Source organism: Bradyrhizobium nanningense (assembly GCF_004114535.1).
Lineage (GTDB): Bacteria > Pseudomonadota > Alphaproteobacteria > Rhizobiales > Xanthobacteraceae > Bradyrhizobium > Bradyrhizobium nanningense.
In genome coordinates, this window is the sequence record NZ_LBJC01000027.1 from 166,488 (window position 1) to 214,213 (window position 47,726).

General features: G+C 61.0%; 53 protein-coding genes (1 of these 53 only partly in view). 26 read left to right on the plus strand and 27 right to left on the minus strand.

Annotation, left to right across the window (positions count from 1 at the left end; all coding sequences use genetic code 11):
* On the minus strand, nt 1-23 hold the start of the coding sequence (locus XH84_RS22745) for a nucleoside deaminase (RefSeq protein ID WP_128919822.1). Its footprint begins 448 nt before the window's first position; 23 of the gene's 471 nt are visible here — the first part of the coding sequence; it begins with the start codon at nt 21-23; its stop codon lies off the left edge, out of view.
* Nucleotides 24-284: 261 nt separating this feature from the next.
* On the opposite strand from XH84_RS22745, the gene XH84_RS22750 reads away from it, so the two are divergent.
* The gene (locus XH84_RS22750; protein WP_128919823.1) at nt 285-1,658 is read left to right on the plus strand and encodes a hypothetical protein; all 1,374 of its coding nucleotides are present in this window, start codon (nt 285-287) and stop codon (nt 1,656-1,658) included.
* Nucleotides 1,659-1,710: 52 nt separating this feature from the next.
* Here XH84_RS22750 and XH84_RS22755 read toward each other — a convergent pair whose 3' ends face one another.
* Nucleotides 1,711-1,932, minus strand: a complete 222-nt coding sequence (locus tag XH84_RS22755; protein ID WP_128919824.1) for a hypothetical protein — start codon at nt 1,930-1,932, stop codon at nt 1,711-1,713.
* 347 nt (nt 1,933-2,279) lie between these two features.
* Here XH84_RS22755 and XH84_RS22760 point away from each other — a divergent pair, with 347 nt between their 5' ends.
* Nucleotides 2,280-2,462 carry a hypothetical protein gene (locus XH84_RS22760; protein ID WP_128919825.1) on the plus strand — a complete coding sequence of 61 codons (183 nt, stop codon included), beginning with the start codon at nt 2,280-2,282 and terminating at the stop codon, nt 2,460-2,462.
* Nucleotides 2,463-2,481: 19 nt separating this feature from the next.
* Here XH84_RS22760 and XH84_RS22765 read toward each other — a convergent pair whose 3' ends face one another.
* From XH84_RS22765 to XH84_RS22775, 3 genes are all read right to left on the minus strand, one after another.
* Nucleotides 2,482-3,858: a vWA domain-containing protein gene (locus XH84_RS22765; protein WP_128919826.1), complete on the minus strand. Its 1,377-nt coding sequence runs from the start codon at nt 3,856-3,858 to the stop codon at nt 2,482-2,484.
* A gap of 5 nt (nt 3,859-3,863) precedes the next feature.
* A complete protein-coding gene (locus XH84_RS22770) occupies nt 3,864-4,811 on the minus strand; it encodes an AAA family ATPase (RefSeq protein ID WP_164936301.1) in 948 nt (315 codons plus the stop codon).
* A 145-nt stretch (nt 4,812-4,956) separates the two neighbouring features.
* Entirely contained in the window at nt 4,957-5,157 is a 201-nt protein-coding gene (locus tag XH84_RS22775; protein ID WP_128919828.1) for a hypothetical protein, read from the minus strand.
* A 225-nt stretch (nt 5,158-5,382) separates the two neighbouring features.
* Here XH84_RS22775 and XH84_RS22780 point away from each other — a divergent pair, with 225 nt between their 5' ends.
* Nucleotides 5,383-6,357: a quinone oxidoreductase family protein gene (locus tag XH84_RS22780; RefSeq protein ID WP_128919829.1), complete on the plus strand. Its 975-nt coding sequence runs from the start codon at nt 5,383-5,385 to the stop codon at nt 6,355-6,357.
* 39 nt (nt 6,358-6,396) lie between these two features.
* Here the strand turns inward: XH84_RS22780 and XH84_RS22785 are convergent, their stop codons facing one another.
* Together XH84_RS22785 and XH84_RS22790 are read right to left on the minus strand one after the other, a co-directional pair.
* Complete coding sequence (locus XH84_RS22785) at nt 6,397-6,672, minus strand: hypothetical protein (RefSeq protein WP_128919830.1); 276 nt, start codon at nt 6,670-6,672, stop codon at nt 6,397-6,399.
* A 99-nt stretch (nt 6,673-6,771) separates the two neighbouring features.
* Nucleotides 6,772-7,380 (minus strand): S24 family peptidase, encoded by a 609-nt coding sequence (locus XH84_RS22790; RefSeq protein WP_128919831.1) that lies wholly within the window; start codon nt 7,378-7,380, stop codon nt 6,772-6,774.
* 164 nt (nt 7,381-7,544) lie between these two features.
* Between XH84_RS22790 and XH84_RS22795 the strand changes: the two genes are divergently transcribed.
* Both XH84_RS22795 and XH84_RS22800 read left to right on the plus strand, forming a co-directional pair.
* The gene (locus tag XH84_RS22795; RefSeq protein WP_128919832.1) at nt 7,545-8,075 is read left to right on the plus strand and encodes a GcrA family cell cycle regulator; all 531 of its coding nucleotides are present in this window, start codon (nt 7,545-7,547) and stop codon (nt 8,073-8,075) included.
* 40 nt (nt 8,076-8,115) lie between these two features.
* On the plus strand, nt 8,116-8,691 hold the full coding sequence (locus XH84_RS22800; protein WP_128919833.1) for a hypothetical protein: 576 nt from the start codon (nt 8,116-8,118) through the stop codon (nt 8,689-8,691).
* 47 nt (nt 8,692-8,738) lie between these two features.
* On the opposite strand, the gene XH84_RS22805 is transcribed toward XH84_RS22800, so the two are convergent.
* Entirely contained in the window at nt 8,739-9,095 is a 357-nt protein-coding gene (locus tag XH84_RS22805; protein WP_128919834.1) for a hypothetical protein, read from the minus strand.
* A gap of 642 nt (nt 9,096-9,737) precedes the next feature.
* On the opposite strand from XH84_RS22805, the gene XH84_RS22810 reads away from it, so the two are divergent.
* On the plus strand, nt 9,738-9,923 hold the full coding sequence (locus tag XH84_RS22810; RefSeq protein WP_007601490.1) for a hypothetical protein: 186 nt from the start codon (nt 9,738-9,740) through the stop codon (nt 9,921-9,923).
* Between the two features lie 143 nt (nt 9,924-10,066).
* The gene (locus XH84_RS22815; protein WP_094972645.1) at nt 10,067-10,408 is read left to right on the plus strand and encodes a phasin; all 342 of its coding nucleotides are present in this window, start codon (nt 10,067-10,069) and stop codon (nt 10,406-10,408) included.
* Between the two features lie 186 nt (nt 10,409-10,594).
* Here XH84_RS22815 and XH84_RS22820 read toward each other — a convergent pair whose 3' ends face one another.
* The 3 genes from XH84_RS22820 to XH84_RS22830 all read right to left on the minus strand — a co-directional run bounded on the left by XH84_RS22820 (nt 10,595) and on the right by XH84_RS22830 (nt 13,987).
* The gene (locus tag XH84_RS22820; RefSeq protein ID WP_128919835.1) at nt 10,595-10,912 is read right to left on the minus strand and encodes a c-type cytochrome; all 318 of its coding nucleotides are present in this window, start codon (nt 10,910-10,912) and stop codon (nt 10,595-10,597) included.
* Between the two features lie 291 nt (nt 10,913-11,203).
* Nucleotides 11,204-12,034, minus strand: coding sequence for an alpha/beta fold hydrolase (locus XH84_RS22825; RefSeq protein ID WP_128919836.1), 831 nt, complete (start codon nt 12,032-12,034; stop codon nt 11,204-11,206).
* Nucleotides 12,035-12,190: 156 nt separating this feature from the next.
* Nucleotides 12,191-13,987 carry a ShlB/FhaC/HecB family hemolysin secretion/activation protein gene (locus XH84_RS22830; protein WP_128919837.1) on the minus strand — a complete coding sequence of 599 codons (1,797 nt, stop codon included), beginning with the start codon at nt 13,985-13,987 and terminating at the stop codon, nt 12,191-12,193.
* Between the two features lie 129 nt (nt 13,988-14,116).
* Between XH84_RS22830 and XH84_RS22835 the strand changes: the two genes are divergently transcribed.
* Both XH84_RS22835 and XH84_RS22840 read left to right on the plus strand, forming a co-directional pair.
* A complete protein-coding gene (locus XH84_RS22835; RefSeq protein WP_128919838.1) occupies nt 14,117-15,316 on the plus strand; it encodes a FecR family protein in 1,200 nt (399 codons plus the stop codon).
* Nucleotides 15,317-15,373: 57 nt separating this feature from the next.
* Nucleotides 15,374-18,118: an EAL domain-containing protein gene (locus tag XH84_RS22840; protein ID WP_164936302.1), complete on the plus strand. Its 2,745-nt coding sequence runs from the start codon at nt 15,374-15,376 to the stop codon at nt 18,116-18,118.
* 17 nt (nt 18,119-18,135) lie between these two features.
* Here the strand turns inward: XH84_RS22840 and XH84_RS22845 are convergent, their stop codons facing one another.
* The gene (locus tag XH84_RS22845; RefSeq protein ID WP_128919840.1) at nt 18,136-18,396 is read right to left on the minus strand and encodes a hypothetical protein; all 261 of its coding nucleotides are present in this window, start codon (nt 18,394-18,396) and stop codon (nt 18,136-18,138) included.
* Nucleotides 18,397-18,645: 249 nt separating this feature from the next.
* Between XH84_RS22845 and rocF the strand changes: the two genes are divergently transcribed.
* Both rocF and XH84_RS22855 read left to right on the plus strand, forming a co-directional pair.
* Nucleotides 18,646-19,623, plus strand: coding sequence for an arginase (gene rocF, locus XH84_RS22850; RefSeq protein ID WP_128919841.1), 978 nt, complete (start codon nt 18,646-18,648; stop codon nt 19,621-19,623).
* Nucleotides 19,624-19,831: 208 nt separating this feature from the next.
* Nucleotides 19,832-20,266 carry a GNAT family N-acetyltransferase gene (locus tag XH84_RS22855; protein ID WP_206734133.1) on the plus strand — a complete coding sequence of 145 codons (435 nt, stop codon included), beginning with the start codon at nt 19,832-19,834 and terminating at the stop codon, nt 20,264-20,266.
* A 120-nt stretch (nt 20,267-20,386) separates the two neighbouring features.
* Here the strand turns inward: XH84_RS22855 and XH84_RS22860 are convergent, their stop codons facing one another.
* On the minus strand, nt 20,387-20,713 hold the full coding sequence (locus tag XH84_RS22860) for a hypothetical protein (RefSeq protein ID WP_128919842.1): 327 nt from the start codon (nt 20,711-20,713) through the stop codon (nt 20,387-20,389).
* 575 nt (nt 20,714-21,288) lie between these two features.
* Here XH84_RS22860 and XH84_RS22865 point away from each other — a divergent pair.
* Nucleotides 21,289-22,284: an ABC transporter substrate-binding protein gene (locus XH84_RS22865; RefSeq protein ID WP_128919843.1), complete on the plus strand. Its 996-nt coding sequence runs from the start codon at nt 21,289-21,291 to the stop codon at nt 22,282-22,284.
* Nucleotides 22,285-22,440: 156 nt separating this feature from the next.
* Here the strand turns inward: XH84_RS22865 and XH84_RS22870 are convergent, their stop codons facing one another.
* Nucleotides 22,441-22,632 carry a CsbD family protein gene (locus XH84_RS22870; protein WP_128919844.1) on the minus strand — a complete coding sequence of 64 codons (192 nt, stop codon included), beginning with the start codon at nt 22,630-22,632 and terminating at the stop codon, nt 22,441-22,443.
* Nucleotides 22,633-22,827: 195 nt separating this feature from the next.
* Here XH84_RS22870 and XH84_RS22875 point away from each other — a divergent pair, with 195 nt between their 5' ends.
* Both XH84_RS22875 and XH84_RS22880 read left to right on the plus strand, forming a co-directional pair.
* Nucleotides 22,828-23,205, plus strand: a complete 378-nt coding sequence (locus XH84_RS22875; RefSeq protein WP_128919845.1) for a hypothetical protein — start codon at nt 22,828-22,830, stop codon at nt 23,203-23,205.
* Between the two features lie 765 nt (nt 23,206-23,970).
* Entirely contained in the window at nt 23,971-25,605 is a 1,635-nt protein-coding gene (locus tag XH84_RS22880) for a hypothetical protein (protein ID WP_128919846.1), read from the plus strand.
* 309 nt (nt 25,606-25,914) lie between these two features.
* Here the strand turns inward: XH84_RS22880 and XH84_RS22885 are convergent, their stop codons facing one another.
* Complete coding sequence (locus XH84_RS22885) at nt 25,915-26,760, minus strand: hypothetical protein (protein WP_128919847.1); 846 nt, start codon at nt 26,758-26,760, stop codon at nt 25,915-25,917.
* A 521-nt stretch (nt 26,761-27,281) separates the two neighbouring features.
* On the opposite strand from XH84_RS22885, the gene XH84_RS22890 reads away from it, so the two are divergent.
* Nucleotides 27,282-27,620, plus strand: coding sequence for a hypothetical protein (locus tag XH84_RS22890; protein ID WP_128919848.1), 339 nt, complete (start codon nt 27,282-27,284; stop codon nt 27,618-27,620).
* A gap of 75 nt (nt 27,621-27,695) precedes the next feature.
* Here XH84_RS22890 and XH84_RS22895 read toward each other — a convergent pair whose 3' ends face one another.
* Nucleotides 27,696-28,109, minus strand: a complete 414-nt coding sequence (locus XH84_RS22895; protein ID WP_206734134.1) for a hypothetical protein — start codon at nt 28,107-28,109, stop codon at nt 27,696-27,698.
* 223 nt (nt 28,110-28,332) lie between these two features.
* Between XH84_RS22895 and XH84_RS22900 the strand changes: the two genes are divergently transcribed.
* Both XH84_RS22900 and XH84_RS41425 read left to right on the plus strand, forming a co-directional pair.
* Nucleotides 28,333-28,539 carry a hypothetical protein gene (locus tag XH84_RS22900; RefSeq protein ID WP_245471812.1) on the plus strand — a complete coding sequence of 69 codons (207 nt, stop codon included), beginning with the start codon at nt 28,333-28,335 and terminating at the stop codon, nt 28,537-28,539.
* A gap of 5 nt (nt 28,540-28,544) precedes the next feature.
* Nucleotides 28,545-28,667: a hypothetical protein gene (locus tag XH84_RS41425; RefSeq protein WP_283810259.1), complete on the plus strand. Its 123-nt coding sequence runs from the start codon at nt 28,545-28,547 to the stop codon at nt 28,665-28,667.
* Between the two features lie 45 nt (nt 28,668-28,712).
* Here XH84_RS41425 and XH84_RS22905 read toward each other — a convergent pair whose 3' ends face one another.
* Nucleotides 28,713-29,048, minus strand: a complete 336-nt coding sequence (locus tag XH84_RS22905) for a nuclear transport factor 2 family protein (RefSeq protein WP_245471813.1) — start codon at nt 29,046-29,048, stop codon at nt 28,713-28,715.
* 134 nt (nt 29,049-29,182) lie between these two features.
* Here XH84_RS22905 and XH84_RS22910 point away from each other — a divergent pair, with 134 nt between their 5' ends.
* The gene (locus XH84_RS22910) at nt 29,183-32,959 is read left to right on the plus strand and encodes a response regulator transcription factor (RefSeq protein WP_128919850.1); all 3,777 of its coding nucleotides are present in this window, start codon (nt 29,183-29,185) and stop codon (nt 32,957-32,959) included.
* Between the two features lie 150 nt (nt 32,960-33,109).
* Nucleotides 33,110-33,394: a hypothetical protein gene (locus XH84_RS22915; RefSeq protein WP_128919851.1), complete on the plus strand. Its 285-nt coding sequence runs from the start codon at nt 33,110-33,112 to the stop codon at nt 33,392-33,394.
* Between the two features lie 114 nt (nt 33,395-33,508).
* Here the strand turns inward: XH84_RS22915 and XH84_RS22920 are convergent, their stop codons facing one another.
* The 4 genes from XH84_RS22920 to XH84_RS22935 form a co-directional block, all read right to left on the minus strand.
* Entirely contained in the window at nt 33,509-34,795 is a 1,287-nt protein-coding gene (locus tag XH84_RS22920) for an NRAMP family divalent metal transporter (RefSeq protein ID WP_164936303.1), read from the minus strand.
* A gap of 241 nt (nt 34,796-35,036) precedes the next feature.
* On the minus strand, nt 35,037-35,222 hold the full coding sequence (locus XH84_RS22925) for a hypothetical protein (RefSeq protein WP_128919853.1): 186 nt from the start codon (nt 35,220-35,222) through the stop codon (nt 35,037-35,039).
* Between the two features lie 211 nt (nt 35,223-35,433).
* Nucleotides 35,434-36,060 (minus strand): hypothetical protein, encoded by a 627-nt coding sequence (locus tag XH84_RS22930; RefSeq protein WP_128919854.1) that lies wholly within the window; start codon nt 36,058-36,060, stop codon nt 35,434-35,436.
* A 12-nt stretch (nt 36,061-36,072) separates the two neighbouring features.
* Entirely contained in the window at nt 36,073-36,393 is a 321-nt protein-coding gene (locus XH84_RS22935; RefSeq protein ID WP_128919855.1) for a hypothetical protein, read from the minus strand.
* Nucleotides 36,394-36,859: 466 nt separating this feature from the next.
* On the opposite strand from XH84_RS22935, the gene XH84_RS22940 reads away from it, so the two are divergent.
* Nucleotides 36,860-37,108 (plus strand): hypothetical protein, encoded by a 249-nt coding sequence (locus XH84_RS22940; RefSeq protein ID WP_128919856.1) that lies wholly within the window; start codon nt 36,860-36,862, stop codon nt 37,106-37,108.
* Between the two features lie 112 nt (nt 37,109-37,220).
* On the opposite strand, the gene XH84_RS22945 is transcribed toward XH84_RS22940, so the two are convergent.
* The 3 genes from XH84_RS22945 to XH84_RS22955 form a co-directional block, all read right to left on the minus strand.
* The gene (locus tag XH84_RS22945) at nt 37,221-37,448 is read right to left on the minus strand and encodes a hypothetical protein (RefSeq protein ID WP_128919857.1); all 228 of its coding nucleotides are present in this window, start codon (nt 37,446-37,448) and stop codon (nt 37,221-37,223) included.
* Nucleotides 37,445-37,645, minus strand: a complete 201-nt coding sequence (locus tag XH84_RS22950) for a hypothetical protein (protein ID WP_128919858.1) — start codon at nt 37,643-37,645, stop codon at nt 37,445-37,447. Before XH84_RS22950 ends, XH84_RS22945 begins: the two co-directional genes overlap by 4 nt.
* Before the next feature lie 600 nt (nt 37,646-38,245).
* Nucleotides 38,246-39,280, minus strand: coding sequence for an IS110 family RNA-guided transposase (locus XH84_RS22955; RefSeq protein ID WP_128919859.1), 1,035 nt, complete (start codon nt 39,278-39,280; stop codon nt 38,246-38,248).
* A gap of 466 nt (nt 39,281-39,746) precedes the next feature.
* Between XH84_RS22955 and XH84_RS22960 the strand changes: the two genes are divergently transcribed.
* The 3 genes from XH84_RS22960 (at nt 39,747) to XH84_RS22975 (ending at nt 42,026) form a co-directional block, all read left to right on the plus strand.
* Nucleotides 39,747-40,085 carry a hypothetical protein gene (locus XH84_RS22960; RefSeq protein WP_245471814.1) on the plus strand — a complete coding sequence of 113 codons (339 nt, stop codon included), beginning with the start codon at nt 39,747-39,749 and terminating at the stop codon, nt 40,083-40,085.
* 1,291 nt (nt 40,086-41,376) lie between these two features.
* Nucleotides 41,377-41,772 (plus strand): hypothetical protein, encoded by a 396-nt coding sequence (locus XH84_RS40920; RefSeq protein ID WP_245471815.1) that lies wholly within the window; start codon nt 41,377-41,379, stop codon nt 41,770-41,772.
* Nucleotides 41,773-41,819: 47 nt separating this feature from the next.
* On the plus strand, nt 41,820-42,026 hold the full coding sequence (locus XH84_RS22975; RefSeq protein ID WP_128919860.1) for a cold-shock protein: 207 nt from the start codon (nt 41,820-41,822) through the stop codon (nt 42,024-42,026).
* A gap of 11 nt (nt 42,027-42,037) precedes the next feature.
* On the opposite strand, the gene XH84_RS22980 is transcribed toward XH84_RS22975, so the two are convergent.
* Nucleotides 42,038-42,661 (minus strand): PAS domain-containing protein, encoded by a 624-nt coding sequence (locus XH84_RS22980; protein WP_245471816.1) that lies wholly within the window; start codon nt 42,659-42,661, stop codon nt 42,038-42,040.
* A 415-nt stretch (nt 42,662-43,076) separates the two neighbouring features.
* Here XH84_RS22980 and XH84_RS22985 point away from each other — a divergent pair, with 415 nt between their 5' ends.
* Nucleotides 43,077-44,588 carry a PAS domain-containing sensor histidine kinase gene (locus XH84_RS22985; protein ID WP_128919861.1) on the plus strand — a complete coding sequence of 504 codons (1,512 nt, stop codon included), beginning with the start codon at nt 43,077-43,079 and terminating at the stop codon, nt 44,586-44,588.
* Between the two features lie 98 nt (nt 44,589-44,686).
* Here the strand turns inward: XH84_RS22985 and XH84_RS40925 are convergent, their stop codons facing one another.
* Entirely contained in the window at nt 44,687-44,887 is a 201-nt protein-coding gene (locus XH84_RS40925; protein ID WP_128919883.1) for a hypothetical protein, read from the minus strand.
* Between the two features lie 383 nt (nt 44,888-45,270).
* On the opposite strand from XH84_RS40925, the gene XH84_RS22995 reads away from it, so the two are divergent.
* The gene (locus XH84_RS22995) at nt 45,271-45,549 is read left to right on the plus strand and encodes a hypothetical protein (protein ID WP_128919862.1); all 279 of its coding nucleotides are present in this window, start codon (nt 45,271-45,273) and stop codon (nt 45,547-45,549) included.
* 256 nt (nt 45,550-45,805) lie between these two features.
* Here XH84_RS22995 and XH84_RS23000 read toward each other — a convergent pair whose 3' ends face one another.
* Entirely contained in the window at nt 45,806-46,096 is a 291-nt protein-coding gene (locus XH84_RS23000) for a site-specific integrase (protein WP_181769628.1), read from the minus strand.
* An 863-nt stretch (nt 46,097-46,959) separates the two neighbouring features.
* Between XH84_RS23000 and XH84_RS23005 the strand changes: the two genes are divergently transcribed.
* On the plus strand, nt 46,960-47,514 hold the full coding sequence (locus XH84_RS23005) for a group I truncated hemoglobin (protein ID WP_128919863.1): 555 nt from the start codon (nt 46,960-46,962) through the stop codon (nt 47,512-47,514).
* Nucleotides 47,515-47,726: the final 212 nt, after the last annotated feature.

Below are 47,726 nucleotides of genomic sequence, written 5' to 3' on the forward strand. Positions count from 1 at the left end.
AGAAAGTGTTCGTCGCGTTCCATCGAGCCTCCTCGGTCAGTGTCGCTCCGTGCGCCGGCCCACCACGGCGAGATCGGTCTCACTAGCCCAAGCTTGATACACGAACTCACCGTGGAACAGCACCGCTAACCACGCGCTGGTTGCGGCAGGACGGCGGCTGCCGCGGGAAGGACTGCCCGGGGCAGGTTGATGCAAGCCGGAGGCCGACACGTCATCTGGAAGAAATACGAATCAGCCATGCTTTGGGAGGTGGCCGCACCATTGGGAGTGACCCTAGCCCACACATGAATAGCGATATCTCGTTGTCCTCAGATCGCGGAAATCGATTTTACCAGGGGGTGGCTGCGACCTTCTTCGCCAACGCCCTCCAGGCGGTCAATTTTCTCGGGGATCGATTCCTGAGAAGATCGCATCATTCGTTATCGACCATCGAGGACCTCTACCGGCACGCGATGGACAGCGCCTTTTCGGTGACCGAGGCCTTCCTCGTCACGGGCGCGCCGCACGCGTCCGCCTATTACCCGCGCGATTTCGCCTGGTTCTATCCTGATGTTCTCGACGGAGAAACCATCATGGATGCGCAGGACGCGGTGCGGCGGGCGCGGCTGCTCGACAAGAGCATCCGCTTGTTGCTGGAGGCGGTTCGCGCCGACGTCGTCACGACGACCATCGTCCCGGCCGGGCGCGGTCGATATCTCGGTGTGAATTATTTCTCACGTCCGTCGGATACTCTGCTCGGCATTCTGGCCGGCCTGCAGCAGATGATCTCCGCCGATCAAAAGGCGCCGTTCTATTTGGCGATGTCACAATGCGCGCATGCCGGCCGCCTGCTGCTGGCCGAATATGGCGGTGACCTGAAACGTGCGATCCTCAAGCTCGCAAGCGAGCTCGAGCCGTTCGAGCATGACGGCACCTCCTATTTGCTGTGTGACGCAAGTGGCCCTCGCTCCGCCGCTACGGATACCCGCGCCGAGCGCCGGCGCTTCGTGACCAATGCCTGCGTCCATACGACCTTCGTGTGGAGCGTGCAGCTCGGAATCGTCGACGAGAACGAGCTGAAGCGGCTGCTCGAGCGCGACCTCGTGCAGTACAAGAAAGATCTGCTCCGTCTGTTCGGCCGGAACGGATACATCAGGCATTCTCTGGACGGTCCGGAGGGCCCGCCGGCGTCCTCGGTCGCGCTGGATTTCGTCAGCATGCATTGCGGCTTCTGGAATCTGAACGATGCGAGCGAGCGGGCTCTGTTCGCGGCCACGGCGGATCTGATCATCGCGGAGCCGCGCTTTCGCATACCCAGCACGTTCCACTTCCTGGTGTCCGCGGATAATCCGCGGAACAAGATGATCCACAAGATCGCGGCTCCTGCCTACCAGGGACGTTCCTCCTGGCCGACGTTCAACGTCGAATTTGCGGATCGCATGCTGGACTATGACGAATTCTCGGGCAGCGATACTTACCGGTCCTGCGCCCAGGGAATATTGAAGGACATACGGACCGCGACCGAGCTGCACGGCGGTTATCAGGAGCTGATCTCCGAGCAGGGTCTGAAATATCGCACCTGGGCCTACAAAGGCGCGGTGGCTCACTCCTGGTTTCCGCGCTTCCTGTCGGTCTGGAGGAGGGCGTACGGATCGCCGCTCCTGCAGTGGAACGAGTGACCTGCGCGGCGACATGCCGGCAGGGAATGTCGCAAATTGATCGGCGAACCTGTCACGCCACGAGATCCAGCAAGCGGCAGGAGCCGCGCACGAGCACCTTGCGCCCGGCCGGCGTTATCGCAGGTACACCGTCGTTGATGGCAACGAGGCCAAGCTCGACGAGACCTTCGACGAGATAGGACTTCGAGAGGCGACCGTTCGACAGCGGGTTACGAAGTGTACGCAGCGCTTCCCACTGGTCCGGCGTAAGTTCGAAGTCGAAATCGTTGCTCATGTTGCCTCAAGAGATCGTGCCGCTCGCGCCTCTGTTAGCGAGGCTGCATGAAGACCATGCGACGACAATGAGTCGGGAATTCGGTGGGTTGTTTAGAACGTCTCTTCACAAATTGCCGCACTTCGTTGCGACACGCGAGATAGATCGCTTGAACGCGAAGTTCGTCCCGTGGCTCGATCACTAATTGATGATCCGCAGTGATGCTGCGCTGCGAGCTACCGCAGTGCACGGGAAGTGTCACTGTCCCATGATGCGTCGCGATATGCACAGAAATCATGAAGCGAGCAATCCGGGATTCTGTTAGGTTGATCCGCGAGGAATGACTTCACGCGACCGGAGTGGCGTGCATGAACAGGCTGGTTGAAATTCGCAGTCAGGAATCCTTGTGCCGAGAGCGTGCGGCGCGCGATTTTAATCGCCGGCTGTTCTGGCTCGCGCAGGCCGAGGAATGGGAGCGGCGCGCGCTCGACGAAATTGCCTATCACTTCCGGGAGTGTAACGTCGGCCAGGCGGAGCTTGCGCGCAACTGAGGTTGGCCGCGAGCCGGACCTACTGGTAGGTTGCCACGATATCCGACACGGCGCGCTCTAGCTGTTGCGCGGTGGCGCATTGGCGCACGACGGTGCAGAAGGTCGCGTAACGCGGCATCTCGGAATCGCCAAAGCCCCAGGCAAGCCGTCCTTCGGGATTGAGCCAGACCAGTCGCTTCGAGCGTTCGGAGATGCGGCGCAGGATGTCGGCGCGCGGGTCGAGATTGTTGCTGCGGGCATCGCCGAGCATGATCACCGTGGTCCGCGGCGTCAGCGCGCTCATAAAGTCCTTCTCGAAATCGACCAGCGAAGAGCCGTAGTCGGACGAGCCGAAGCCGACCTTGGACATGATCTCGGCCATCGCCTCTTCCGGCGATTTCGTCTCCAGGATGTCGCTGACCTCGATCAGATGCGAGGAGAAGGCGAAGGAGCGGACGTCGTCGACCACTTCATGCAAGGAGTGGATCAGGAGCAGGAAGAAATCGGAGACTTGGGCGACCGAGCCGGAGACGTCGCAGAGCGCTACGATCTTCGGCCGGTCGCGATGCTTGCGTTTCCACGCTGTGAGGAAGGGCACGCCGCCCCACGCCGCGTTGCGGCGCAGCGTGCGGCGCACGTCGAGATGGCCGCGGCGCTGGCGCTTGCGCGGCTTGGAATAGCGCTCGCGCAGGCGGCGCGCGATCTGGCGGATGAGGGCGCGCATCTCGGCGACCTGGCGCCGCTCGATGCGGGCAAGCGGCGCGTTGCGCAGAATCTCGTTGCGGAGATTTTCAGCCTCCTCGCGGGCATAGAGCGCAAGTCCCTGCGAGACCGTGTCGCGCACTGCCTCGCGCAAGGCGTCGAGCGCGGCGCGCAGGCGCTCGGCCAGCGCGGGATCGGTCGCAGTGAGCCGGTCGAGATCGTCGCGCAGCCGCTGGAGGCCTATGGCGTCGAGGATGCGGCTGGAGAAGATGCCGCGCTGGGTGGAGTAGCGGATGTCAGACAGGGAGGCCGTACCGGAGGCGCTGGCGATGGCGGCTGCGATCGCATTGCGGTCCTGTGACAGCAGCATCTGCGCAAGTGGACCCAAACCCTCAGGAGCCGGACCTTCGCCCGGCTCGCTGGCCGAGCTGGAGGAGGGCGACTGATCTGCGTCCTGCGATGCGCCGTCGTTGCTCGTCTCAGGCTGATCCTGCCGCGGCTCCGGCCGACTGAAGAAGAGATCGAAACAGTCGCCGAGCGCGAGCTTCTCGTCCTGCGACTTGGCAAGCGTCAGCAGCAGCGCGTCGCGCAGCACGGCACGGTCGGAGATGCCGACTTGCGCGACCGCGCGCATCGCATCGATGCTTTCGGCGGGCGAAACGTGAACGCCGACGCCCCGCGCCGCCCGAAAGAAACGATGGAGGTTCTCGCGCATCGGCGTCAACCGAAGACGTTGGACCGTGCCGCCTTGGCAATGAAGGTCGTCACCTGCGGCGATGCGGCCTCGATGTCGGCTTCGTATTTCAGGAGCACGTTCAGGGTGTCCTTGACGATATCGGTGTCGAGCTCGGAAGCCTGGAGCAGCACCAGGACGCGTGCCCAATCGATGGTCTCACTGACCGACGGCAGCTTCTTCAGATCCAGCGAGCGGATCTCGTGGATGAAGCCGACCATCTGCCGGCGCAGCGCCTGCGAGATGCCGGGTACACGGCTTTCGACGATGCGCTCCTCGAGCCGCTGCTCGGGGAAGCCGATATGCAGATGCAGGCAGCGCCGCTTCAAGGCATCACCGAGGTCGCGCTCGCTGTTGGAGGTGAGGATCACGGTCGGCGGGGTGATGGCCGAGACGGTGCCGAGCTCGGGGATCGTGACCTGGAAGTCGGACAGGATCTCCAGCAGCAGCGATTCAAATTCCGCGTCCGATTTGTCGATCTCGTCGATCAGGAGCACGCAGCCGCCCGGCTGCTCCAGCGCTTGGAGAAGAGGACGCGGCTCGACGAATTCCTTGGAGAAAAACACGTCGCCAAAATCGTGGAGCTGGTCGAGCGCGGCATGCAGCGTCTGCGCCCCGCCCAGGACCTCGCCGAGCTTGTCCTTGAGGATCTGCGTGTAGAGAAGCTGCTTGGCGTATTTCCACTCGTAGAGCGCCTTGGCTTCGTCGAGGCCTTCGTAGCATTGCAGGCGGATCATCTTCATGCCGCGCCAGGCTGCGATCGCCTTGGCAAGCTCGGTCTTGCCGACGCCCGCGGGGCCCTCGACCAGGATCGGCTTCTCGATCTGCTGCGACAAATAGACGGCGGTCGCGATCTGCCGGCTCGCGATATAGCCCTGCGCGGCGAGGCCGCTCTCCACTGCCTCGATCGAGGTCGAGGCCTTCTGATCAGCCACGAAAGGGCGCTCCCAAAGGTCTTGCTTGAGGCTTGTTCTGCCTGCGTTCCCGGCAAAGAACAAGCCTCGTTTGGGAGACATCAGACCCGCACGAGCGGCGGTTTTTCCGCTGAACGCAAATAGTTGAGCGGTTCACCGTTCGCGATCAGTGCCGCAACACTTCCGGCTTGCGGATGGTCTGCCTGACCTCGGCGCCGCAATCGGCGCATTCATAAACAAAGTCGATCTTGGCAAGGCTCCAATGCGGCTCGACCTCGCGCACATACATCGGCAGGAACCCCATGCAGGTGGGACAATTCACGGGCGCTATTTCGCCGTCCTGATGATGCTGTACATAAGCTGGCATCTCGGCTCTCCTTCGCAGGCGACCACCAAACCCCGCGCAGAAGCTACTGCCGGTCGCTTCAGGCGCGTCATCAACTCTTTCGAACGGAGATGGAACGGCGGAGGTTTGTCGCTCGCTGTGACATTCTTGTAACGTGTCTGTACTGTAACGGGCGGACCGAATGCCTATTTCTGCGGCCAATCCGGCTTTTTCGGATCCTCACCCAACGATAAGGGAGCAACGCCCATGACGCATGCCATTCGTTTTCACAAGACCGGCGGTCCGGAAGTCCTGGTCTGGGAGGAGGTCAACGTCGGCAAGCCCGGACCGGGCGAGGCGCGCATCCGCCACACCGCGGTCGGCCTCAACTTCGTCGACATCTACAACCGTTCGGGCCTGTACCCGGCGCAACTGCCAAGCGGGCTCGGCAGCGAGGCGGCCGGAATCGTCGAGGAGGTCGGAGCCGGTGTCACCGATCTCAAGCCGGGCGATCGTGTCGCCTATGGCGCCTCGCCGCTCGGGGCCTATTCAGAGGGGCGGCTGATCCCTGCGGACCGTTTGCTGAAACTGCCGGACGGCGTCGACGACAAGACCGCGGCGGCGATGATGCTCAAAGGGCTCACCACACAATATCTGATCCGGCAGACCTATCGGGTGAAGGCCGGCGACACCATCCTGCTGCACGCGGCGGCCGGCGGCGTCGGCCTGATCCTGGGCCAGTGGGCCAAGCACCTCGGCGCGACCGTGATCGGTACCGTCAGCAACGACGAAAAGGCCAAGCTTGCCAAGGCGCATGGCTGCGATCACGTCATCATCTACACCCGCGAAGATTTCGTGAAGCGGGTCGACGAAATCACCGGCGGCAAGAAGGTGCCGGTGGTCTATGACTCCGTCGGCAAGGACACATTCCTGAAATCGCTGGATTGCCTCGCGCCGCTCGGCGTCGCCGCGTTGTTCGGTCAATCCTCCGGTGCAGTCGAGCCGCTCAATCTCGGCCTGTTGGCCCAGAAGGGTTCGCTCTACGTCACCCGTCCGACGCTGTTCACCTATGCCGCCAAGCGCGAGAACCTGATCACGATGGCGAACGAACTGTTCGACGTCGTCAAGTCCGGTGCGGTCAAGATCGAGGTACACCAGACCTATCCGTTGAAGGAGGCCGCCAAGGCGCATGCCGATCTCGCCGCGCGCAAGACCACGGGATCGACCGTGCTTACGGTGTAATGTCCGGCCGGATGGTGACGCAGGCGACCAGGCCTTGCGTCACGTCCGCTCGTGCTTGCGCAGGTCCCGGACGTGGTCGAGGCGCACTGCCTGGAGATCGACCTCTTCGGGCGGGATCTGGGGGAGGGTGGCCTCGCTCAGGATGGCCTCGGTGACGTCCTCGACCGAGTTCTCGGCGATCTCGTGGATGAACGAGACATTCCGGTATTCGCCCGACACGATGCGGGAGACGACCTCGCGTCTGGTGATCTCGGGATCGACGACTGCCTCGCGCCCCCGCCGTCCGTAGTCGATCATCACGACGAAATACTGCATGAAACGACCCCGCCGCGTCCCGTCACTCGGGAACGCGGCAGAGTATTTCCGAAAATCGGAATCAAGTCAAGCGCAATTTCCGAATAACGGAAACTGATGTCACTTGCCCTTCTTGCGGGGGCGTGCCGATTTCGCGCGCAGCCGCTCGAGCTGCCCTTTGGGCATCGACAGGCAGATCTCCCCGACCCAATCGAGCTTGACGCCGACGATCGGCTTGGCATTGAAGCTGGTGAGATTGACGACGGACGGAGTTTTCCCCCGCTCGATGGTCTTCAGATAGCGCTCGCCGGTCTTGAGCCGCACCACGGCCTCCTCGCCGTAGAAGCTCGACAGCGGATGACGCTGGTCCTTGTAGACCACGATCACGTCGCCGCTCTCGTATTTGGGCAGCATCGAATCGCCCACGATCTCGAATGCGACGGTTTCTTCCATGATCGGGAAGGGCAGCGCGATGTCGCCGAGCCCCTCCGGCGGAACCTGCTCGTAATCCGGCTCGATCACGGCGCCGGCGCCGACCCGGCCCATGATCGGCGCGAGATTGAGCTCAAGATATTCCATGATCGGAATGATCTCCGAAGCCTTCACCAGACGTTCGCCGCCGAGAATCTCCGAGACCGCGCCGGGCCGCACGCCCATGGCCGCCGCCAGGCCGCCCTTGCTCTTGCCGGTCTTCTCCAGACCCCGCTCGATCATTGCAACGTCCAACATGGTGATTCCCTCGATTGCACACCGTCTTGCCTCTTGTAATCCGAAATTCGGAATTGATGCAATTATGAATATCAGAATTATCGCTTGACTTGATCTTCGGAATACCGGAATGTGTGTTCGCCTCCCGTCGTTCGATGAGAGGAGGCGCATCACAGGACAACAGCATGGAACCGGGCCATTGGCCGTCGGAGCACTCCGACGCGCTTCGCGACTATTTTCGCAAAGGCATGTCTTATGCGGAGATCGGAAGACAGATTAACGCAAGGTTTGGAACGACTTACACGCGCAACGCGGTGATCGGCCGCGCCAAGCGGCTCGGGCTCGTCGTACCGGAATGGATCGCTAGCCCATCGGTCGCGCCATATTTGCCTGGTGAAGCTCCGGTTTCACCACGCCGCGCGGTGTTACCGAACCTGAACGTGCCGCCGAAGTCCGCAATGAAGCCGGCAGCGCCTGTCAAGTTACGCTGCGTCGGCGTTCAGCCGCGCCTGATCCAACTGGTCGAACTCGAGCCGGCCGACTGCCGCTATCCCTATGGCGGCGACAAGGACGGGGAGGAGATCGCCTTCTGTGGTCATCCCTGCCGGCCGGGCTCCAGCTATTGCGCGCCGCACGCGCGCCTGACGCACCGCTCCGGGGCTGCGTCCGCCCGTGTCCCCGGTCCCGTCGTGCTGAGGCTGGTCTCCGCTGCCTGAGCTTCCCCGTTCCATCGTCAGTTTCGCAAGGAGTATTAGAGTGGCTCGTGTCCGACGCAACAAGTCCTACAGATTGGCGCAGATCTACGACCGGCGGTCCCGCGAGGTGCCGTTCAATGCCGAAGTGGCGGAAGTCGAGGTCGACAATCCGCTGGCGCTCGATTCCGGTGAGAAGATCCTGGCCATCCGGTCGATCCGTGGCGATCCGCTGGGACGGCTGCACGCGCATCATCAGATCGACGAGGCGCAATACCGCGGCGGGCGTGCCTTCCAGAACGATTGGGAGAGGGCGGAGCGGGGACCTCAGGCGATGGACCCGACCCGGGAATATGTTGATGGCACGCGCACGCGCGAGCCCGTCACCGAGAGCCAGCGCCAGGCGGTGTTGCGGTTGAATCGGGTCGAGCGCGAACTTGGCACCGACGGCGCCGCGCTGGTGCACGACGTGCTGATCCTGGGCCTGACCATGGATCAGATCGGCGCGCGTCGCGCCGTCCGAACGCAGCGCTGGAACGATTATTTTGCGCGGCGTTTTCGCGAATGTCTGGACCGGCTGGCGCTGATCTACGGCTTTGCGACGGAAACGGGGACACAACGGGCAGGCCGGCGCGGTTGAAGACGGCACGCCGCCGGCCTCGGCCGCCGGCGTGCCCAGTCGGTTGTTTAGGGATGCGGTACGATCAGGTAAGGCGTCGTGTACGGCTCGACGCGGAGCGAGGCGTTGGCCAGAAGCCCGATCTTGGCGGTCGGAGCCTGCTGCAATTCGCCGTTCGGGCCACGATGCACGTTGTATTGCCAGACCGTGAGATCGCCCTTCTGCGCCAGCGCGTGCGCAACCGCGCTGGCATCGTTGCCGCCGAGCCCCTTAAGTTCCTCCGCCGATAACCCGACGACGATTTCGTCCTTGATGGTGATGATCTTGAACAGGTTCATCTTGGTCTCCTGCGCCCATGCGCCTGGTATCGAGAGGGAGAAAAGCGCGACCGCGGCGCCCTTGATGAGATCGCAGCGAGAAAGCATGCCGTCGTCCTTTGGTGCTGACGCGCGCCCGAATCGGAGAGTTTTCAGCCATGGCGCCCGTAATCTGCGTGGCCGTGTCGCAACGGCTTGGTCGCTCGCTCATGGACAATGGTTCACGGGCGGACACATATCCGGACCGACGAGGCGACAACCGCGCCGAGATCAGGACGCGGGAGATCAGCTTGCGAGATCGATCTTCATTTCGTCGCTGATACAACCGCCGGAGCCGGACTCAACAATTACGTGTATGCGCCGGAGAAGCGCTCATGCGCAGCCAATGTCCATTCATGTCGGAAACAAGCCGAAACGTTGTGCCAATTGACAGCGGTCGGGGCTGTATGCGTGATTGATGCCGCTTCTTGACGCAGGTGGGTGACGGCAGTCGATATTCCTGTTATCCGGAATTGCCGTGCTGCGATGCAGACGAAGCATCGCTGCACCCACGGTTGGACTTGCTGGACGGGTTGTTCCTTGGCATAATTGCAACCAAATGATTGAGCGCGTTGTGGGACATGTTGTCCCTCGCGCCAGCCGGTCGGGGCCACCTGGCCGAGAGTTCGTCGCTAGAGGTCCCGTTGTGGCGTCTTGTTACAGCGTTAGCTTCTCGGGTGGATCAAGGCCGACGCTTGTCATAGGTGCGAGATGAAGAACCTCAATTTCGCGGCTGAACTGCACCTCAAGCTCGGCGCGCCCGCAAGCGGCACGGTCGAAAGTCTTCGCCTGCTGCGCGCGTTCCTGAAGCTCGCGCCGCGACAGCGTTTCGAGGTTATCAAGCTGGTCGAAGACCTCGCCACCGAAGAAGCCCTTCCCGAGCACCCCTTGTCCTGAGCCCGGCCGCGCGCCGGCCTCATGCCGGCTCTTACGCTTTCCTGCCGTAGCCGGACCGCCGGCGAGGTTTCCCCCAGGCTGGCCGCTGGAAGGCGATCCGGCAAGTGTGGTATTCAATTGGGGAAAATGGGAGGACTGCGACCATGATCGAACCGAAGCTCGAAGTTCCGGCCGAACTGCGCGACCTGGCCGAGAAGACGATTGACCAGGCGGAAAAAGCATTCGGAATGTTTTTCGAAGCGGCCACTAAATCGATGTCGTCGGTTCCGGGCGCGGGGACCGAGGTGTCGAAGCAGGCGCTGGTTTTCACCGAGCAGAACATGAAGTCGGCGTTCGAGCATGCGCGCAAGCTGGTTCATGCCACCGACCTTCAGGAAGCGATGCGAATCCAGTCCGATTTCCTGCGCAGCCAGTTCACCAGTGCTGGAGATCACATGCGTCAGATGACCGGCAGTCTCATGCAACCGGGCAAGGGCAAATCCTGATCCTGGCTGTCCACAGCGTGCCCACACATTGAACTTGCGCGGTGTGGCGATCCGGATTTCGTTGCTGGCGCCGATCCATGCCGGGCCACCGAATGATCCTTCGCCGTCCGGCATCCCTTCTGCTGATCCCTGTCGGTCCTCCGGCAGGGATCTTTATGTGTGGCAGGTGCCGTGCTCGGCGCTCTCCTATCGAAGCGATGCGATGTAGGCCGCGATGTCGCCCGCTTCGGTCCGGCTCAAGGGGAAATTCGGCATCTTCGGGTGGGGATCGAGCAGGAAGAAGGCGAGCCTCTCCGGACTGAAGTTTGGCCTGTGCGCGACAGAGGCAAAGGAGGGGACGTCGGCGCTCGCCTGGGTCTGGCCGTTCGCGACGATATGGCAGCTTGCGCACCAGCGCTTGGCGAGGTCGGCACCGTGATCGGCATCAGCTGCGAGCGCAGACGACGTGCCGACGCTCGAGGTTACGGCAAGCAGCAGGCAGATTCGTCTCAAATGCTGGTGCATAGGGTAACCTTCATGCATTCGTTGGCGTCCGCCATGCCTATCCGCAGCATGATCCCGGAAATTGCGAGAGATCAATGCGGGCTATGATCGACCGCAGCAGCTTGCGAACCGAACGATAGAGATGCCGTACCACTGCCGGCATTCTTGCCGTGGGCAGGTTCAGGCTTCTTGCATCGAAACCCTTCGTATCAAGACTTCCGATAGGATGCGACACCTGTCTCTCCAAGGTCATATGGCTTTTCTATCCTGCTGCTTCGGAGCCGCCTTGATCTGCCGCAAGGCCGTTCCCGGCTAATAGTCGCCCGGGTTCATGATCATCGGGCTTTTCGTATCAGCCGGTGCGAGCGCGCTGCTGGCGCTGTCGCGCAGGAAGCGGTCGAGTGTTTCCTGGATCTTCTCCTTGACCGCGTTAGGGCCGCGATCGCTCATTTCCGTGTGCTGTGCGCCGGTGTGGACGATGTCGATGCCGCGCGCCTTGGCCTCTTCCGGCGTCGGCAGCACGCCGGGATCGGTCACGAAATGCGGGTCCTTCGACCGGAACGACAGGATCTTCAGGCCGTTACTGGCCACGAAAGGAACCCGAAGATTGTCGAGCGTGATCACCTTCGACACCAGTTCCGGGTGCTGATGGGCGACATACATGGAGACGTCGCCGCCGTTGGAATGGCCGACGAGGGTGATGTGGTCGTAATCGACGTTCTCCTGCTGCCTCTTCAGTTTGTCCAGTACGAAGAGAATGTTGGCCTCGCAGCGGATATAGACCTCACGCCGGCCGACATATTGCTGACCGACGTGGGTCATCAGCGGCGGGTCACTCGGCAGGTCCTGCTGGATGCTGGCAACCAGATAGCCGCGCGCGGCGAGCACATTGGCGAGGAAGGAATATTCGGTGGCCTTGACGGTGTTGCCGTTACTGATGATGGCGAGCGGGAGTTTCCAGAGGCCGAGATTGGCCTTGGCCTCGTAATCGCGCCGTACCGCCAGTTCGACCGAGATCGGCCGCTGCCGCGAGGTGTCGAACAGCGACAAAGTCTCATGGCGGATCGCGAACCGGCTGACGACGAGATATTCCCCGACGCCGAGGATGCAGAGAAACGTCAGGATTGCAAACACCCTCTTCATGGCTTCGTCTCAAATCACGTTCGGCTGAACATGGTCATTGGGAACTCCCGGATCGAGCGATCGTGAGTAGGTTACGGGATTAAATTTAGGCAAGTCTGTGGAGCAAGGCCGCGAAAGGGCCGCATGCCGGGGCGACTTGCGCAAACGACCGGGCGGCTAGAGACAGCCCGACCTGCCGCGTTCGGGGCAGAGCCGGAATGCGCTCGACAACGTGAGCAGGAAGCGGGGGCTGCGGCGCTCGTTGTCCGGCGCCCGGAAGCTCAACGGCACCGCCACGCCGAGATCGGCCTGGAGATCGTTTGGCAGGAAGAAGCGGACGCCGGCTCCGGCCGATGTCAGCGACAGGCCTTCACTCAAACGGTAGCCGTCGTTCCAGACGGCGCCGGCGTCGCCAAAGGCATAGAGCTGATAGCCGGTCCAGTAGTGGAAATTGAGCTTCTGGTCGAAGCGCAGTTCGAGCGAGCCGGCAAGGCCGTTGTCGCCGCTGATCTCGGCTGCGCCATAACCCCGGCCGAAGGCCGCGCCGCCGAGATAAAACTGCTGCGAGGTGAACAGCGGCCGCGACGCTGTCTGGCTCGCTGCGGAGAGCTTGAGCGACCAGGCATCGTTGAGTGTCTGGTAGCGTGTGAACCAGAGGTTCAGCACCGAGAAGTTCGACGAGGCGCCGTCGCGCGACAACAGATCGTCGCCGAAATGCGAGGCACCGAAGACATCGAGACCCTGGCGGTAGGTCAGCGTCGCGAAATTGGTGCCGCCGAAGTGATCCTGCAGCCTGTAGTCGGCGGTCAGGCTCGCGGTCCTGATGTGGTCGTTGTACCAGGGGCCGTAGAGGTCGTGCTCGGACACATTGCTGAAGCTCGTCGCCGCAGTCAGCGTGAGCGTGGAGGATTGCGACTGCAGCGGAACGACGCCGGCGCGAAGCTCGAAGGCCTCGGTCGTCGTGATGTCGCTGTCGAGGCGGCGGGCATCGCCCGGTCGGACCGCGCTGTACAGGACGGAAGCACCGAGACGTACGCCGTCGACGCCGACGGGCGCGTCATAGGACATCCGTGCAAAGCCGAGCTCGCGAGGATCGTTGGCAATCGTCGACAGGTTGACGGCCAGCGTGTCTCCAGGCGTGAGGTAGGAGTTGAACGCGCCGGTGGCGTAGGTCTGCCACGGGCCGACCGAGGATGATCCGAGATTGTCCAGGCCGAACGAGGAGAAGACGTGCCAGGTCTTCAAATAGACGGTGAGACGGAAGCGGCCGGACCCGCTGCCGATTTCCTCCAGCGCGCTATCGGTGATCCGAACGTCCGGCCTGGCGTTGATGAGGAAGAGCTGGCGTTCGAGTGTCGGGAGGCGCGACGGCTGCTCGGCGAGAACCGGCCCGAGTATCGGCCTTACGCCGAACTGCTCGGCGCCCTCGCCTTTCAGCTCGACCTGCACGATGGCGCCTTCGATCACCTGGATCCGGACCCGGCCGTCGGCAATGTCCTGCGGCGGCACGATCGCCCGGCTCAGATGAAAGCCGTCTGCGCGGTAGAGATCGCTGATCGCGCCGGCGATCCCGGCGAGATCCGCCTGCGAGACCTTCTTGCCGAGATAAGGCTGATAGACTGCGGCAATGCGATCGCGGGAGACGGCGTGGGCGCCGCTGACGTTAACGCCGCGCAGGACGAATTGCGGCTTGGTCTCGCCGCCGGTGTTAGGTTGGCCAACCGTCGGCAGGCTGACCGGGGGGCGGTTCAGCCTTTCCCGTTCGGTTTGGTTTTCAAAGTATTTCTCGGGCTGGCGCGGATCGAAGCCCGGCTGGTTCGCTTGTTGCGCGAACGCTTGGGGAACACCCGCAAAAATCGGGACCAACAACGCCAATGCGGTAATGAGCTGCCGCCTCCCGGCGCACGCGGCGAAACTTTCCCCGTAGTTTGACGGGGGAATTGCCACGGGACGGTAAGGGTTCGTTAGCCGCATGATTTTTCTTAGTTTTTTATGGTCAATGATTGGTTAATCTCGCCCCTCCACTGGCCGCTTCCCGCTAATCCTCTCTTGAGTGATTTCGGATACCCCTCAGATCCGGCTAACGCGGGACTGAGGATCGTCATGCTCGGCAGAATTGGAATGCGGTGCGCTGTCGTGGCGGCGCTGACCCTTGGAACGGCATCCGGTGCGTTCGCCGCGGAGGATGGCGTCTGGTCGATCAGCAAGGCCACCGGCGAGGTGTGGGTCGTAACCGACGGCGCGCAACAGGTCTCGCTGAACCAGGAAGAGACGCTCAAGCCCGGCAATACCATCCGGACCGGCCGCAATGGCCGGGTGCTGCTCGTCCGCGGCGAGGAAACGATTCTGATCTCTCCCAACTCGGTGGTCGGCTTGCCGGCCGAGAAGAAGGAGGGGCTCTCGACCACCATCATCCAGCAGGCGGGTTCGATCCTGCTCGAAGTCGAGAAGCGCAACGTCAAGCACTTCGAGGTCGAGACGCCCTATCTCGCCGCCGTGGTCAAGGGAACGCGGTTCAGCGTCACGGTGGGAGCAGGGACCACCAAGGTCGGCGTGCTCCGCGGCCAGGTCGAGGTCTCCGACTTCAAGACGGGGCAGATTGCCCAGGTCATGAAGGGACAAGCAGCAACCGTCTCCGAGCACGGCAAGCCCGGCCTCAGGCTGAGCGGTGCAGGGACGTTCAACCCGATCGAGCACGGCAAGCCGCGCGCTCCGACGATCGAGCGTGTGCCGGTGCCAAAATCAGGCCTGTCGGCGCCGCGCAATGCCGCGAGCGGCCATACGATCCACGCGCTCGGGCCAATCGACAAGGCGGCCGGCGCGCCGAAGTCATCGCATCAGGCGGCTGGGGGTCATGTCTCCAAAGCCGGCGCCGTGCGCATCTCGAACTCGCTCGGCGAGGTCAAGCTGAACTTCCACAAGGTCACGCACGGACTTGCCCACGGCGCGGTGGCTCCCGGACAGGTGCGCAACGCGAACGCCAGCCTGGGTGCCGAGACCGTCTGGAGCGATGGCAAGACCGGCACGAGCGCGTCCAACAGCGCCGTCCAGACGGCGGTGACGACCAGCGGTGCGGCAACCTCGGTCAGCAACGGTGCGTCGAACCCGGGCGCTGCAATCGCCGCAGCTGCGGCCAACAACGGAAATGCCGGCGGCAACGGCAATTCCGGCAATGGCAACAACGGCAATGCCAATGGCAGTGGCAACGGCGGCGCCACCGGCAATGGCTGGAGCAACACGGGTAGCGGCAATGCGGGCGGGGGCGATCACGGCAGCGATGGCCGTGGCCACAACAGACACTAAGGTATTTCCTGGGGGATGAGGGGCGCACCCGCGGGAGCGGGGCGGGGGAGGATCGGAGTGAAACGCTATCGGCCGCATATTCTAGTTGTGATCGCGCTTGCGATCGTGCTGTCCACGGGATGGCATGGTGCGCTTCGCAACGCGCTCACCGATCTGCGGTTCGCCTGGCAGTCGCGTGAGGCCACCGGCAAGGTCGTGGTGGTGGCCATCGACGCACCATCCATCGATCAGATCGGAGTGTGGCCCTGGCCGCGCCGGCTTCACGCAGACCTGCTGCACAGGCTTCAGGCGGCGGGCGCGGGGGACATCGCGTTCGATGTCGATTTCAGCACGCCGTCGGATCCGGCTTCCGACGATGCTTTCGTCAAGGCGCTTCGCGATGCCGGCGGCTCGACGATCCTGCCGTCCTTCAAGCAGCCGACGCCGAATGGTGGCGCTGCGCACGTCAATCGTCCCCTGAAGCCGTTCAGCAACCAGTCGTGGCCGGCGGTCGTGAACGTCGCAGTCGAATCCGACGGACTCGTTCGCCGCTATCCATTCGGCGAGAAGCTCGGCGATGCCTTGATGCCTTCGATGGCCGTCGTGCTGGCCGGGCAGGACGCCAACCGGCGGTCGCCCTTCCTGATCGATTTCGGCATTCGTGCCGCCTCCATTCCGAGCGTCTCCTATGTCGACGTGCTGCGGGGCGATGCCGCCCCGCTCGACAAGCTGAGAGACAAGAAGATCATCATCGGGGCCACCGCGCTCGAGCTCGGCGACCGTTTCAGCGTTCCCAACGGCAAGATCGTCTCGGGGCCGGTGCTCCAGGCGCTGGCCGCGGAATCGATCCTTCAGGGCCGGATGCTGCGCTGGACGTCCGATATCGGCATGATCATGGGCCTGGGCGTGATCTGCCTGCTGATGATGTATTCGTGGCGCCGCTTCGCACCAGGAATTCGCGTTGCTGTCCTCATCGCCGCCGGGGCGGCTATCGAGCTGGCTGCAGCCTTCGTGCAGGCAAGATGGTCCCTCGTGATCGACACATCGCTATTCCATATCGCGATCATCGCCTATCTGACCGCGATCGCGCTGGACGAAATCGATTTCCGTGGTCTTCTCGGACGCATCGCCGAAAGCCGCTTCCACCGTATCGCGATGTCGCTTGGCGACGGTCTCGTCTGCACCGACGAGAATCACCGGATCACGGTTTGGAATCCCGGCGCGAGCGCGATCTTCGGCTACACGCCGGCAGAAATGATCGGTCGTCCGTTCGAAACGCTGTGCGCTATGCCGGTGGCGGAAGGCGATACGAGACCGTCCATGCACGACGCCGCGCGCCAAGCGCTCCTGGTTCCAGGTGGGGCGGTCGTCGTCGAGTTCGAGGGCCGGCGCAAGAATGGTGAAACCCTCCCCGTCGAGGCAAGCTTCTCGGGTTGGCAGGGAACGGACGGCTTTCAGTACGGTGCGATTCTGCGCGATATTTCGGTCCGCAAACGTGAAGCTGAACGCGTCAAATATCTTGCCGAACATGATGCGCTGACCGGTCTTGCCAATCGCAATACGCTGCAAGCCCGACTGGTCGGCATGATTGCGGATGCGGAGCGACAGCCTCGCGAGGTCGCCTTGCTCGTGATCGGGCTCGACGGCTTCCGGCAAATCAACAACATGCTTGGGCATTCGGCCGGTGACCACGTGCTGCGGGCCGTCGCCGAGCGTCTCCGGATCGAAGTCGATGGCAAGGCAGTCGTTGCCCGGCTCGGCGGTGACGAATTCGCCATCGCGCTCGACTGTGCAGAGGCCGGCGAGCCGCTCGCGGCGTTCGCCGAGCGGATCGCGCGCGCGTTCGAAACACCGCTTGCGACGGGCACGCGGCAGCACCGCGTCAGGATCAGCATCGGAATTGCCGCCTATCCTGAAGGCGGACACAACGCCGACGATCTCCTCAGCAATGGCCATCTCGCGCTGAGCCGTGCCAAGGCGACGCGGCGCGGCGGCCATGTGCTCTTCGAGGCTGTGATCAGGCAGGAGCTGGAGAACCGGCTGACGTTGGAGAGCGAGTTGGCGCTTGCCGCGGATCGCGGTGAGTTCGAACTGTTCTACCAGCCCCAGGTTCGTCTGATCGACGGCAGCCTTGTCGGGGCCGAAGCGCTCATCCGTTGGCGGCATCCGGTGCGCGGCTACGTCTCGCCCGGAGAGTTCATGCCGGTGGTCAACTCCTCGGCCCTGTCCGAGCGGGTCGCGAATTGGGTGATGGAGACCGCGTGCCGTCAGGCGCGTGACTGGGAGCTGTCCGGCAATGGCGTGCGCGTCGCCATCAACCTCTCGCCCTCGCAGCTTCACTCCGGCGACCTCGCGAATTCGGTCGCGGCCTTGCTCGAATCGACGGGGCTGACGCCCTCGTTGCTCGAGCTCGAGGTCACCGAAGACATCCTGCTCCATGACGAAGACCGCGTCCTCGCCATGTTCAAGCGAATCCAGGAGCTCGGCGTCAGAATCCTGTTCGATGATTTCGGCACCGGTTATGCAAGCCTGAGCTATCTGAAGAAGTTTCCGCTCGACGGGCTGAAGATCGACCGGTCGTTCGTGTTCGGTCTGCTCGCCAATTCCGACGATGCCGCGATCGTCGGCTCGACCATCGGCCTCAGCAAGCAGCTCGGCCTCACGGTCGTGGCCGAAGGCATCGAGAACCGTGCAACCGCCGACTTCCTGGTCAGCATGGGATGCGAGGAAGGGCAGGGCTACTTCTTCGGGCGTCCGATGCCTGCCGAGGCATTCGACAGGCAATTTCTGGTGGCTGGGCTCGACGTGGTCACCGCGGCCTGAGCAGGGCGGCCTGGTTTCTAGCGCCGCCGCGCGACCGCCACGCCAAAGAGAAATGCGACGAACAGGCTGGCAAGCGGCGCTTCGCGCGTGATCGCCGCGACCGTCGCGAGGGTTCCGCCGGGCTTGCGCGATTCCTCGATCGTGGAGGTGAGGCGGTCGACGGCCGCATGCAGGCCTCCGGCGACTTCACCGATCGTGCGGGAGACATCCGCTGCCGTATCGATGGCACGCTCGGCCATGCCGGGTTGGGACGTGGATTGCGGTATCTCCGTGCTCAAGCGCGTGACCTCCAGGCCTGATGATGAAGACCGGCACCTTTGGCTATCCGCGCGAGCGCTCGTTTTGAACAGCGGGTCTGACGACCTTTGGCTATCCGCGACAGGCGCCGTCAATTAACGGCGGGTGCCGGCCTTGGATGGGCAATGCAGCGCGAGGGCTTTTGTTCCTCCCGAAGCGAAGCCCCCCGTGAAGCGATGGGTGCGAATCTCTGTTAGGCTGGCTCAAGCGTGTTGACTGAGGAGGCAGCCGTGACCGATCGGACCATGACGGATCGAGCCCGGCGCATCGCTTTGCTCGGCGCTCCCATCGATATGGGCGCATCGCAACGCGGCACCTTGATGGGCCCTGCGGCGCTGCGGACTGCGGGCCTTGCGACACTGCTCGAAAGCCTGGATTTCGAGGTCGTCGACTACGGCGATCTTTCCGCAAGCGAGGTCCGGGACCTCGCCGACACGCCGCCGGAACGGGCCAATCACTACCGCGAGATCCAGCGCTGGACACGCGTTCTGAGCCGCAAAGGCTACGAGATCGCGAAAACCGGTGCCCTGCCGATCTTCCTGGGCGGCGATCACACGCTGTCCATGGGGTCGGTCAATGCCATGGCGCGTCATTGGCGGGAGCGTGGACGGGAGCTGTTCGTGCTCTGGCTCGATGCCCATGCCGACTACAACACGCCGGAGACGACGATCACCGCGAACATGCACGGCATGTCGGCCGCGTTCTTGTGCGGCGAACCCGGCCTCGACGGCCTGCTCGGCGACGATCCCCGCGCGTCGATCCATCCGGACAGGCTCGACTTGTTCGGCGCGCGTTCGATCGACAAGCTGGAAAAAGAGCTGATGCGCGCGCGCCGGATCAGGGTGGTCGACATGCGTCAGATCGACGAGTTCGGCGTCGCCGTGTTGATCCGACGCGTCATCGAACGGGTCAAGGCGAGCAACGGCGTGCTGCATGTCAGCTTCGACGTCGATTTCCTCGATCCGTGCGTCGCGCCGGGCGTCGGCACCACGGTGCCAGGTGGTGCGACCTATCGCGAGGCACACCTGATCATGGAGCTGTTGCACGATTCCGGCGTGGTCGGATCGGTCGACATCGTCGAGCTCAATCCCTTCCTGGATGAACGCGGCCGGACGGCGCGCACGGCCGTCGAACTGATCGGCAGCCTGTTCGGCCAGCAGATCACCGACCGACCGACGCCGAGCAATGCGATCGCTCCGGGGGAGTGAAGCCAGGGGCCGACAGGACCACGAGCTTGCGCCTTGTTGGCCGCTTCGCGGTCCACCAGCCGGTCGACCACGCCGGAGACGTCCGATTGTGACCCCAGAGCCGAACAAGTGCCTCGCGCATCACTTGGATCGGCACTGGCCTTGGGGCACGACTTTCGTTCGCAAGTAACTGTAGGTTGCGGTTAGTAGGCGGACCAAGGAGGCGGAATTGAGTACGATAGTCGAGATTCAAGCCACAGACCCGCTTATGTCGGCAGTATATGCCTTGCGACATAATGTGTTCGTAGTCGAGCAAGGTGTCCCGGAAGAAATTGAGGTCGACGAGGACGATATGGTCGCCACTCATCTTGCCGCGGTGTCTGACGGCCACGTCATTGGCACGTTGCGCATTTTGCTCCATGGACGTACCGCGAAAATCGGCAGGATGGCTGTATCAGCGTCGTCGCGGACAGAGGGCATTGGGAGAGAGTTGATGGAGTCCGCCGCGACCACTGCCTCCAGCCGCGGTGCCGAGGAAATTATTCTCGGCGCCCAACTCACCGCATACGGATTTTACAAGCGATTAGGATACATGGAGGAAGGAGCGGTGTTCGATGATGGAGGCACACCACACGTGATGATGCGCAAGAAATTGCAGCTATGAACTTCCGATTGGCTGAAGCGACCGAAGGTCGACCATGTCTGCTTGTGGCCCAGAGCCGACCTTCAGCGCTTACTCTGACGAAGTCCGCAAGTGACGCAGAGCGGACGTGACCCACTTTATTCAAAATTCATCATTGCCCGCCCGATAGGATGGAGATTCACGCAGGGCTTTGGTTACGCCTCTCATTCGGGCATTTGAACCAACATCAAATCCGGCCACACTACATACCAAGTAGCGCTCATCATGCCTGCGCCCGGCCCTCAACCCTGCCGAATCGACGAGCAATACGGCCTGGTAATCCAATCCAGGACTTGATGAATGGATGCTCGAATGCAGTTCTTCTTTTATGAGATCGTCGCTCGCGTCGTCGCAATCTATTTGTGCGTCGATTGCGTCCGCAAAGTGCGGTCTGGACTTGTCGAGAGAAAAATCACGTCCTTCTTTCATAGTGCTGATACTCTGGACTGGTTCGTAGACGGTCTTATGGGCTGGCCGAGTCAGGTTTTTCGTAGAGACACCGCGCCGGTCCGGTACTGGATGGAAATGGGGCACCAGACAGTAGCCTTTCTTGCATGCCTCGCTGTTGCGATACTTGGGTGGTGGCAGCCAAGCGCCTGAGCATCCAGTTACGGCCCATCGCGCCGTTCCGAGCATTGATCGAAATGGCCGCAATCGAAGGGTAGTCGGACCACCCGCGAAATCGGGAAGGCAGGCGCCCATGAAGCGTAGCGCAAGATCGCAGTCCGTCGCCGGTTATCCGGTCGGATCGCCTGGGCGGCTTCCGCATCATAGCGCCACGGCGGAGCCCTTTCTCCAGCCGGGAGAGCGAGCCACCTGATAGCTAAGGACCGGGTGGTCCGGTATATTTCGATGAAGTTTGGTAGGTCCGATTGTGGGCCCGCAGCGGACCTTCACGGCAATGCCCGTTGAGGGCCGCTGTTGCCCCATCTGAGCTGGTTTCAGCCCTATCAAGGTACTCGTTTTAGCCGATAGGATGCTGTTTCTCGACCGTGAGAGAGCCTATGAAGCGGCGAAAAGCTCTTGGTGTTATAGGCGGAGCAGCAGTGTGGCCGCTCGCGGTGTTGGCGCAGCAACCCAAGCACGTTCCTCGAATTGGCTTCCTGGTGACAGGTTCGATCGAATCTCCCGAGACGCGCGCATCTCTCAAAGCTTTCGGTCAAGGTCTACGCGAATACGGCTATATTGATGGTCAAAACGTGCTCGTTGAGGTCCGAGCGGCGGACCTGAAGGTCGAGCAGTTTCCGGCTCTGGCGAGTGAACTGGTCCGTCTTAAGGTCGATCTCATCGTTGCGTCGAATTCGCTCGCCGCACGCGCCGTACAGCAAGCGACCACTACTATTCCAATCGTCGTGCCGGTTATGGGCGATCCTGTCGGAGACGGGCTCGTTGCCAGCCTCGCTCGACCGGGAGGGAACATCACAGGCTTAACTTTCCTTGGCCCGCAGCTTGTCCCCAAGCGCCTAGCCCTGCTCAAGGAAGCGCTACCCACGATTTCGCAGGTCGCCGCTCTCTGGCATCCCGGTGCCTATGGCGAGCGCACGATGAATGACATGATGAACGAAGCAGAGGCGGCGGCACTGACCCTGGGAGTTCACCTTCGACTTGTTGCCGTGCACGCTCCCGATGATCTAGATCGCGCCTTTTCCACGGTTGCCGCCGAACGGGCGGATGCCCTTCTCATCTTTCCTAGCCCGATGCTTTTCAACCAAAGAAAACGCATTGTCGATCTCGCGGCAGACAATCGGCTGCCATTAATGGCTATGGGCAAAGAGTTTGTACAACTCGGTGGGTTCATGTCCTATGGAGCGGATATTACCGACTTCAACCGGCGCTGTGTCGCCTACGTGGATAAGATACTCAAAGGCGCGAAGCCTGCTGACTTGCCCGTCGAACAACCGACCAACTTTGCACTTTTTATCAACCTCAAAACCGCAAAGACCCTTGGCGTCGAAATTCCTCCCTCGCTCCTCGCCCGCGCCGACGAGGTCATCGAATGAGAGAGATTACTTGCGAGTTTGGCCCTTCGGCGAAGTGGCGATCGCTCCGCTTCGCGCTTTCGACGAGACTACTGGCCTTTCGATAGCGAAGTGAAAGAGCCGTATCGCAAAAGCAATGGCCGCCCGGAGGCGGCCAGTTCTTGGTCTACATCTTCGCTATTTTTTTAAGGCGTCAGCAGTATCCCGCGCTGCGTCCTTCACATCTCCTGCAGCGTTATGGGCGGATCCCTTAGCCTTATCCATTTTGCCTTCTGCCTCGAGGTCCTTGTCTCCGGTAAGCTTGCCAGCCCCCTCTTTGATCGCGCCTTTTGCCTTGTCGGCGGCGCCCTTCACATGTTCACGGTCCATGATCGTTACCTCTCCTATCCGGAAGACAAGCACAACGAAATCGGTGCGCGGTCGTTCCTGCGAGACGGGCACCGCGTGTCCGTACAGTTGTAGCGGCGGATGAAGAACACGGATTGCGTTCCGTCCTGCTTTCACTGTGAAATTTGTCAACGCTGCAGTCGCAAGTTTTCATCAGTCTGGCGGAAACGTTCGGGGATGCCCACGTTGATTGAGCGGCGGGGCCTCGATGGAGAAACAGCCATGCGATACCTATCTGTGGCATTGCTTGTCGCACTTCCAGCCATATCGATGCCTGCTGCCGCCCAGCAGCAAACGGAGGCGACGTCTCAATCCGGTGTTGCTCAAAACGTGCAAACTGAAGCTGATAAGGGCATAAAGACCCGCAATTCCGGGGAGTCCGGGTATGTTGGCAACCAGGACCGGCCTGGCGCGGCTTCTCATGCACCGGGAGAGACAACCAACGCGGTCGGGACCACAACCGGTAGCAGTGCGCCCGGCAATCAATCAAACATGAATAGTTCGCAGGCCGATTACAACGCTTCCTTGAAGGATGGCTCTGCGCCAAAGAAATAACAGCTTGCGACGACCGCCTTGGAACAAGAGATCGCCCGCGATCTGCCAGCGGCACAAGGAGTGAAACCCGCGAGAAGGCCAAGCGGGTTTCTTTGTTTGTGCAGGCGTTGCCGCTTTAGGAGAACTCGGCTCTTGGTCCTAAGCGGACGCCATGCAAATGCGCCATACCGCTCCCACACGAATACGATTAGTCCGACTACATGTCCTTCAAGATTGATGGCCGCCGCCGCAACGAACTCGGCGCTAAAATCGGTGGCAAACAGGTGTTGAGGCGCTCCGAACGGGCAAAATGCCAACCCTAAAGGACAAGCTTCGATGCAAACCAGAGCACGACACACAAGCAGATGCCGATTCCCACATATGGCAACGCAACGCGCATCGGTCCCTCCTTGGCTCTGAGACGCTACGGGCCGCAGCGCGATTTGCATGTTGGCGATGCCATGACCATCCAATCGGCTCCTGCACGAACTGTGACGAGCAATCGCGGGCAATAGCGGCGGGACGGCTGCGATTCTCTGCGTTACCCACGACGCTGGGCTGAGATCGGACCGGGACGAGATTCCTCCTAAGGCCGCGGCAGAGCTGGGAAGTGCTGCGGCCGTGCAGGCTGCATCGGCAGATTAGCAGGCTCGTCGCCAAACTCCTCAGAACATCCATTTAAAATATTAAGTGCCCTTGATTTAAAATGTGATTTAAATGTAGCAACGAAACGTTGTAGATGTCCACCGTGCATCTTCACGTGAATCGGAATAAACGGAGGGGGCCATGGCGGTTTTATTCGGCGATACGACTGGATCGCTCACGGGACGCCAGCATGGCGGAAGCCAAACTCTGGTTGGTTCTGAACCGACGAACCTATTGTTCGGGGATGCGGGTTTGGACTTACTCGACCACGCAATCGGCGGTAACGACACATTGGTAACTTCCGGCGCGGGAAGTCTGTTCGGCGACGCGGGCGGTAATATTTCCGATCATGCACGGGGCGGCGATGATACGTTGTCAGCCCAGGTGCTCGCGTCTGCTATCACCATTGGCGAGACTTTCATCCTGAATATGTACGGCGATGCTGGCGGTGATATCTCGGCTTGGGCTATTGCCGGCGATGACACCCTTAATCTCGAACTGCCCCCGACCTTTACACCCGGGGTGAAAGTGAATGCCTACGGCGATGCCGGCGAAATCTTGTCCGGTCACGCCCGTGGTGGCGACGACCATTTTAGCGTTTCCGGTGGCGGGCATCAGGCGGTCACCGTGTACGGAGACGCCGGCGGCAACCTAATCAATCGCGCGGCGGGGGGCAACGACACGTTCGTTGGCCACGTCGGACCGGACAGTAATGTAGTGTTCTTTGGCGACGCGGGCGGTAGCTTGCTCGGGCATACCCGTGGCGGCGATGACAGCTTCACTGCGAGCGGATCTGAGTACAACAGCTATCTCTATGGCGATGCCGGCGGCGACATGGCTGGTCATGCGGCTGGCGGCAACGACAGTTTCGCCGTGAGCGGAACCAATCCGTTCAATTTTGTCTTTGGCGATGCCGGTGGAAACATGTCCGCCTTTGCCACCGGTGGGAATGACACCTTCAATGACTCAAGTGATGTAACCCTGACCGATCGAAATGTCTTCGCCGGCGACGCTGGCGGGAACATGTCCGGTTCCGCCCGGGGCGGGGATGACACGTTCAACAAGACCGGCTTAGGGGGAAGTACATTCTATGGCGACGCCGCAGGCGATATGTCTGATCAGGCCGAGGGCGGCGATGACACTTTCCAGGCTTCTGGCACCCAGCACCAAAATATCTTCTACGGAGACGCGGGCGGCAACATGGGTGATCGAGCCGTTGGCGGCGACGACATCTATATCGGTGGCAAGGTATTCTCTCAGCTCGCCAATCAGGCGTATGGAGATGCGTTGACCATGTCAGGCCACGCCGCAGGCGGTAACGACACGCTGGTCGGCGGCGATGATCCGAATCCGCATCCGGCAGGCAGCTACGAGACCATTCTCGTCGGCGATGCCCGATCCATGTCCGATTACGCACGCGGCGGCAGCGACAAGATTGTCAGCGGCACCGGAAATGATGACGTCTGGGGAGATGCCCAGATGATGCTCAATTTTGCGGAAGGAGGGAACGATACGTTCGTATTCAATTTCGCGAACGGCCACGACAGGATCGAGGATTTTGGACAGGGTCTCTCGAATCTGGGAATCGACCTCATCGATGTCTCTGCGCTTGGTATCCAGAGCTTCGGTGATCTCGCTATCTCGCAATTCGATCCGATGACACATGAAAGTTTGATTACCTTCAGCCCAGGTAACGATGTCACTGTTCATAGTGAGGAAGCACTCAGGCCTCAGGATTTCGTTTTCGCACCCCATCAGTACGATTTGTTGACTTGAGCCGCCCCTCGCATTGCTGCTGTAGGCCGTGAAGTGTTAGGGAAAATTAGCTCGGTGACCATGACCGGCTTAGAGTGCTGCGGGGCGTGATGCTCCAAGCCCTCGAAAGGACTTACGGGGCACCTCGCCCAAGTCAGCTATTGGCCCTTCGCTGACCTTCTCGGACGGCCTATGGATGTCAGCTTTTGACCCGATTGAGACATCGGTCGCGTTCCAGCGTACCCGATATGAAGAGCTACAACCCGCCGATTCAGGCACCGACCAAATTTGACCGGTGATCAACTTCAAGACAGCCAACCAGGGAACTGATTACGCGCCGGTTGTCACGATGCAGTTGATCACAGACGGGTAATCACTTTGCTCCTGTAAGCGAATAAATTCTTTGATTGCGCGATAACACGTCGGCATCGACGAACTTCCACCCATGCTTTGGTTCGCCCAACGATCCAACATGACATGCGTCTTGACAATTTCTGAGTTCGCCGCGCGCAGTATGCCGATGGAAGGCGAAGCCGTTTCAAATAGATACTTGTGGAAGCTGATCACGAAAGTATCGCTTCTCGGCAACCCGTTGCCATACGGAAGAGTATCCACATCCCGCACAGTCTTTATTTTGTCATAGAGCCACTGCGAATCGATCAACGCTTTCCCAATCCCTCTTCCCTCAACGCCAAGCGGAGCAATCCACTCGGGACCTGGGGCTATGGTGGACCAAAAGATCACGCGATCATCACGGCGGTTCTCCATCGCCTTGAGCATGCAGAGGAATCGTTCCTTTTGTGGATCGTTCGAATGCTCCACCTCGTACTGGAGCTTCTTGAGTTTGTCGGGCCAGGGTATGGGCGCAGGTGGGGGTGGAGGCGGCGCAGCGGGAAGATAGATTTTGCGCAGCTTCGGGTCAGCCCCGATAAATGCGTAATTGCGCCCCCCGTCAATGCTGTGGCGGCAACCCACGAGTTCTCGCAAATACCAATTCACCTCCTCGGGAACGTGCGTTTGGAAGTTGAACTCGATTAACGCCCACGCATCTATGTGCTCGCGCGCCGCAATTTTCCACCAGTCGTCTGTGTCTAAGACCGGATATTCGCGTCCGCCTTTGGGCGGCCACAAGCCGCGTTTCTGCACTGGATTAAGCGGAACTTTGATATTGACCATTCGACGCCTCCCGCACAGTCCGAACCGCAGCGCGATACGCACCGGCCACGGTAGCGAAAGAAATGAAGTTTCGCCGGAAACATCGGAATGGCAACACGTCGGCGACGCGCCGGGTATGACCTATCTCACAGTTGTTCTGGCAGCAGCCACTCGCGAACAATGCCGCTCCTTGACCCTTGGCTGGCCTTCTCGCGCAACCTATTGAGCGTCAGCTTCTGACCAAAGCGGAACGTGCATCGCTTCCGGCCCTAGCCGGGCTTTTTATTTGCTCTCTTTCTTGGCCTCGGCCTCATAGCCTTGCGCTTGTCCTTCGAGCCGCGGCCCCGGCAGGAACATTCCCGCAATTGCCAAGTTTTCCCGATGCCCTTCCCCAAGGGCGACCCCCGTATTGCCCCAGCTCGAATGCCCCCCAATATCACCCCGAGCTGGGGCTTTTTTCCCGAGACCGGGCGGCGACGCGGCCGGAACTTTGCCGACGCATCACCGTTCCCGGTGCGCAGGCGCGAACGTAGGCGGACACCATGAAATGGATGCTTGTGGTCCTCGTCGGTGGCGTCGCGCCCGTCAACACCGATCTCGTATTCGACAAGTTCAGCGACTGCCTGTCCGCCGAGGCGCAAATGCGACAGCATTACTCTGACGCGTTCGATGCCTGGGACCGTTTGGCGGCAGCAAGAATTGACCGGCGCAGCGACTATAGGAAGGCCCGCGACCTCGAGGCGAAGAGACTGCTGAGTAACGTAGGCACCTGTGTGCCCCACGGTGGGGGAGATTCCGTTGCGCCGGCGGAGCCGCCCAAGCCGCCCGCCGCATCGTCGCAGCAACCTGCTGCGCCGTCGCAGCCAGCACCGCGAACCTAGCGAAACGCCGCGCCTCATTGAAAAAGGCCGCGCTCGTTCGGAGCGCGGCCGCATTCGTGATGACGCGCGAAGCGCTCACCGGTGGTGATGATGCCAACGGTGCCGCACGACGGGATATGATCCGCGGTAATAGGCGTAGGCGGGTCGCACGACGCGGCGATAGCGATAGCCGTAGGAAACGGGCTGCGTGTAATAGGTGGTTGCGGTGTATCCGCCGCCCCATTGATACGTTGCATCGTACGCGTCGTCGTAGGCGTATGGGCCGCCATAGTAACCAGCGCCATAGCCTGGACCGTAGCCGTAATAGCCATATCCGGGCCCCCATCCATACGCCGAGGAGGCAAGCCCGCCGATCACGGCACCTGCGACAAGGCCGCCAGCGATGCCCGGTCCCCAGCCTCGCCAGTGGGCCTCAGCCGGAGACGTCGCAGCGATCGAACTCACACCAAGAGCGCCGGCCATCAGGGCCGACATTGCAATCTTCTTCATCGAGACACCTTTCACACATCGCAGTGCTTCCGCCCCTGAGACAACGGGAAAAATAAGCAATGGTTGCTCGCTGCCAGAGCGTTCGCCCAAACCATGCTCGCGGCAGCGTCGACAGCACGCGCGATGTGATCCGTTCGACTAAAGATAGCCGGGAAAAACTGGAAACATTCAGGAATGCCTTGAGTTGGCAGCGACTGGATGCCGTGTCTGGAGAGCAAGCATCGTGGACGACGCCGTCTTGAAGAACGCCACTGAAATCGCCTGGACGGTGTACCGGGCGCGGCATCCCGACGTCGACGCATTCGACAGTCGGCGATGTCTGCTGGAACGCCATCTGCACAGGAGATGGGAAGAGCGCGAGAGCGATGCCGAAGAACTCGCCAGCTTCGGGATAGCCTACCTGGACCGGCTTCCCAGCGACGAATGTTGACGAGCATGAAAACGCTCGTCGCGCGCTTAGTTCGCGGAAGCACAAGGCCGAGCTGGACGCTGCTCGCGATCTCGTTTCTCATCTCGGCGGTCATCGTGATCGCCTTGCGCATCATCTTCGGGAGTTAGTCGCGGACACGGCGCGGACTGCCGGTCCGGATCGCGCGGGAGGCCCTAGGAGGAGGGACTGCAGTCCAGCACCTTGATCCTCCCGGCGGCGTCAAACGCCAAGACGGCGCTCATGACACCCGTACTGGTGACGTAAGAGATCACGGTTCTGTCGTCCGAGGGGTTGAGATCGTCCAACATTCCGGCCGGATATTTTCGAAGGCGGTCGATCCAATAGGCACGAAGTGCCTCGCGGCCGGTGACGGTTTGGGCGCCACCGCAACCGCAGTGCACCACGGCATCATCGGCATGGAGGTCCAAGATCGCTTCGATATCGCCCGCGCGATAGGCATCAAGCCAGTCAACCGCAATGGCCATCGGGTCAAAGGAGGGACTTTTCACCTATTACCGTCCAAAAGATTTAGGCCGCGGACCCCGCTAAGCCTCTTTTTTCCATGGATTAATTGTATTTTAATGCCCCACCCGGCCGCGGCCATATGCCGAAGGACATAGAGGACCGGGCCGGGGCAAAGTCGATGTTGGACACCTCCGCCAAGCAAGGGATCTTCAAGCCGATCCGGCTTGTGCTCGTCGATCGGCAACCGATCGTCTTGCAGGGACTGAAGTCGATCCTCGGGAGCCAGCAGGACTTCGATGTGGTCGCGTCGACCAGCGACGGGACCAGCTGCCTCGAGGCCCTCAGGAATTTGTCGCCCGACGTCGTGCTCATTGCCGACAACCTGCCGGATCTGACGGCATCCGACATCCTCGTGATCGCGAAAGCCGAGCAGCTCTCCACGCGCCTGGTGTTCTTTACCGAATCCGACATCAACGAGGATCTGACCGCAGCGATTGCCGCCGGCGCCTGCAGCGCAATTTCGAAATATGCCGCTCCCGGCCCCATGCTGCGATCACTGCGGCTGATGGCGAAGAGCGGTGTGTCGCTGGAGCCGTCCGATCTCTCGCCCACCGGTAATGAGGCTGATGGCGGCGGCAAGATCGAAAAGACGCTGGAGCTATTGACGCCCCGGGAGCGTCAGATCGTTCGACTGGTCTCGGAAGGAATGTCGAACAAGGAGATCGCGCGCCAACTCGACGTTTCCCAAGGGACAGTCAAAGTCCATCTGCACAATATCTTTCAGAAGCTCGAGATCACCAACAGAACGGTGCTTGCAACCATCTCATTGTTGCAACGCACCTCTGGCTTCAGCGCGCTCGCTCTGGCCTTTCTGGCGTTCGCAATTGCCGACGAGCTCAAGGCGTCGGAGGCGAACGACAGGTTTGCGAATGATGATGGTCCAGATCAGACGGGCGAGCAGGCCGGATATGAGGTCTGGAAGAAGGCCATTCTTCAACACCGCATCGTCTCGGAATCCGGCGAGACGCTCCCGCTCACCGAGAGCGGCTTGCTTGCCAAAGCAAGCCAAGCCACGAACTCGGCTGCGGCAATGGGAGCGCTGCGCGCGGCCGAGCAATTCCTGGGCGCGAAGCCGTGGAAAGGCGGCGCTCCTGTTGGATCCGGCTCGCCAAATCTTGCTGCGCCTTTGCTGCGAGCAACCAGCGACACTCCAACCGGAGGTGGCCCTGCCGCGGAAGATCACCTTCCGCGGCTCGCTTCCAATCCGATGTCCCTTCAGGGCGGCTATGGCACCTTCGCCGCTCTCGCCGGTGCGTTGATCTACGCCCTGCACGATCCCCATCTCACCGCGCAGGCGCGTGAGTTGGATCTTAGGTCGATCGACAGCCTCCTGAGTGGCACCGGAGAAAATACGACCACAAAGCTGGCCGCGATCACGCATGTCGGCACCGATCACGCAGGCAACTCAGTCCCGGGTGTCCTCTCGCACGATCTCAGCCGGCCTTCCGGCTTTGTGACTGGAAGCGACAACGTCGCGCAACAGGGCGTTCGGGGGCATACGGGCCAGGACGCCGCGGCCGACAACGGCCAAAAACTTGATGACGTCTTGGATCGTGGTCACGCTTCCGGTCTGGGCGAATTTAGCCGCGATCAATTGATGGGCGGCAACGTCGAAAACATTGTTCATCGCGGCCCGCCCGATTCCAAGTCCGGCGCTTCCAACGCCCTCCAGGATGTCGCACCCGGGCCGAGCAGGATCAATCTTGCAGCGTTTGGGGCGCTGGCTTGGCTGCATCTGACGGCGGCAGCCAAATCGATCCCGCCACATACCCTCGCCTGGATCTACGATCCCGCCAGCAATCAAACGATCGTCTATCTGAATCCGACCGACCACGTGCTTGAGGTCGGGGATCGCGGCCTGATGGAAATCCATTTGCAGGGGATCGTTGCCATTGCCGAGACGGAGGTCGTGGCTCCGCCAGATGGCGCAGCTGTCGCGGTCACCCTGGAGCAGCTCGAACAAGCGCTGATATCGGCGATCGCAACCGATGAGATTGCTTCGAGTACGGACAGTAACCATGCGAGCGAGACTGCACTTGCGGCGGCCGGAATCTGGAGCGCTCTGGACGATGACGGCCTGAGCTTCCAATTCGCACAAGTTCGGACTGGCTTTGGAACGTCGGCAAAGTCCAGCGCCTTCACGAGCGGTTCGGGGGACAGGACGGAGGACAGTGCCGGTAGGTCCGGTATGTCAGCTTACGGATCATCAGTCGCGCCTGGTCATGGTGCGGCGCCTCCGGCAGCCGAAAATCTCACATTAAAGAGCGAGCCGGTCAATTCGAACACCAGTGTTCTGTCGACCAAGCAGACCGAGATTGTCCTATCGGGCCTCGAGACGGCCGACAGCACCGGCCACGGCAACTCTGATCACGCCTCGGAGCCGGGGTCGGCAAAGCCGGCAGCCATGGAGATGGCTGAAGCGGAGTCCAAACCCGGCAATGGTGTCGGGAATGACAATGAGCATCGTTCCCAGGATGCGGACGTTTCGCCAGCGGCAGCGAAGGCGGCGGAGCCTGGTAGCGACGAACACAGCAATTCGGGGCACTCGCCGTCCGCTAAAGAAGAGAGCGCCGCAACAACCGGCGACACGGACCACGGTAATTCGCCGCACGCTGCGGAGCCGGGGTCGGCAACGCTCGCGGCCATGGAGATGGCTGAAGCGGAGCCCAAACTCGGCAACGGCGTCGGGAATGACAATGAGCATCATTCCCAGGCTGCGGACGCTTCGCCAGCGGCAGCGAAGGCGGCGGAGCCTGGCAGCGACGACCACAGCAATTCGGGGCACTCGCCGTCCGCTAAAGAAGAGAGCGCCGCAACGACCGGCGACACGGGCCACGGTAATTCGCCGCGCGCTGCGGAGCCGGGGTCGGCAGCGCTCGCAGCCATGGAGATGGCTGAAGCGGAGTCCAAACCCGGCGATGGTGTCGGGAATGACAATGAGCATCGTTCCCAGGCTGCGGACGTTTTGCCAGCGGCAGCGAAGGCGGCGGAGCCTGGTAGCGACGAACACAGCAATTCGGGGAACTCGCCGTCCGCTAAAGAAGAGAGCGCCGCAACGACCGGCGACACGGACCACGGTAATTCGCCGCACGCTGCGGAGCCGGGGTCGGCAGCGCTCGCGGCCATGGAGATGGCTGAAGCGGAGCCCAAACTCGGCAACGGCGTCGGGAATGACAATGAGCATCGTTCCCAGGCTGCGGACGCTTCGCCAGCGGCAGCGAAGGCGGCGGAGCCTGGCAGCGACGACCACAGCAATTCGGGGCACTCGCCTTCCGCCAATGAAGCGGAAGCAGGTGAGAGCGTCGCAACGATCGGCGGCGCGGATCACGGCACCTCGCCCCACGCCGCGGAGCCGGGATCGGCCGAGCCGGCGGACGTGGAGATGGCGGAGGCGGAATCCAAATCCGGCAGCGGCGCCGGGAATGACAATGAGCATCAGTCCCAAGCTGCGGACGCTGCGTCACCGGCATGGAAGACGGCAGAGCTGGCTGTCTTGGAGCACGGCAAGTCGGGGGACGATTTGCCTTCGATCTCTCCAGACTCAGCTCCCGGGATCGTCCAACCGAGCGCCGCAGGAGACGATAACACCGCAGGCGAAGATCCGCAGCAGCCTACGCGATCTGCTGCAATCGACCCTGAAGCAAAGCCGGCCAAAACTGGATTCGAGATCAGCGGCGCAGATTACGCGTTCCGCTTCGATGACGGACCAGCTCCTGCCGCGCTCGCCGCAGCCGTCGAGCCCAAAGAACTCGGAAATCCCCACATTACGCTCGATCAGAAAGACGCCCCCCAGATGATTGCCGAAATTGTCCCCGGTGCGCTGGGTGAACAGGCGGCCGACCACGGCCTTCATGGTTCGCATCACGGACCTGCGTCACATGACTGGCTGATTTGAAGCGTTGCATCCTCGTTGACTGAACATGGACAGAGGCGCGACGGCGCGAGCCCGATGTCGAGCAATCTGTGTGGAACCCGCCTGATGGAAGCGGGAACCGGAAGGGGCGCGTCTGAATTAACCTGCGATAGGACAATAGCGGATCCTGCGATGACAAGTGGTCGTTTCGCCAATTCCATCTCCGCCGCGCTCCGCCATCCCGGCGTGATCGCGCTCATCGTGGCCGGCGTGACGATCGCAGCAATGCTGATCGTCGACCACGGCCCCTGGAATCGCGCCAAGACGCAGCCGGCCCATGTCGCGATGTATGCGACCACCGGCGAAGCGGCACGGGCCGCGGGCGCCAAGGTGCTCCCGACCACTCCGAAATCGCCGATCGAGCCGGCGCGGCCGGGGCCCAGGACGTCCCCCGTCGTCAATCCCGTGACACCGTAGTCGCGTCAGCTCTTGCGACCGTAATTCAAGAGTCCGCCGCTGGTCTTCGGCGCATGCGCGCAAGCTTCCTCTTTGCGGAAAACCGCTTCGCGCCGTTCCGGATCATGCTTTAGCTCAGCCGATCAGCGACGAGCCGAGCAAGGCGAGGACGGCCAGCGCCATCAGCGCGGTGCCGAGCCAGCCCAGCGCGATCAGCCATGACCGGGCCCTGAAGCGGCCCATGATCGTGCGGCTCGAGACGATCAGCATCATCATCGCCATGATGGGGACGGCGACGATGCCGTTGAGCACGGCGCTCCACACCAGCATGTGGATGGAGTCTATTCCCGTGAAGCCGAGGCCGAAGCCGATGATGGTTGCCGCCGCGATGATGGTGTAGAAGCCGATCGCCTCGTCGGGCTTGGCTTCCAGCGTGGCACGCCAGCCGAAGATCTCCGCGACGCCATAAGCGGCCGAGCCCGCCAGCACCGGGATTGCGAGCAGACCCGTGCCGATGATGCCGAGCGCGAACAACGCGAAGGTGAAATCCCCGGCGAGCGGCCGCAGCGCTTCGGCCGCTTGCGTCGCCGAACCGATGTTGGTGACGCCGTTGGCGTGCAGCACCGACGCGGTGGTGAGGATGATGAAGAAGGCGATGCAGTTGGACAGCAGCATGCCGGAGATGGTGTCGGCCCTGATGCGCGCAAGCTCCGGACGGCCGCCGTGCTTGAGCTCGCGCAGCGGCTTGTCGCGCTTGCCCTGGTTCATCTCCTCGATCTCCTGCGAGGCCTGCCAGAAGAACAAATATGGGCTGATCGTGGTGCCGAGCACGGCGACGACCATGAGGAAATAGTCGCCGCTGACATTGGCCTTGGGCCACACCGCGGCGAGCAGGGCCGTGCTCCAGGGGATCTTCACGGTGAAGGCGGTCGCGACATAGGCGAACAGCGCCAGCGTGAGAAATTTCAGCACCGGCGAATAGCGGCGATAGGGCAGGAAGACCTGCAGCAGGGTCGAGCCCGCCGCGAAGATCAGCGCGTGCTCGTGATTGAGCCCGCCGATGACAAGCGACAGCGCCTCGGCCATCGCGGCGATGTCGGCGGCGATGTTGAACGTGTTGGCGGCCACCAGCATAGCGACGAGGCCGAGCACCGCCCAGCGCGGCGCGACCTGCATGACGTTGGCGGCGAGCCCCTTGCCGGTGACGCGGCCGATCTGCGCGCTGACGAGCTGGATGGCGATCATGAACGGCGTGGTGAGAAACACCGTCCACAGCAGCCCGTAACCGAATTGCGCGCCGGCCTGCGAATAGGTCGCGATGCCCGACGGATCGTCGTCGGCAGCGCCGGTGATCAGGCCCGGCCCCAGTCGTTGCAGCAGCGACGGCGAGGATTTCGTCGGGGAGAGGGCGCTGTCGTTCATGGAAGGGAGGACCTTAATCGAGGGCGGTGTTCTCAATAGCAAATGCTAACGAGAGAACATAGGTTCCACGCCGCGTAGGGCAGACCCGCAATTTCTGAAAATACTAATTCAACTTGACCGCCGGGCAAAACACGTGTAGAGTCCCATCATCCCAAGAATTCTCGAGCCCCCGGACGCCTCGGCGCGCGCCTCGCGTCAGGCGCGGCCATGAATGCACGGATGAAAGGCGTGCGCCGGCTCGCTACTTGACGCTGACGAACATGCCCCAGGCGGCTGTGAGCGCTGCGCCGGAAAAGACGATCAGCGGGTTGTCGCAGAATGCACCGCCATAGGTGCATACGGTTGTGCCGAACGAGCCGATCTCGTGATGGCTCGCGGAATAGAACAGTCCCGACAGCCCCAGCAATGCAGCGGCGACGTAGTACATGGCGATCTCTCCGAAGCTCTCCCGCCTGTGTCTGCGCAAGGAGAGCGAGCGACATGCTTCAGCATGGCGCGAACAGCTTTCATTCCGCCGAATCCGATGCGCCGGATTTGGCTCAATTTGGCGTTAAATTCCTGTTTTTCCCGACGTGGCAGGGTGGATCGCTCTCACGTCAAAAAAGGCCCCGCAGTGCGGGGCCTTTGTCGTATCGGGCTTATCGCCGCGGGCCGGCGCCGTAGAGCTCGCGCTCGCGGCCGATGTCCTCCGGCGACAGCGGCGGGCTTGCGGCATCGAAATCGGTCCAGCCGCTCTTCTGCCAGGCCGCGCTGCGATCCACAAGATTCACGGACCTCTCGTGGAGCAGGGCATCGAGCCGCGCGCGGTCCTGGTCGGGCACCTTTGCTGTCACCAGCGTGCCGCCGCGGCGAACGCCCTCGGCATAGCGCGATGCATCTTCCCTGGAGACGCCGGCCTCGGTCAGGGCGCCGACGATTCCACCCGTGGCCGCACCGGCGGCTGCGCCGGCTGCCGTCGAGGCGAGCCATCCTGCAGCCACGACCGGCCCGAGGCCGGGGATGGCGAGCAGACCGAGGCCGGCGAGCAGGCCTGCCGCGCCGCCGAGGCCGGCGCCGATGCCGGCACCCGTGCCGGCGCCTTCGGCGCGATCGTCGACGCCGTCGCGGTCACGATCGACCTTGCCGGAGCGCGAGCCGTACCAATTGTCGGAATTGTTGGCGACGATGCTGATGTCGGCGTGCGGCACGCCGGCCCCCTCGAGCCGGGACACGGCGCGCGCGGCGTCGGAATAATTGTCGTAGAGGCGAGAAATGGTGGTTGTCATTTGAATGATTCCTTACTTGGCGGGGTTCACGTTGCCCTGGAAGTCCAGGCTGACGTCGGTCTTGGTGCCGGCCTTGTCGGCCTTGCCGCGCCAGACGCCCTGGTCGTCCTTGTGCAGTCCGGAGACGTTGGAATATCCGGCGCCCTCGATCCGCGATTTCGCCTGCCCCTCGGTGAAGCTGTTGCGGCCCTCGACCGGCTTGTTCGAGTTGTTGTGGTCCGAGCTGTTGACGGCGTTGTTGCCCGGCCCGCTTTGCGCGGGCTGCGACTGGGCGCCTGCGGGCACTGATGCGAGCAGCAACAAGGTTGCGGCCAGCAGAGTTAGACGTGACATGTTGTTGTCTCCTTCAAGTGATTGTGCCGGCGACAACGAGCGGGATTCGAAATGGTTGCTCGCCTTCGAAGCTGCCGAGTGCCGCGGCATGGTCTCGCTTCGATCGAGCTCGCCAAGGTGAGGCAGCGAGGAACAATTGCCACGATATCCCGTTTGCACGCGGGCGCGGCAGCGCCAACCATGCAATCACGCCAACCCTTGTTGAAGAAGGGGACAGCGCAAGATCATGGGCGGGACGAGAGGGCAATGCAGCTCGACGAAACACGCCTGAAACAATGTTGAAACCCGATTGTCCTGAACTCCGCGCGTCCGGCCCTCGACCAACGGAGCGAACAGGAGAGACAATCATGATCCAGGTCGGTTCGAAGGAAGAAGTCGCGTTCTTGCTGGCGCTGTTCGGCACCCACACCCAGCCCGTGAAGCGGCCGAAGCCGAAATCGCAGCAAAGTTGAGAGGCGAAAGATCCATGCCAGGTTTGGCCGAATGCCAGAGCCTGCTCAGGCTCCTGATCGCCAGGGGCGATCCCAAGGCCATCCCGCTCGCCAAAGGCGCCATCGACCAGTATCTGAACACGGCGCCCGTCAGCGCCCGCGGTCGGGGCTTGCGCGTGCTCCAGCGCGACGCACTCGACCAGCATGATGTGGCGGTCGGCGTGCAGCGCTCGTTCGCCGAGACGGTGGACGCCTATATCGCGCGCAAGCTTGCGGAAGAGTAAGCGGGACCGCGCGAGGCAGACGCTGTCCTGGGTTCGACGCTGACGATCCCGTGATGCAGGTGACGCTCTCATTCGCGATCGAGTCTCTCGCGTCGCGAGCGCGGTCACACGATCATTGACGCGTCAGTGTCGGTCGGGATTGCTGCTGCTGCGGCGGCCAGGATTGCTCGGAGTTGAGCACGGCGATCTTGCGGCCGAGCTGCCACACCTCGACCATGCCGTGCCGCGTGAACTGCCGCGCGAAGGCGAGGGCGGACTCGTCCGATGAGGCCTCGAAGGCTTCGGCCGAACGGAAGACGCCGTTCTCGCCGACGAGGTAAGCGCGATATTGCTGGCTCATGTCGGCGCCCTCAGGCCGGGCGAGCGCAGCCAGGCATCGATCTGCATGGCCGTCTCGTCCTGTCGCGCCCGGCGCAGCAGCATCTCGCGGCGGCGCCCCGGCGCGAGCGCACGCGCTTCCGCGCGGCAGCGTATGGCCTCGTCAGCCAATCTTTCGTTGAGTGTTTTGGTCTGCTTGAAACGACGACGCGTCAGCATGGCGCATGTCCCCTTGTTGGTGGAGGGCGGGAGCGCGAACCGGCGTTCTCATCACCGATCTCGTGCCACGGGCCTTGCGGTGATGGGTGAAGGCTAGGCCCGCCGCAGTGGCGAGTCTGTATCTTTTGATACGTGCGCAGATTAAATTTCGACAGCAATACTGAGCTTGTCGAGCGACTTACTCAATTTGAGTGCGGGGCGGTACCTGAGCTCATTCTTGGACCAAAGCGATAGCGGGCCGTTTGCATCGCACACACGCGCTGGTCAGCGCGCGTACCCGTGGCCTCCGTCTCCCGCCGAGATGATCTTCTTGCATGGGGTCGAGGATCAAGACATGTACTCATCTGTGGACGCCCCGTGAGATGCAAGCGATTTTTGAAGAAGATCGGCACTTAGTCGGATGCTGCCATCTGTCCGGCCTCTGATGGTGCAGCGATGAAGCTGCGGGCCCGTATGGGAGTTCGCAGACCGGAACCAAATCATAAACGCGTGCTCTGGGCACGATGGGTACACCTGGTTCTTCCGGCCCCGTCTCGCCGACTGTTGTGCCATACCCTCCTTCGACCGACTACATCTCTGACGACTTCAGGCCCACCAAGATCAAGCCTTGGCTGAGACCGGAGCCCTGTAGTTTTCGCGCTTTACAAGTAACGCCCAGACGATCCGGGCCATCTTGTTCGCCAGCGCGACCGTTACCAGCATGCGAGGTTTGCGAGTCAACATCTGTTCGAGCCAGGAACCCTTTGGCGCTCCGCGTTTGCTCGCCTGTTGCACAACAGCGCTGCTGCCGATGATGAGGAGGCGCCTGAGCGTTCGCTCCCCCATCTTGGACGTCGCGCCAAGCTTCTGTTTGCCACCCGTCGATTTTTGAAGAGGCGTGAGGCCCAACCAGGCGGCAAAGTCGCGGCCCTTGGCGAAGGTTTCGATCGGCGGCGCTAGGGCGGCGATCGCGGTGGCGGAGATCGGGCCGATGCCAGGAATGGTCATCAGCCTGCGCGATACCTCGTCCTCGCGAGCGCGTCGCGCGATCTCCTTGTCGAGATCCGCGATCTTGCCATTCAACTCGGCGAGAAGGTCTAGCATCACTCGGAACATGGGACGGGCCGCTTCGGGAAGGGAGCTGGCCATCGCTTCCTCCTCGATCAGGTCGGCAAGCGTCGCCACATGCGATGGCCCCTTGGGCGCTATCCAACCATATTCCGTGAGGTGTCCTCGGATCGCATTGATGAGCTGGGTTCGTTGCCGCACCATCAGGTCCCGGGTTCGAAACACCAGACCCGCAGCCTGTTGCTCTTCACTCTTCACGGCAACGAACCGCATGCTTGGCCGCTGCGCAGCTTCGCAGATTGCCTCAGCATCGATCGCGTCGTTCTTTTGCCGCTTTACAAACGGCTTTACATAAGCGGGCGGGATCAGCCGAACCTCATGGCGAAGCCGCGTGAGCTGTCGGGCCCAGTGATGGGCTCCGCCACATGCCTCTAAAGCTACCGTGCAATTCGGCTGGGCTGCGAAGAAATCCAAGAGCTTTCCTCGGCTGATCCGTTTGCTGAATACAGCCCGTCCTTTCCCGTCCGCTCCATGAACGTGGAAAACATGCTTAGCGATATCCAGACCGATTGTGCTAACGTGCAACACGGACGCCTCCCTTAAGTGGTGCTAAACACCTCCACTTTGGCACATCGATGCCGTCGGCGGGGCGTCCACCCCATCATAAACGCCGGCTTCCGAGGGCCGAGCGGATCGCTATCGACGGTAGAGTGGACACGGGGAGCGCGCTCGCGCCGACCGCCGCTTGTGTGTCCAAAGCTGGCATTTTGCGGCAAGTCTCCCGGGCGAACCACGCTCAAGCGAGCGTCGGCCCCGCGTTACAGACGAGTCCAGATTCCGCGGTATGCTTCAAACAGAGCCTGACTTGCCCTTCCATATTAGGAACAACCCCGAACAATAAACGTAGTCGAGGCAGTGCGTGGAGGAGATTATGACGACGACACGGAACCGGGTGCCTCTTCATTCCTCCGATAGCGATAATCGTCGCATCCAGCGCGTGATGCGGGCGAACGTCGCCTAGTTTGCTGAACATCGTGGCGAGATTGCCGAGCGCTTGCGCGAAATCGATCGGGAGTGGGACATCGAGAGAGCGATCGAGGCCAACGCCGCAGTGATCGGATTCACAGGGATAGCCTTAGCGGCCACCAACAGCCGGCGCTGGCTTGCGCTTCCGGCGCTGGTGACCAGCTTTCTGTTTCAACACTCGATCCAGGGGTGGTGCCCTCCGGTTCCCATGTTGAGAAAGCTGGGCTTTCGCACTTCGTACGAAATCGAAGAAGAACGCCGCGCCCTGATGGCGCTGAGAGGTGATTTCGGGCACGTGGCCGAAAGTGCGGATGCGGCCCTTCGCGCTTCCACCGGCGCTACAAATGCACCTAGGCCGGCCGTGTAGGTGCTGCGACTCAGCGGCTCAGCCAATGCAGTAGTACGGGATGTGGCCCTTTGGGTGGAGGGCACTCCCACGCAGCAATCGCGAACAGCGAAATTGTGAAGAGAATGAGAGGTCTGCCACTCATCTTGAGTTTCCTCACATGCACAACGCCGCTCTAACCGAATTTGTTGGTTAGGCGGCGCTGCTTTGTCACTGTCGCCAATCTGTGTGCGACAGATCTTGTTCCTTTTTGTCGAGACTTTCGACTGCCGGAAGTGTCCAAGGTCGGATCAGGAGGGAAAGTCGGCTGGCTTCACGTCAACGCGATCGGCGTGCAATGACCAATCTCGGGTCGAATGCAGTTCGCAGAACTCTTGCTTCGCGATGCGTACGACCTCTGCCTCACTCCGAGCGTTGACTTCCATGGCACGCTGGCACGCCTGGTAAACTTGGCCTTTATCGCCAATCACGTCTTTGAAGAACCTGACAATAGGACGGCACAGGAATCTCTTTCGCCCGAATAACCTTTGGCGTGCCCATTGGTTCCAGTTCTGCCAATAGGAGGTTAATCGCTGGCCACATGTGTCAACGACGGTATGCTTCGCGCGATCCCATTGTGAATAAGAGTAGAGATCGTGAGAACGTCGGTCCGCCGACTACTTGTTTGGTTGGCCGCGAAGAGCCTTCAGGTTTAGGTAAAGATCGCAAATATGAGCGCTGAAGATACTGGCGCTCATAACACCAAGCGATAGTGCGAGCATTTTGTCTCTCCTTGAGTGGGGAGTGTCTGATCTATCCCAACGCGCCCTTTTTCCAATTCGGGTGATTGCCTAAGGGCTGTTGCGGAAGCGTTTGTGGAGGCAGCCGGCCTATCGATCGGCCATCGCCCGGAGCGTTGCGCCGTGCTCGGTTGATCGCGCAATGTTCAATGAAGCTGCTCGCAAGTGCTCAGCTGCGGATGCAGTGGTTGCCCTGGACTCGATGTAAAGTTGCCCCGAGATCAGCGCGACAGCTGCGCAGACCAAAACAAACATCGCTAATGCAAATTGATGAGCTTCATTCATTTGCTTGCCCAAGCGTTCACAAGAACCGAATTGATGACAGGTTTTCACGCTGGCTCGATGTCGCGTTGACAGACATCAAACTCCTCGCAGGTACGATTCAGGCCAGACTATCGGTTCCGATTTCGGAACTAAAAGGCGGCATTCAAACCGAGAGGCAACTGTCACGGCGCATGAGCCCCCCGCGCGGATCTCATGGTCTTCATCGGCCTAGCACATGCCCACTACTTGCGACGGTCGGGCTCATTTTGTTGAGCGAGGTCAATGAAGGGTCGAAAGAATTGCGTTTTGAACGACATCTAAGAGTTCTCCAGGAGGAAAGCGCGATGGCTGCGCGTGAGCTGCAGAGGGTGGATGCCTCGTTTAAATTCAATCGAGCTACGGGGGCCGGCATGCCAGGCCGCTCCGAGCAGCGCGCGGTGAGGGATCATGAGTCGAGGCAAGACGGTCTGCTAGACATCGCCTTCGAGAAGTCATGGAAGTTCGTCGATAAAGATCCGTTTCTCGCGCATAGTCCCAGGGGGCTGCTGCGCGCTCGATTGCAGACGCTTCTCGAAGTTTCAGCCAGCAAGGGCGAACGTGACCTCCTGCGACTTGCGAATGGCGCTATCTGGAAATTACGAGACGAATTCGCAGGTCATTCATGATCATCAGCCGAGCGAGATATTTTTGTTTTGGCCTTGAGGAGTAGGAAATGGCGTTGGGAATCGTGAAGTGGTTCGATGCAACGAAGGGCTACGGCTTTATCCAGCCGGACAGCGGCGGGCCGGACGTGTTCGTCCATATTTCGGCGGTTCAAAAGGCGGGGCTTATCGACCTAGCCGAGGGTGCGCGCGTCAGCTATGAACTGGTGACAGGCCGCAATGGAAAAAGCTCGGCAGACAATTTGCGGGTTGCGTGAGGCGCATTTCGCTAGACGGTGCGTCCTGCACTGGCGTACGTCGAAGTGACATCGATCACTTGATGCAGGATAAAGGCAAGATTACCACTTCCGCTAAGCACCGGGCTGTTCAGCGGCTGCCAATATCGCTCCACAAAGACACCGCTGGCGTTTCGAACGTCATACCGCTGCACCGCCATGGCGTCTGATTGACCGGTTTCGGCAACCACGCGCAACGAGGCAAACAGGTTTGCAACGCCATCGGCCAGCGGCTCGTCGGGGTTGTCGGGAAAGACATCAAACATCTTCTCCCCGGCAACCCTGCCGGGCTCGATCATGGTCGCCGAGGCATAGGCCGTATTGGCATCGACGATGTGCAAGCCAGGGTTTGGATCGATCAACAATAAGGGCTTCGCTGCGGCCTCGAACTGCCACTGAAACTTGTTGGTCATCTTTGGCGCGGAACGCGCGAAGGCGCGCTCCCGCATGATTTGAGCATTGGAATGTACGCCCATTGAGGCAGCGGTGAGCGTCGCCAGCCGGCGCTTTGACGCAACCAACTGTTCTTGAATGAAGGCGCGCGATTTCTCCGGCTGCTCCTCGGACAGGAGGCGTTCGAAATGCGCGATATTCTGCTCTCCAATAAAACGCTGCATACTCAACTCTACCTAAGAAGCGGCTTTCGTTTGGCCCAGCAGTTTACCATTGAGCTAATGATGAAAGATGCTTTTGGAGCAGGCCGCGCGGACTACCAAAAAATAAACACCCTCAGGCTCCTTTGGCAGGTCGGTGAATTACACGTTCATGCCATCTAATCTAAATGCAATCTGGCAAGTCATGCCAGCAAATATTGGGCAGTGGGAGAACCGTGAAACTACCTATTTTTAGAGGATTCTCAAAATGCGCGTATGACAGTTTGCGCTAGAGCAACGACGTACGTCGAAGACCGCAGATGCTACTTCTGAGTGGGCTACCTTTGCCTAGCTTTGCGCAGTCTCTTCTATAAACAGCTTCCGTCGGTCATCAGTTAGAGGATTGGTGTCTTCACCTTTTTGTGCGCTGGGAGTTAAGATGATTGTAGGCGGACCTGGCCGCATTTTGGTCCAAACGACGGCAGTCGTCCATAAGACGCATGCAGCGGCATCGCAATACGCACTAGCGGCCATCTCGGTTACGATTGCGTTCTCTCTTCGCTTCATTCTGGAACCGGTGCTTCGGGATCAGGCGCCTTATCTGTTCTTCATGCCGGCTGTGCTGCTGGTCGCGGGTGCAGGCGGGCTCGGTCCCGGCATTTTGGCCACGGGCCTGAGCATCCCCGCCGTGTCCTACTTCATTGGAAGATTTGGCGTCGGCTGGCCCGAACTCCTCAATGGCGCAACATTTGTACTGATGGGAGTTGGTGCGGCGTGGATTGGGGGCGGCCTGAAGCAAGCGAATTCCCGCGCCGCGACGCGACAGGCCCACCTTCAGTCGATAATCGACACGATACCCGAAGCGGCGATTGTGATTAACGAGCAAGGCGCCATCCAATCCTTTAGCGCCACTGCCGAACAGATGTTCGGCTATGTCGCGGCTGAAGCCATCGGCAAGAATGTCAATCTACTGATGCCGTCGCCGTATAGGGAGGAGCATGACGGTTATCTCGAACGGTATCGCCGGACAGGAGAGCGCCACATTATCGGAATCGGCCGCTCAGTGGACGGGAGACGAAAGGATGGCTCGACGTTTCCTATTCAACTTTCCGTCGGGGAGGTTCGGATAGGCAGCGAACGCTTCTTTACCGGGTTCATCCGCGACATGACGGAAGTTCAGAAGACGCAAGCTCGCTTGCGCGAGCTCCAGTCCGAGCTGATCCATGTGTCGCGCCTGACCGAAATGGGCGAAATGGCCTCGGCCATCGCGCATGAAATCAATCAGCCATTGTCGGCGGTTGCGAACTATTTGAAGGGCTCGCGCCGTCTACTAGATGACAACATAGATCCCCGAACGATTACGACTGTTAAGGGGGCGATGGACAATGCAGCGAAACAGGCTCTGCGCGCCGGGGAGATCATCCGACGCTTGCGTGAATTTGCGAGCGGCGGCGAGAGTGAAAAACAAGTCGGAAACATCGCGAAGATAATCGAGGAGGCCGCTGCCCTCGCTCTCGTTGGAGCAAAGGAACGGGGCATCCGCGTTACATTCCAATTTGATCCCGAGGTCGATCTCGTCTTGGTCGAGAAAGTCCAAATCCAGCAAGTACTTGTGAACCTTATTCGAAATGCTATTGAGGCCATGGAGGACTGCAGCCAGCGCGAACTGACCATTCGTACGATGCCTGCGGAAGCAACGATGTTCGCGATTGAGGTGGACGACACCGGTTCAGGCATATCGGAGGAAATGGCGTCGAAGTTGTTTCAGCCGTTTGCGACCAGCAAGCCCCGCGGAATGGGAATTGGACTCTCAATTTCACGGGCCATTATCGAGGCGCATGGTGGCCGGATCGAAGCAAGTCCGCGCCTAGGCGGCGGAACGACGTTCAAGTTTACACTGCCAGCGTTACGGACTTCGGACCTCCAGGAACAGCCCGCGAGCTGCGTCTGAATTCGCTGTCTTGATGGAGAGAAGCGGTCCGCCCTATGCGCGGCGGTGGCATGCCCCAGCGCATCAGCGTCATCTCGGTCCCGGCCGACGTGCTCAACCTAGATTATCCCCTTCTTGGTAGCCCGCAAGCTGCGGACGTAATATCCTTGTGTTTGAACGGCTGATCTTATCTCGTCGCTAACTTTGGAAACCCTTTTTCTGCTCTTACGCCACTTTTGTCTGGAGCTGAGCGTAGGTAACGCAGAACCTTTGCTTAGGACGAGCAAGTCGCATTTATCGTTGCGATAGACATCAAACATTTTTGCCCCCGCTGATCGTATCGAAGTAAACAGAAAATGTATTTCAGCTATCTTGATCGGCCAGCTTACTGCCTCTGATGGCGGCGCGGGTTGTAAATGTGCAACGCTCAGCACTTTCTGCTGCGCCACGCTCCAGACCGGGGAACGAACTCATGTCAGGCTTAGCGCACTAGCACACCTGCTGTCGCACGGCGGCAACCGCAAGAAGCGCCAGTCCACCACCTTCCAAGAATTTTGGAGTGCGCGAGCACTATGTAGACCATGCTCCTCCGTGGTTCTTCCTGAGCAAACTCGATCGACAACCAGAGCGGGAGCAGCTCCTGCTGTCCTGATGACAAGGATGCAAAGGGAATCTTTCGGCCGTCATCGGAAACAACGTACGCTTGATCCCGATTGAACATAATGTTGCCGCCGAAGAGCTTATGCATCAGCTCGTTTCGATTTCGCTGCTGCTGCTCAGAGGGCCGTTTGGCACGAAACACCAGGTTGCCTCGTTCGTCTCGAATGCTCGCAAAGAACCTCCCGAAGCGAACGGTCAGAGGATCGAGCATCCCACTGTATTCGAAAGCCGCAATTGCCTTTCCAATGCTTGTGAACAAGGACCGCCCGGCAGGAACGAAAAGCTGCCAATTCGCGAACTCACCTTGAAGCTCACGCTCTAATCTCTCTCTGGCAGTAACTCGAAACCGATCCGGCTGGCGCTCGATCGGCCGGGCGTTAATTGGGACTTTGCCAGTGCTGCTTGAGACCTTCGACCTAAGTAGAGGCCCGGTATCCCTGTGCTGCGCAACTCGCGCTAGAACGTTGTTCGCACCGGGGCAGGTTATTTTAGTATGGAACAATACTTCATGCCGGTGGGCCGCAGAGCAATCTGCGGCCATTTCGTTTTCTCTATCGTATCCGTGGTGCACTGAGCGATCAGGCGACGAGGCGCAAGTCGGCTTTCGCGGACATCGTAGGCGCAGGCTCGGCGATGATCCGTCGGAGCTCGGCTGCGACGCCATCGAGCACGTTGCGCTTCTGGTTCATGCGCTTGGACCGAACGTAGACCCCGGTCACGCGAGCGACCTTCTCGCCGTCGTCCTTGGTCACGGCATGGTCGAGGCATTTGGCAATGGCCGCGTCCGAGAAGCCGAGTTCACCGGCCAGCGTCGCAGCGGTGCGGCGCAGGTCGCAAGAAAATCGAGGCGAGACATACAGCTCCAGCAACCGTAAAGCCGCGCACTCGAAGCCGCCAAACTCGGACTTCCTCTGAAACGGTCATCCCTCTTCTTTCAGGGCACGTACGCTCCCGCGCCTAATGGCTCTGCGGCTTTCGTCTTCGATCTGGGGACGACTGAGATGTCTCGTGAGCCGCCCTTCAGCGCCCCATCCGCGCCGCCTCGCGATCGGGGCTAACAGCAGGCAGGCCAAGTTCAACGCAATCAGCGCGATCAGTAGATAGAGGCCGTAAAACACGAAAATGCAGGACGCGCCCGCGACGATAAGGACGAGCAGAACGGTGGGCGGGATTCTGAAGCGAAACATGCTCACCATGGTAACACAACGTCACCTAGGTTCGCGCCTCTCCAGGAACAAGGTTTGCAGACCGTTTAAGTCTGCTGGTGGCCCTATGCGTCAGATGATCCGCGAGGATTTGATCGAGCTAAGCGAATTCGCCAAATCGATCCGCAAGAAGCTCCACTGATGCAGCTCCAATGAGAGTGTGAAGGCGACTGAACGTCGCCTTTTGGCCCGAGCCTGACCTTAGCTCGGAGCGCCGCGAGGTCTGCTTCCTAAAGGTGACCCGAACAGGGCGATGCGAGCGGGCCAAGGCAGCTTTGACCTGTCCGGACATTTTGCAGTCGTGAGCCACGGCGCGGGTTTGGATCGGGACGTCCACTTCGATTTTGACGGGAACCTTTTCCCTTCAAAGCCATCCAAGAGAGCAGCAGGCAGAGCGCCGATCAGACGGGTGGGACACGCGAACAATGCGGACGCACGCATTGGCATCGCAAGACGCTGAGCTACGGACACAGAGTGCATGTGCTCGAGGCGGTGAGACCTTTCGAGCTATCCCCAAGGAGGCACCAATGGCAAGGGCTCTTTCGACTTCCATCACCCGACGAAACATCGTCGCAGGGTTGGCGATAACCGCTGTCCCACTGGCTTTGGCGACTGCGAACAACGTGCATGCGCAGGACAAGCAAACCGCGCCTGAGAAAAGTCTTTATGAGCGGCTGGGCGGCGTTGTCGCGATTGCGGCGGTAGTGGACCACTTTAGCGATGCCGTCGTTAGGAATCCTATGGTCGGCCAGAAATCTAAGAATCCGCAGCTCCGAGAATGGCATACCAAGAGCTTGGAAAGGCTGCCCGGCCTCAAGTTCATGCGCACGCTATGGGTCTGCGACGTTTCGGGTGGGCCTTTCAAGTTCACAGCTACAAGGCCCGGCGCAACGCCGCTTGGCCTTGAGGAGGCCCACCGCAACCTCCGGATCTCACCCGCAGAGTTCGACGAGGTCGCAGCGGAACTCGGGCGGAGCCTGGATCACTTCAAGGTCCCGAAGCGTGAGAAGGCCGAAGTCCTGGAAGCCTTCGCCGCCCACAAAGATGAGGTGACCGCCGGTTATTTCGCTAAGCGCGGCTAAACCACCATGTCCTCCAGAGGATCCCGCCACGGCTAAAGCCGGGCGGAGTTGTTAAGCTGCGCGCCGACGAGGCGATCGACTAAGGCTGCGAGCTGCTGCGTTCCGACGGGGTCCGCTCTTGCTGTTGTCTAATCGCTACCGGGGCGTCAAGCATCTAATCGCTGAGGAGACACTGCCGGGTGCATGGTTGTCTTCGCGGTCGGCATCAGCCG

Coding starts and splice junctions, on each gene's coding strand:
- XH84_RS22750 (WP_128919823.1), top strand. CDS start 285: ATGAATAGCGATATCTCGTTGTCCTCAGATCGCGGAAATCGATTTTAC.
- XH84_RS22755 (WP_128919824.1), bottom strand. CDS start 1,932: ATGAGCAACGATTTCGACTTCGAACTTACGCCGGACCAGTGGGAAGCG.
- XH84_RS22760 (WP_128919825.1), top strand. CDS start 2,280: ATGAACAGGCTGGTTGAAATTCGCAGTCAGGAATCCTTGTGCCGAGAG.
- XH84_RS22765 (WP_128919826.1), bottom strand. CDS start 3,858: ATGCGCGAGAACCTCCATCGTTTCTTTCGGGCGGCGCGGGGCGTCGGC.
- XH84_RS22775 (WP_128919828.1), bottom strand. CDS start 5,157: ATGCCAGCTTATGTACAGCATCATCAGGACGGCGAAATAGCGCCCGTG.
- XH84_RS22780 (WP_128919829.1), top strand. CDS start 5,383: ATGACGCATGCCATTCGTTTTCACAAGACCGGCGGTCCGGAAGTCCTG.
- XH84_RS22785 (WP_128919830.1), bottom strand. CDS start 6,672: ATGCAGTATTTCGTCGTGATGATCGACTACGGACGGCGGGGGCGCGAG.
- XH84_RS22790 (WP_128919831.1), bottom strand. CDS start 7,380: ATGTTGGACGTTGCAATGATCGAGCGGGGTCTGGAGAAGACCGGCAAG.
- XH84_RS22795 (WP_128919832.1), top strand. CDS start 7,545: ATGGAACCGGGCCATTGGCCGTCGGAGCACTCCGACGCGCTTCGCGAC.
- XH84_RS22805 (WP_128919834.1), bottom strand. CDS start 9,095: ATGCTTTCTCGCTGCGATCTCATCAAGGGCGCCGCGGTCGCGCTTTTC.
- XH84_RS22810 (WP_007601490.1), top strand. CDS start 9,738: ATGAAGAACCTCAATTTCGCGGCTGAACTGCACCTCAAGCTCGGCGCG.
- XH84_RS22815 (WP_094972645.1), top strand. CDS start 10,067: ATGATCGAACCGAAGCTCGAAGTTCCGGCCGAACTGCGCGACCTGGCC.
- XH84_RS22820 (WP_128919835.1), bottom strand. CDS start 10,912: ATGCACCAGCATTTGAGACGAATCTGCCTGCTGCTTGCCGTAACCTCG.
- XH84_RS22825 (WP_128919836.1), bottom strand. CDS start 12,034: ATGAAGAGGGTGTTTGCAATCCTGACGTTTCTCTGCATCCTCGGCGTC.
- XH84_RS22830 (WP_128919837.1), bottom strand. CDS start 13,987: ATGCGGCTAACGAACCCTTACCGTCCCGTGGCAATTCCCCCGTCAAAC.
- XH84_RS22835 (WP_128919838.1), top strand. CDS start 14,117: ATGCTCGGCAGAATTGGAATGCGGTGCGCTGTCGTGGCGGCGCTGACC.
- XH84_RS22860 (WP_128919842.1), bottom strand. CDS start 20,713: ATGAAAGAAGGACGTGATTTTTCTCTCGACAAGTCCAGACCGCACTTT.
- XH84_RS22865 (WP_128919843.1), top strand. CDS start 21,289: ATGAAGCGGCGAAAAGCTCTTGGTGTTATAGGCGGAGCAGCAGTGTGG.
- XH84_RS22870 (WP_128919844.1), bottom strand. CDS start 22,632: ATGGACCGTGAACATGTGAAGGGCGCCGCCGACAAGGCAAAAGGCGCG.
- XH84_RS22875 (WP_128919845.1), top strand. CDS start 22,828: ATGCCCACGTTGATTGAGCGGCGGGGCCTCGATGGAGAAACAGCCATG.
- XH84_RS22880 (WP_128919846.1), top strand. CDS start 23,971: ATGGCGGTTTTATTCGGCGATACGACTGGATCGCTCACGGGACGCCAG.
- XH84_RS22885 (WP_128919847.1), bottom strand. CDS start 26,760: ATGGTCAATATCAAAGTTCCGCTTAATCCAGTGCAGAAACGCGGCTTG.
- XH84_RS22890 (WP_128919848.1), top strand. CDS start 27,282: ATGAAATGGATGCTTGTGGTCCTCGTCGGTGGCGTCGCGCCCGTCAAC.
- XH84_RS22895 (WP_206734134.1), bottom strand. CDS start 28,109: ATGAAGAAGATTGCAATGTCGGCCCTGATGGCCGGCGCTCTTGGTGTG.
- XH84_RS41425 (WP_283810259.1), top strand. CDS start 28,545: ATGAAAACGCTCGTCGCGCGCTTAGTTCGCGGAAGCACAAGGCCGAGC.
- XH84_RS22910 (WP_128919850.1), top strand. CDS start 29,183: ATGTTGGACACCTCCGCCAAGCAAGGGATCTTCAAGCCGATCCGGCTT.
- XH84_RS22915 (WP_128919851.1), top strand. CDS start 33,110: ATGACAAGTGGTCGTTTCGCCAATTCCATCTCCGCCGCGCTCCGCCAT.
- XH84_RS22920 (WP_164936303.1), bottom strand. CDS start 34,795: ATGAACGACAGCGCCCTCTCCCCGACGAAATCCTCGCCGTCGCTGCTG.
- XH84_RS22925 (WP_128919853.1), bottom strand. CDS start 35,222: ATGTACTACGTCGCCGCTGCATTGCTGGGGCTGTCGGGACTGTTCTAT.
- XH84_RS22930 (WP_128919854.1), bottom strand. CDS start 36,060: ATGACAACCACCATTTCTCGCCTCTACGACAATTATTCCGACGCCGCG.
- XH84_RS22935 (WP_128919855.1), bottom strand. CDS start 36,393: ATGTCACGTCTAACTCTGCTGGCCGCAACCTTGTTGCTGCTCGCATCA.
- XH84_RS22940 (WP_128919856.1), top strand. CDS start 36,860: ATGCCAGGTTTGGCCGAATGCCAGAGCCTGCTCAGGCTCCTGATCGCC.
- XH84_RS22945 (WP_128919857.1), bottom strand. CDS start 37,448: ATGAGCCAGCAATATCGCGCTTACCTCGTCGGCGAGAACGGCGTCTTC.
- XH84_RS22950 (WP_128919858.1), bottom strand. CDS start 37,645: ATGCTGACGCGTCGTCGTTTCAAGCAGACCAAAACACTCAACGAAAGA.
- XH84_RS22975 (WP_128919860.1), top strand. CDS start 41,820: ATGGCGTTGGGAATCGTGAAGTGGTTCGATGCAACGAAGGGCTACGGC.
- XH84_RS22980 (WP_245471816.1), bottom strand. CDS start 42,661: ATGCAGCGTTTTATTGGAGAGCAGAATATCGCGCATTTCGAACGCCTC.
- XH84_RS22985 (WP_128919861.1), top strand. CDS start 43,077: ATGATTGTAGGCGGACCTGGCCGCATTTTGGTCCAAACGACGGCAGTC.
- XH84_RS40925 (WP_128919883.1), bottom strand. CDS start 44,887: ATGTTTGATGTCTATCGCAACGATAAATGCGACTTGCTCGTCCTAAGC.
- XH84_RS23005 (WP_128919863.1), top strand. CDS start 46,960: ATGGCAAGGGCTCTTTCGACTTCCATCACCCGACGAAACATCGTCGCA.